Raw genomic sequence first — 53,709 nt, 5'->3', positions numbered from 1 at the left:
CCTCAGGTAGGAAAGAAAAGAGGGCACATTATCGCCAGATTTTGCCCAATGACCAGCGAAAATTAACCCTTGTTAATGAGCGAGCGGCAAAAAGCCCGTAAAGTCAGGCACAAAGCAATTAGAGGTTCATACACGATGATCAACTGGGTAACACTGCCTTTTTCTCAACTCTCCACTTATCAGCTGTACGATATGCTGCGCTTGCGTGTCGATGTATTTGTGGTTGAACAAACCTGCCCCTATCCCGAGCTTGACGGCAAAGACACCCTAGCGGGGGTATATCATTTACTCGGCTATCAGGATGATCAGCTGGTGGCATGCGCACGGTTACTGCCTCCCGGCACCACTTACGCCAACGTCAGTATTGGCCGGGTCGTAACCAGAGAGAGTGCGCGGGGTGGCGGCCTTGGCCATCAACTGCTTGAGCAGGCGATCCGGCAGTGCCAAACTTTTTGGCCCAAGCAGACGATTGATATCGGCGCGCAACAACACCTGACGGCTTTCTACGCCAGCCACGGTTTTGGGGTTATCTCAGAGAGTTACCTTGAAGACGGCATCCCCCACGTTGATATGCGTCGAGAAGGCTAATTGACATCCTCTCCTAGCTAACTCGCTAGGGGATTCCTGTTTCACAGCGTATTGCTTAACGGTCGAGTGACCAATTAAGTCTTACTTACGCTCCACAGGCTAACACGGTCTGCCCGACCACTTTGATATTTAAAGCTGCGTTCTGGTCGCGGTCTAATTGAGTCTTACACTCAGGACATTTCCAAGAACGGATATGTAATGATAAGGAATCAACAACGTGACCACAGCAATGACAGCGCTTAGAACTTGGATACCACTTATCAACTTGAATAAGTGTGCGTCCGTACCAGTCTGCCTTGTAAGCCAACTGGCGTACAAGTTCAGACCAATTAGCGTCTACGATTGCTTTGGCAAGTGTGCGATTCTTGATCATGTTTTTAACGCTCAGACTCTCACAGCTAATCAATTGGTTTTCTTTTATCAATTGCGAGGTCAGTTTGTGGGTAAAGTCACGGCGACAATCAGCGATTTTCGCTTGGATGCGTGCAACTTTCTTTCTGGCTTTATGGAAGTTGGTAGAGCCTTTCTTTTTCTTGGAAAGGATGCGTTGCGCTTTCGCTAATTTCTTAGCGTAACGCTTAGTGTGGTTGGGATTGCCAGATTTAAACCCATCGGAGGTAATAACAAGGTCTTTCAAGCCTAAATCAATGCCGACTGTATTTTTACTAATCGGTAGTGGTTTTGGCTCGAAACGACAAAGACAAGATACAAAGTAGCGACCAGCACTGTCTTTGCTAATGGTGATTGTGGTTGGTTCGCTTGGTAGTTCACGACTCCAACGAATATTAAGTGGTTGTTTGGACTTGGCAATAAATAGCTGTCCGTCACGGTACTTAAAAGCGGATTTGGTGAACTCAGCAGACTGTTTAGAGCGCTTCTTTTTAAAGGTAGGGTACTTAGCTCTCCCCTCAAAGAAGTATTTAAAACCCGTTTGTTGGTGGCGCAAAGATTGTTGAAGTGGAACGCAAGAAACTTCATTAAGCCAATTAAACTCAGGCTCTTTTTTAAGCTCAGTTAATCGGCTAGAAGCAGTATTGTAGTTCACTTTAGTTTGTTCGTTATAGAACGAATCAGTGCGCCATTTTAGGATCGAGTTATAGACAAATCGCACACAGCCAAACGTGCGCTCAAGTAATTTTACTTGCTCGCTTGTTGGGTAAATGCGGTATTTATAAGCTCTTTCTTTCATATTCACAAGAATAGATCATTTTTTGTGAGTGTGAAGAATATTAAATTAACTACGAGGAGCAGCGTTCCTCCCCTCGCTCTTTCGGAAGGGATATCCACGCTGAAATATTTGATGAAGCCACACCAACTAGCGCTGCTTCTGCTCGTTGCCGGCAATCTGGCGGCATCATTATCAGATGTGGCGGTCAAGCTGATTGATGGGACCCTTTCGCCGTTTCAATACATGTTTCTGCGTCAGTTGGTTACATTGGTGCTCCTGACGCCTGCATTTCTTTCTCGACCACACCACCAACGAAGATTGCAGCAAAAAGGAATCACACTGCTGCGGGCTCACCTGATTCTGATTGGTAGTGGCTGCATGATGATCGCCATTACTCATTTGCCGTTAGCCACGGCCAATGCGGTGTTTTACGCCGCACCACTGCTGATGCTGCCTCTTTCAGCATGGCTACTGCAAGAGAAACCGAGTGGGAGTAAGATTATCGCGACCGCGTTAGGTTTTGCTGGTGTGTTGGTGGTGCTCAGGCCGGAAAACTTCCACTGGGCAGGTCTGTTCGCGCTTGGTACGGCAACCACCCTGGCACTGTTTAATATTCTGGTACGCAAGTTACCCGGCTCGCAACCGGTGATCACAACATTATGGTGGACCACCGTGCTTTCTCTTCCCATATCAGCTCTGTTAGCGGGATACCATTGGCAACCGCTACAGGCGGAACAGCTGCTGCTGGTCTTGGTCAGTGCGGCGTGTATTCTGAGTTACAATGGCCTGGCAGTGATGGCCTATCAACGCGCCCCGGCTGGTGAGATCGCGATGGCGGAGTATTCTGGACTGATATTTGTCACTGCGTTTGGGCTGATATGGTTTAACGAAATTCCGGACTGGCTGACTGCGGTGGGAATTTTGATGATTATCTTACCGCTGCTGCCGCTACGCCACTCTCCATGGCTCAAACGTTGCCGCGGTAAATAACGGAGTGCTCAGGCTCTGGCACCCCGGCGAACACATGACGGAAGGCTACTTGTTACGACCAAAGGTGCCATCCGACAAACGGAAGAACATCACCGAATTACCACTTTTTTCCAGCTGGAGCATGTCTAACTGCCCATCCTCGGTCAGCTTAAAGCGGATTAGCTGGCCTTGCCGGATCTGACTGAGCGGTTTATCGCGCCCCTCAATTTTAACTAAGGCATTGAGATCGCCCATCGACAACTGATTATTGCGAAAGACTTGTGCCAGCGTATCACCATTCTTAACCTGATATTCTTGCCATTGATTCGATTTCTGCACTGCCACTTGCGCCGATGATTGCTCACTCAGGCTGGTCGCATCAAGCTGAACCGCAACGCGTTGTGTCTCTTGAGCGGACGGAGATTCTCCCCGTGTTGACTCCGGTGTCCTGGCTGGAATGAGCAGCAGGATCGTGAGCACCGGCACCAAGATCATCAACGCACGCTGATGAAACTTCGGCAACCGTTGCCAGTGCTGAACAGCAGGTTCAAGTTTGCGGCGCCAGTCAATCTTTACCCGTGGCTGCTTCCAATCGAAAGCAGCGAGTTTGGCTTTGATCAACTCAATATAGTCGACTTGCTGCTTTTTCTTTCTGCGACGATTCATCCTACTAAGCCCCTTAAACTTCTTGAGTCGCCAAGCGTACTGCCCCGTTCAGAGCATGACAACACTTGGTAGCTTCAGTATAAAAATACCAGCGCGGAGAGTATATAATTTTCACCGAAGGAAAATCCGTTTTGACTAAAATTGGCAGAAATTTCACTTGGAGTAAGAGATAAGTCACATCATGAGGCCTGTTTGACGCCAATATAGCGCTACCATTTAAACCTGTGCGTGAAACTGCTATCCTGTCTGCTTTCTCACTCCTAACAAGAGCGACTTTCATGTCTGAAATTAAATTTGAAACTGTAGAGCAAAAAGCAAGCTACGGTATTGGTCTGCAAATGGGTCAACAACTTGCAGGTGCTGGTCTGGAAGGCCTTAATGTTGATGCTATCGCAGCGGGTATTGCGACAGCACTGACTGGCGAGATGCCATCGATTGAAATCGACGAAATTAACAAAGCACTGCAAGAACTGCACACTCGCGCAGAAGCTGCGCGTCAAGAAGCGGCTAAAGCTGCAGCTGCAGACGGCGAAGCATTCCTGAAAGACAACGCACTGCGTCCAGAAGTAACCGTACTTGAGTCTGGCCTACAGTACGAAGTGATCACTGAAGGTAACGGTGAAGTACCGACTTCTGACAAACAAGTACGCGTTCACTACCACGGTGAACTGACTGACGGTACCGTATTCGATAGCTCAGTATCTCGCGGCCAACCAGCTGAATTCCCGGTAACTGGCGTGATCAAAGGCTGGGTTGAAGCACTGCAACTAATGCCTGTCGGTTCTAAGTGGAAACTGTACATCCCACACGATCTTGCTTACGGTGAGCGCGGCGCGGGTGCAGCTATCCCTCCGTTCGCAGCACTAGTCTTCGAAGTAGAACTACTAGACATCCTATAATTGAGCCTCGCTCACATATAGTCTCTCAGGCGGCGCATTAGCGCCGCTTTTTTTGTCTACAATAAAGTAGGACAACACGCCTGCCCGCAACCAGCCATCTCATGAACTGATAATACCAATCTGGATAAGTAACGCATTGTAAGGAGCTTCCCTATGGATAAACGCGCGTCGATCTGGTTACTGCTCTCACTGGCCACAACCCAATCCTATGCCTTCCTTGACACCATCGTCGAACAGGATGAACAACAAAGCTTAATGGATATGGTGGGCAATGGATTGTACAGCGAGCCTTCACCAATCACTGAGCTTTTGACCGGTCAATTGCCTATTTCCACCGAACAAGCGACCACAGGCAGTGGCGCACTGCTGGCATTGGCCCAGAGTCAGCTTTCAGCACAACATAGCGAGGAACTGCAATCCTTCATCCCGGGTTTGTCGGAATTAGGCAGTGTGCAGAGCCTGCTGGGTAATGTAGAGAGCCTTCAGAAGGTGCAAGCCGTGTTTGAAAGTGTGGGATTGGATCCGTCGATGATTGGCCAGTTTGCTCCGCTGATAATCGGATACCTCAGTGAGCAGGGGGCGAGTGACGGGCTGTTGACGTCGTTAGGCGGTCTTTGGTCTGGCGCAAAATAGCGCCCGGTGCGCTGGCATACCAGGATGTGGCCAAGCGTTGCTCTTGTCACTAACACTCTAAACAGTGCAGAAACAAAAAAGCCGAGCTAACGCTCGGCTTTTTCGTTCTTACGAACTGATTACTCAGCAGCTTCTTCAGCAGCTGGGCGATCTACAAGCTCAATGTAAGCCATTGGAGCTTTATCACCAGCACGGAAGCCAGCTTTTAGGATACGAGTGTAACCGCCCTGACGAGCAGCAAAACGTGGACCTAGTTCGTTAAATAGTTTTGCAACTACTTCGTTGTCACGAGTACGTGCAAATGCTAGACGACGGTTAGCAACACTGTCAGTCTTAGCTAGTGTAATCAAAGGCTCAACTACGCGACGTAGCTCTTTTGCTTTTGGCAAAGTAGTCTTGATAACTTCATGACGTACTAGAGAGCTAGCCATGTTGCTGAACATCGCTTTACGATGTGAGCTGTTGCGGTTGAGTTGACGACCACTCTTACGATGGCGCATGACCTAATCCTTCTAACTAGTATCGATTAATCTTCAGCGATTGATGCAGGCGGCCAGTTTTCTAGGCGCATGCCCAGAGACAGACCACGTGACGCAAGTACATCTTTAATCTCAGTAAGAGATTTTTTACCCAGGTTAGGCGTTTTAAGTAGCTCAACCTCAGTACGTTGTACTAGATCACCGATGTAGTGAATCGCTTCTGCTTTCAGACAGTTAGCAGAGCGAACTGTTAGTTCAAGATCGTCTACAGGACGCAGTAGGATCGGATCGAATTCTGGCTTCTCTTCCTTCTCCTCAGGTACACGTACATCACGAAGATCTACGAACGCATCCAGTTGTTCAGCTAGGATAGTAGCTGCACGACGGATTGCTTCCTCAGGTTCAAGAGTACCGTTCGTTTCCATATCGATAACAAGCTTATCCAGGTCGGTACGTTGCTCTACACGAGCCGCTTCTACAGCGTAGGCAATTTTGTCTACTGGGCTGTAAGTAGCGTCTACAAGTAGACGACCGATTGGACGCTCATCTTCTTCAGTATGGATACGAGCTGAAGCTGGAACATAACCACGACCACGTTCCACTTTAATACGCATAGCGATTTCAGCGTTGTCATCCGTTAGGTGACAAATAACGTGTTCAGGGTTAGCGATCTCTACATCACCATCATGGGTGATGTCACCTGCAACCACAGGGCCCGAGCCTGATTTATTCAGTGTAATGAATACTTCATCTTTGCCTTCGGCAACGCGAACAGCCAAACCTTTAAGGTTTAGAAGGATTTCAAGAATGTCTTCTTGTACGCCTTCTTTTGTGCTGTACTCATGAAGTACGCCTTCGATTTCTACTTCTGTCACTGCACAACCTGGCATAGAAGATAGTAGAATGCGGCGAAGTGCATTACCTAGAGTATGACCAAAGCCACGCTCTAATGGCTCAAGAGTTACTTTTGCGTGAGTCGTGCTGATTTGTTCGATATCAACAAGACGTGGCTTAAGAAATTCTGTTACAGAACCCTGCATTGTGTCCTCTCTTTAGTTTAAACCTTACTTAGAGTAAAGCTCGACGATCAATTGTTCGTTGATGTCAGCTGATAGGTCAGAACGTTCAGGCATACGCTTGAATGTACCTTCCATTTTGCCAGCATCGACTTCAATCCAAGTTGGTTTTTCGCGTTGTTCAGCAACTTCTAGAGCTGCCTTAATACGAGCTTGCTGTTTAGCTTTCTCGCGGATAGTCACAACGTCGTTAGCCGCTACTTTGAAAGAAGGAACGTTTACAACTTTACCGTTAACTAGGATAGCTTTGTGGCTAACTAGCTGACGTGCTTCTGCGCGAGTTGCGCCAAAGCCCATGCGGTAAACTACGTTATCAAGACGACCTTCAAGAAGCTGAAGCAGGTTTTCACCTGTGTTGCCTTTAAGACGTGCAGCATCTTTGTAGTAGTTACGGAATTGTTTTTCTAGAACGCCGTACATACGACGAACTTTTTGCTTCTCACGAAGCTGAACGCCATACTCAGATAGACGACCGCGACGAGCGCCGTGTACACCTGGTGCGTTATCAATTTTACACTTGGTATCGATCGCTCGAACACCAGACTTAAGGAACAAGTCAGTGCCTTCACGACGGCTAAGCTTCAGCTTAGGACCCAAATATCTTGCCATGATTCTTCTCCAATAGTCCTAGAAACGTTATACGCGACGTTTCTTAGGTGGACGACAACCGTTATGAGGGATTGGTGTAGCATCAACGATGTTTGTGATGCGGAAACCAGCGGCGTTCAGTGCGCGAACAGTAGATTCACGACCTGGACCAGGACCCTTAACCATAACTTCCAAGTTCTTTAGACCGTATTCTTTAGCCATTTCAGCACAACGCTCAGCAGCAACCTGTGCAGCGAACGGAGTAGACTTACGAGAACCGCGGAAACCAGAACCACCTGCAGTAGCCCATGCAAGAGCGTTACCTTGACGGTCAGTAATGGTTACGATTGTGTTATTGAAAGAAGCATGGATGTGCGCAACGCCATCTGCAACTTGCTTGCGTACGCGCTTACGAGCGCGAGTTGGTTGTTTAGCCATTGTACTCTACCTTCCCGATTATTTCTTGATCGGCTTACGCGGACCCTTACGGGTGCGAGCGTTGGTTTTAGTACGCTGTCCACGTAGTGGTAGACTGCGACGATGACGAAGACCACGGTAACAGCCAAGGTCCATAAGACGCTTGATGTTCATAGATACTTCACGACGTAGATCACCTTCTACAGTGTACTTAGCTACACCATCACGCAGTTGATCGATCTGCTCTTCAGTTAGTTCACTGATCTTAACATCTTCAGCAATACCCACTTCAGCTAGGATAGCTTGAGAGCGAGTTTTACCGATGCCGTAGATCGCAGTAAGTGCGATTACAGCGTGTTTTTGATCAGGAATGTTAATGCCTGCTATACGGGCCATTATTCACTCCTAGTGTTTCTATAAAAGAATTAGCCGCAGCAAAGCCCGTTATGGATACGCTGCGGGATACTACTTCTTTTGCACGCAAAAGGTAGGCCGAGGAATATACTCGACCCAACCTTCTATTTCAAGTAAAAATTTCTGCTAATTAGCCTTGGCGCTGCTTGTGCTTTGGCTCACTGCAAATCACGCGAACAACACCGTTGCGCTTGATTACTTTACAGTTACGGCAGATTTTTTTAACGGAAGCACGAACTTTCATTGCTAAACTCCGTAATTGAAACTGAGTCTACCGCCGGATTAACGGCCGTAGCCTTTCAGATTCGCTTTCTTCAACACAGAATCATACTGTTGAGACATCAGATGAGTCTGTACCTGTGCCATAAAGTCCATAATTACAACCACCACGATAAGTAGTGATGTACCGCCGAAGTAGAAACGTACGTTCCACGCGACCATCATGAACTCGGGAATCAGACAGATAAAGGTAATGTACAGTGCACCCGCAAGGGTTAAACGTGTCATCACTTTATCAATATATTTCGCTGTCTGCTCACCTGGGCGGATACCGGGTACGAATGCACCGGACTTCTTCAAGTTATCTGCTGTTTCACGCGGGTTGAATACCAACGCCGTGTAGAAGAAACAGAAGAAGATAATTGCTGCTGCATAAAGCATTACATACAGGGGCTGACCTGGGCTAAGAGCCAAAGACACGTCAGTTAACCAACCGAACGCGCTGCTCTCACCATTCTGACCAAACCACTGAGCCAGTGTTCCTGGGAACAGGATAATACTTGATGCAAAAATCGCTGGAATAACACCGGCCATATTAATTTTAAGTGGCAGATGCGAGCTTTGTGCAGCAAATACTTTACGACCTTGTTGACGCTTCGCGTAGTTAACGATAATACGGCGTTGACCACGTTCCATGAAAACAACGAAGTAAATGACTGCAAAAGCTAATACCGCGATTAGCAACAGAAGAAGTACATGCAATTCACCTTGACGCGCTTGCTCGATTGTTTGACCGATTGCATTAGGCAATCCAGCAACAATACCTGCAAAAATCAGTAACGAAATACCGTTACCAATTCCACGCTCTGTAATTTGTTCACCTAACCACATCAAAAACATGGTGCCGGTTACTAAACTTACGGTAGCAATAAGCGTAAACATGGTTTGGTTGATAACAACCAGATTGTCGACCATGTTTGGTAAGCCTGTTGCAATACCAATAGCCTGGAAAGTTGCAAGTACAAGCGTGCCGTAGCGTGTGTATTGGCTGATCTTACGACGGCCTGCTTCACCCTCTTTTTTGAGTTCAGCTAACGCTGGATGAACTACAGTTAGCAGTTGGACAACAATAGATGCCGAAATATACGGCATGATGCCCAACGCTAATATAGATGCACGCTCAAGAGCACCACCGGAAAACATATTAAACATTTCCACGATGGTACCTTTTTGCTGTTCGAACAAATCGGCAAGTACAGCAGCGTCAATACCAGGAATCGGCACAAAAGAGCCTGCTCGGAATACTAAAAGTGCACCAATTACGAATAACAAGCGCGACTTTAGTTCACTTAAGCCGCTCTGAGCACTACGAAAATCTTGTCCTGGTTTCTTAGCCATCTGTACCTCGTTCCTCGAGATTATTCCTCGATTTTACCGCCTGCAGCTTCGATTGCAGCTTTAGCGCCTTTAGTCACACGTAGACCTTTAACAGTCACTGCTTTGTTAATTTCACCAGAAAGAACAACTTTAACGAATTCGATGTTCTTAGTGATGATGTTAGCAGCTTTAAGGCTGTTTAGATCGACCACGTCACCAGAAACTTTCGCTAGCTCAGCTAGACGAACTTCAGCAGACACTAGGCTCTTACGAGAAGTGAAGCCGAATTTTGGCAGACGTTGTTTCAGAGGCATCTGACCGCCTTCGAAACCTGGACGAACTTTACCGCCAGAACGTGACTTTTGACCTTTGTGGCCACGGCCACCAGTTTTACCAAGGCCAGAACCGATACCACGACCTACGCGCTTCGCAGAAGGCTTAGAACCCGCAGCCGGTGATAGAGTATTCAAACGCATTCTGATTACTCCTCAACTTTAACCATGTAGTAAACCTTGTTGATCATACCGCGAACGCACGGAGTATCTTCAAGTTCTACTGTGTGGTTGATTTTACGAAGGCCCAGACCTTTCAAGCACGCTTTGTGCTTTGGTAGGCGACCAATTGAGCTTTTAGTTTGAGTTACTTTAATAGTTGCCATGGTGTTCTTACTCCGAAATAGATTCAACAGTTAGACCACGTTTAGCAGCAACCATTTCTGGCGACTTCATGCTACCTAGTGCATCGATCGTTGCACGAACGATGTTGATAGGGTTCGTAGAACCGTATGCTTTAGATAGTACGTTGTGTACACCAGCAACTTCTAGTACTGCACGCATCGCACCACCTGCGATAACACCAGTACCTTCTGCAGCAGGCTGCATGTAAACTTTAGAGCCCGAGTGGCGACCTTTCACCGGGTGGTGAAGAGTGCCTTCGTTAAGCGCGATCGTAGTCATGTTACGACGTGCTTTTTCCATTGCTTTTTGGATCGCTGCAGGTACTTCACGAGCTTTGCCGTAACCGAAACCTACACGACCGTTACCGTCACCAACTACTGTTAGCGCAGTGAAGCTCATGATTCGACCACCTTTAACCGTTTTAGAAACGCGGTTAACTGCGATTAGCTTTTCTTGCAAATCATTCGCTTGAACTTGTTGTTCTTTAGCCATCTTCCAACCCTACCTTAGAATTTCAGACCAGCTTCGCGAGCAGATTCTGCTAGCGCCGCTACTCGACCGTGGTATTGGAAACCAGAGCGATCGAATGCAACTACTTCAACGCCTTTTTCAAGAGCGCGTTCAGCAACAGCTTTACCAACTGCTTTAGCTGCTTCGATGTTACCAGTGTTCTTAACTTGCTCACGGATCGCTTTTTCTACAGTAGAAGCTGCTGCGATAACCTCAGAGCCGTTAGCTGCAATAACCTGTGCGTACACGTGACGAGGAGTACGGTGTACTACTAGGCGAGTTGCACCCAGTTCTGCAATCTTACGACGTGCGCGTGTAGCACGACGGATGCGAGATGCTTTCTTATCCATAGTGTTACCTTACTTCTTCTTAGCTTCTTTAGTACGCACATTTTCATCTGCGTAACGAACACCTTTGCCTTTGTATGGCTCAGGCTCACGGTAAGAACGAATGTCAGCCGCAACCTGACCAACAAGTTGTTTGTCACAACCAGTGATCACGATTTCAGTTTGGCTTGGACATTCAGCTTTAATACCCGCTGGCAACTCGTGCTCAACTGGGTGAGAGAAGCCTAGTGTTAGGCCAACAGCGTTGCCTTTGATAGCAGCACGGTAACCAACACCTTTTAGAGTCAGCTTCTTAGTAAAGCCTTCAGTAACACCAACAACCATGTTGTTAACTAGAGCACGAGCAGTACCTGCTTGAGCCCATGCGTTAGCAACACCTTCGCGTGGACCGAAAGTAAGATTGTTTTCTTCCTGAGCAACAACTACTGCGTCGTTAAGAACGCGAGTAAGTTCGCCTTTAGCACCTTTTACAGTGATTTCTTGGCCGTTTAGTTTCACCTCTACGCCAGCTGGAATAGCGACAGGTGCTTTAGCAACACGAGACATATTCTACTCCTATTACGCTACGTAGCAGATGATTTCACCACCAAGACCTGCTTTACGTGCAGCACGGTCTGACATAAGACCCTTGGAAGTTGAAACGATAGCAACACCAAGACCACCCATTACAGAAGGAAGATCATCTTTCTTCTTGTAAACACGTAGACCTGGACGAGAAACACGTTTAAGTTGCTCAATTACTGGTTTAGCTTGGAAGTACTTAAGAGTAACTTCTAGCTCAGGTTTTGCTTCGCCTTCTACAGCGAAGTCAACGATGTAACCTTCAGCTTTAAGTAGTGCAGCAATTGCAACTTTAAGCTTTGAAGAAGGCATTTTAACAGCAACTTTGTTTGCTGCCTGACCGTTACGAATACGGGTCAGCATATCCGAAATCGGATCTTGCATGCTCATAAACTTTACTCCAAATGATTAAGTGGCAATTACCAGCTAGCCTTACGAAGTCCAGGAATCTCGCCTTTCATGCAAGCTTCGCGAACTTTGATACGGCTTAGACCGAACTTACGTAGGTAACCGTGTGGACGACCAGTTTGGTTACAACGGTTGCGCTGACGTGATGCACTTGAATCACGTGGAAGAGATTGCAGTTTAAGAACCGCATTCCAACGATCTTCTTCTGATGCGTTTACATCGCTAATGATAGCTTTAAGCGCAGAACGCTTCTCAGCGAACTTAGCTACCAGCTTCGCACGTTTTGCTTCACGTGCTTTCATTGAATTTTTAGCCATAACAGTAACCCTTCACCTTACTTACGGAATGGGAAGTTAAAGGCAGCCAGCAGAGCACGGCCTTCCTCATCAGTACCAGCAGACGTCGTAACAGTGATGTCTAGACCGCGTACTCGATCAACTTTATCAAAGTCGATTTCCGGGAAGATGATTTGCTCGCGAACGCCCATGCTGTAGTTACCGCGTCCGTCAAAAGACTTAGCGCTAACACCACGGAAGTCACGTACACGTGGAAGAGCGATAGAAATCAAACGCTCAAGAAAATCCCACATACGTTCGCCACGCAAGGTTACTTTACAACCGATAGGGTAGCCTTCACGGATTTTGAAACCTGCAACAGATTTACGCGCTTTAGTGATAAGTGGCTTTTGACCAGAGATCGTTGCCATATCAGATGCTGCGTTTTCTAGCAGTTTCTTATCGTTGATTGCTTCACCAACACCCATGTTTAGGGTGATTTTCTCGATTCTAGGGACTTGCATGACGCTTGTGTAACCGAACTGTTTGGTCAGTTCAGCGACTACAGACGACTTGTAGTAATCATGCAGTTTCGCCATAGTAGAACTCCAAATTACTTAATTGTTTCACCGTTAGACTTGAAGAAGCGTACTTTCTTACCTTCTTCAAAACGGAAACCGATACGGTCCGCTTTACCAGTTGCTGCATTGAAGATTGCAACGTTAGAAGCATCAATAGCTGCTTCTTGTTCAACGATGCCACCTTGTTGACCTAGAGCCGGTACCGGCTTTTGGTGCTTCTTAACAAGGTTGATACCTTCAACGATAACTTTACCAGTTGCGAGAACCTTAGTTACTTTACCTTTCTTGCCTTTGTCTTTACCAGCAAGAACGATTACTTCGTCGTTACGACGGATTTTAGCTGCCATTTCTACGTGCTCCTTACAGAACTTCTGGAGCCAGTGAAACGATCTTCATGAACTTATCGCCACGAAGTTCGCGTGTCACAGGACCAAAGATACGTGTACCGATTGGTTGCTCTGTATTGTCGTTCAACAATACGCAAGCATTTCGGTCGAAGCGAATGACAGAACCGTCAGGACGACGTACGCCTTTACGGGTGCGCACTACCACCGCCTTCAGAACGTCACCTTTTTTAACTTTACCGCGAGGAATTGCTTCCTTAACAGTAACTTTGATAACGTCACCGATATGTGCATAACGGCGGTGAGAGCCACCCAGAACCTTAATACACATTACGCTGCGTGCGCCTGAGTTATCAGCTGCGTCCAGCATACTTTGCATTTGGATCATGTTAGTGCTCCGCTAAATTATAAAAAAACTAGACCCTCTCGGGTCGGGCTGCCTCTTTAAAAGGGACGCGAATTGTACCACCCTTTTTTTCAATTGGGTAGTCAAAAAATAAACGGCCCCAAAAATAATTTTGGAGCCGTTTAATTTCATAGAACTAGCTAGGATTAACCTTTAGCTTTTTCTAGAACTTTTACCAAAGTCCAAGACTTAGTCTTAGACAGTGGACGACACTCACGAATTTCAACTGTATCGCCTAGGCCACACTCGTTGTTTTCATCATGTGCGTGAACTTTAGTCGTGCGCTTCACGTATTTTCCGTAAATTGGGTGTTTTACGAAACGTTCGATAGCAACAACGATAGACTTGTCCATCTTATCGCTAACAACACGACCTTGTTGAGTACGGATTTTGTCGCTCATTATGCGCCTGCCTTCTCAGTCAAAACAGTTTTCACACGTGCGATATCACGGCGTACAGCTTTCAGAGTATGAGTTTGCTGTAGCTGACCAGTCGCAGCCTGCATGCGCAGGTTGAACTGTTCACGTAGCAAATTCAAAAGCTCAGCATTAAGCTCTTCAACGCTCTTTTCGCGTAGATCTTGTGCTTTCATCACATCACCTGCTTAGTTACAAATGTAGTCTTGAATGGCAGTTTACGAGCCGCTAGGCGGAACGCTTCACGCGCCAATTCTTCAGGTACACCGTCCATTTCGTACATAACCTTACCAGGTTGGATTTGGGCTACCCAGTACTCAACGTTACCTTTACCCTTACCTTGACGAACTTCAAGTGGTTTTTCAGTGATTGGCTTGTCTGGGAACACACGGATCCAGATTTTACCTTGACGCTTAACGTGACGCGTCATAGCACGACGTGCTGCTTCGATTTGACGAGCAGTTAGACGACCACGGCCTACAGCTTTCAAGCCGAAAGTACCGAAGCTTACATCAGTACCTTTAGCTAGACCACGGTTACGACCAGTCTGAACCTTACGGAACTTAGTACGTTTAGGTTGTAGCATCTGTCGACTCCTTACTTACGGCCTTTACGCTGCTTCTTAGGCTTATCGCCTTTAGGCTCTACAGCGTTAGCTGCTGGCATACCACCTAGGATCTCACCTTTGAAGATCCAAGTTTTAATGCCGATCACACCGTATTGAGTGTGAGCCGAAGAAGTTGCGTAATCAATGTCAGCACGTAGAGTGTGTAGAGGCACACGGCCTTCACGGTACCACTCAGAACGTGCGATTTCAGCGCCGCCTAGACGACCGCTTACTTCCACTTTGATACCTTTAGCACCTAGACGCATAGCGTTTTGTACCGCACGCTTCATAGCGCGACGGAACATCACACGACGCTCTAGCTGAGACGCGATGCTGTCACCAACAAGTTGCGCATCTAGTTCAGGCTTACGTACTTCAGCGATGTTAATTTGCGCTGGTACACCTGCAATTTTAGCTACAGCTGCGCGTAGCTTCTCTACGTCTTCACCTTTCTTACCGATAACAACGCCTGGACGAGCAGTGTGAATAGTCACACGGATGCTCTTAGCAGGACGCTCGATAACGATGCGTGATAGAGACGCTTTTTTCAGTTCGCTTGTAAGGAACTGACGTACCTTGAAGTCGCCGTCTAGGTTGTCAGCGAAATCTTTGGTGTTAGCAAACCATGTAGCATTCCAAGGCTTAACGATGCCTAGACGAATACCATTTGGATGTACTTTTTGACCCATTGCTTACTCTCCTAGTCTCTTAGCGATCTGCTACAACAACAGTGATGTGGCTTGAACGCTTCAAGATACGATCCGCACGACCTTTAGCACGAGGCATAATACGCTTCATGATTGGGCCTTCATCTACGAAGATTTTAGCGACTGATAGATCGTCGATATCTGCACCTTCGTTGTGCTCCGCGTTCGCGATAGCTGACTCAAGAACTTTCTTAACTAGATCAGCAGCTTTTTTGTTGCTGAAAGTTAGGATTTCTAGAGCTTGGTCAACAGATTTACCACGGATTTGATCCGCAACTAAGCGAGCTTTCTGAGGCGAAATGCGAGCAAAGTTATGTTTAGCAATTGCTTCCATTATCTACTCCTTAGCGCTTCTTAGCTTTCTTATCCGCAGCGTGGCCGCGGTAAGTGCGTGTAGGTGCGAATTCACCCAGTTTGTGACCGATCATTTCATCAGTTACAAATACTGGAACGTGCTGACGACCATTATGGACAGCGATGGTCAAACCGATCATTGATGGAATGATCATTGAGCGACGGGACCAAGTCTTAATAGGCTTTTTGTCTCCGCTTTCCACCGCTTTCTCTACCTTCTTCAGCAAGTGTAGGTCAATAAATGGACCTTTCTTGAGAGAACGTGGCATGGCTTATCCTCTTATATAGATTACTTGTTACGACGACGTACGATGTACTTGTCAGTGCGTTTGTTCTTACGGGTCTTGAAGCCTTTAGTTGGCATACCCCAAGGAGATACTGGGTGACGACCACCAGAAGTACGGCCTTCACCACCACCGTGTGGGTGGTCTACCGGGTTCATTACCACACCGCGAACGGTTGGACGAACACCGCGCCAGCGGCTAGCACCAGCTTTACCTAGTTCACGTAGCATGTGCTCAGAGTTACCAACTTCACCGAGCGTTGCACGGCCTTCAGAAAGTACTTTGCGCATCTCGCCAGAACGTAGACGGATAGTTACGTACGCACCGTCGCGAGCAACGATTTGAGCGTAAGCACCAGCCGAACGAGCTAGCTGACCACCTTTACCAGGCTTAAGTTCAACGTTGTGTACTGTTGAACCTACTGGGATGTTACGCATTGGCAGTGTGTTACCAGCTTTGATTGGTGCATCAACACCAGACTGAATCACATCACCCGCTTGAACACCTTTAGGTGCTAGGATGTAGCGACGCTCACCGTCTTTGTAAAGAACTAGAGCAATGTTTGCGCTACGGTTTGGATCGTATTCTAGACGCTCAACTGTCGCTGGGATGCCGTCTTTAGTACGTTTGAAGTCAACTAGACGGTAGTGGTGCTTGTGACCACCGCCGATGTGACGTACTGTGATACGACCGTTGTTGTTACGACCACCGTTCTTAGAGTTTTTCTCTAGAAGAGGTGCGTAAGGCTTACCTTTGTGTAGGTCAGCGTTAACAACTTTAACAACGTGACGACGACCAGCCGAAGTCGGCTTACATTTAACAATAGCCATTTCTCAACTACTCCTGTTATTCCGCGCCGCCAACAAAGTCAAGATCTTGACCTTCTTTCAAAGTAACGTACGCTTTTTTCACGTCTGAACGACGACCTTGGCGTAGACCTTGACGTTTGGTCTTACCCTTAGTGATAAGAGTATTTACAGACTTAACTTCAACTTCAAAAAGCTTTTCTACAGCTGCTTTGATCTCTTTCTTAGTTGCATCTTTAGCTACTTTGAAAACGATAGTGTTCGCTTTCTCAGCTGCCATAGTTGCTTTTTCAGAGATGTGCGGAGCACGTAGAACTTTTAGGATACGCTCTTCAGTGATCATGCTAGCATCTCCTCAACTTGCTTAACTGCTTCAGCAGTCATTACAACTTTGTCGAACGCGATTAGTGAAACTGGGTCGATACCAGCAACGTCACGTGCGTCAACTTTGTATAGGTTACGAGCAGCTAGGAATAGATTCTCATCTACTTCGCTAGTCACGATTAGAGCGTCAGTTAGCTCAAGCTCTTTAAGCTTAGCAACTAGCTCTTTAGTTTTTGGTGCTTCTACTGAGAAGTTATCAACAACGATTAGACGCTCTTGACGAACTAGCTCAGAAAGAATGCTCTTCATAGCACCGCGGTACATTTTTTTGTTTACTTTTTGGCTGTGATCTTGTGGTTTCGCAGCAAAAGTAACACCACCTGTACGCCAGATTGGGCTACGGATTGTACCAGCGCGCGCACGGCCAGTACCTTTTTGACGCCATGGCTTAGCGCCACCGCCAGAAACTTCTGAACGTGTTTTTTGAGCACGAGTACCTTGACGAGCACCTGCTGCAAACGCAACAACTACTTGGTGTACAAGAGCTTCGTTAAACTCACGTCCGAAAGTAGTTTCGGAAACAGTTAGTGCATCGGCACCTTTAACCATTAGTTCCATTACTTACTCCTGAGACGTTATGCTTTAACAGCTGGTTTAACGATCACGTTGCCGCCAGTTGAGCCTGGTACTGCACCTTTGATAAGAAGCAGGTTGCGCTCAGCGTCAACACGTACGATCTCTAGGTTTTGAGTCGTTACACGCTCAGCACCCATGTGACCTGCCATTTTCTTGCCTTTGAACACGCGACCTGGAGTCTGACATTGACCGATAGAACCAGGAGCACGGTGAGACAATGAGTTACCGTGAGTCATATCTTGAGTGCGGAAGTTCCAACGCTTAACAGCGCCTTGGAAACCTTTACCCTTAGATGTACCAGTAACGTCTACTTTCTTAGTTTCGTTGAACAGTTCAACAGTTAGCTCAGCGCCAACTTCAAACTCTTCACCGTTTTCCAAACGGAATTCCCAAAGACCACGACCAGCTTCAACACCTGCTTTCGCGAAGTGACCTGCTTCTGGCTTAGATACGCGGTTAGCTTTCTTAGCACCAGCTGTAACCTGGATTGCTGCGTAGCCGTCTGACTCAAGAGATTTAACTTGAGTTACACGGTTAGCTTCAACCTCAACAACAGTTACTGGGATAGAAACGCCTTCTTCAGTAAATACGCGGGTCATGCCCACTTTACGACCGATTAGACCAATCATTCTTCTAATCTCCCTTAACCTAGGCTAATTTGAACGTCAACGCCCGCAGCAAGGTCTAGACGCATTAGAGCATCAACAGTTTTGTCTGTTGGCTCAACGATGTCGATTAGACGCTTGTGAGTACGGATTTCGTACTGGTCACGAGCTTTCTTGTTAACGTGTGGAGAGATAAGAACTGTGAAACGCTCTTTACGAGTTGGCAGTGGGATTGGACCACGAACCTGTGCGCCAGTGCGCTTAGCTGTTTCAACGATTTCCGCAGTAGAAGCGTCGATCAGTTTGTAATCGAAAGCTTTCAGGCGGATACGAATACGTTGGTTCTGCATGAGACAGAGCTCCAATAGTTATTTATTACACAAACAATATCGCCACTCAGACTCGTTAAGACGAGAGAATGTGCGATTGATTTATGTGAAACCGTAGCCTCCAAGATTAGGAAGCATTGTCAGTTAATTTTCGATTAACTGTTCTACCGAAGTAGAGGAGCTAATTGTATTAACCGCGAACATAAGCTGAGTATACATTACCTGACAAATCAATAAGATTGGCCAGCTCCTCACTGCTCATTGGTTCACAACTGGCTTAACCAGTGCGCTGCATTATACAGATCACAGTTTTACATGCAAGAGCTGATGGAAAAATAAACGGAATAATTTTTCTTTCCGGCGCCAGCAATGAAAAAAGGACGCCGTAGCGTCCTTTTTTAAACCGTAATCATAATAGCAACTACTATTATTTCTTACCGCTTGATAGTGCACCGAAACGCTTGTTGAAGCGATCAACACGGCCGCCTGTATCAACGATACGTTGCTTACCAGTGTAGAATGGGTGGCACTTATCACATACGTCTAGGTGGATTGATTCCTTAGCTAGAGTAGAGTTGAACTCAAAAGAGTTGCCGCAAGAACAAGTTGCATTTACTGCTTTGTATTCTGGGTGGATACCAGTTTTCATGGGATAACCTCAATAGTAGGCCGTGTCGCTATACGAATCGATGCCGCACACCACACGCAATTAACATTAAAAAGTGCGATACCGCTGCGATTAACACCGAAGCCATATCTCAAGGCGCGATATAGTAATGAATCACCACTTCAGGATCAACACATTTGGCACTTTTTTCGCCACTTTTTTCACCAATCCCATCCCGGCCGGGTAACAATCCGGCCTCTTGGCGACCAGACTCGAATTTCCGGCGCAGTTTTAATAGACTATAAACCGTCCTTCCTTCTTATATAGCTAAAACTTTATGCGTCCAACCATCGCCCGAGTGGCACTGCCCGTCCCGCTCGACAAACAGTTCGACTACCTGATCCCCAATCATCTGTTCCCGATCATTGGCGGACGCGTATCGGTGCCGTTCGGCCGCCAGACCCTGGTCGGTATTGTCACCGCCCTGGTCAACCACTCAGATTTTCCGCGTGAGCAGCTTAAACCGCTTAAAGCGGTGCTCGACCAGCAGCCACTCTGGTCAGATAAGTTGTATACACTGCTCGCCTGGTGCAGCCAGTTTTATCAACACCCGTTGGGCGACACGCTGCACAATGCGCTGCCGGCAGCGCTGCGCAAAGGCAAAGCCGCCGACTTCGCTACCCTGCAAGAGTGGCAGTTAACCGAAACGGGCAAAGACCAACTGATGAAAGGGCTTGGCCGCGCGGTGAAACAGCAACGGGCCATGCAACTGATGAGTCACGGCGCGATCCCGCACCAGGAGCTGCTCGATCAGGACATCTCGTCAACCGTGCTTAAGGCACTGCAGGAAAAAGGCTGGGTGGCAAAAATTGAAAAACGTCCGACTATCGTTGCGTGGGGAGAACAGGTTGAGCGTCACGTCGAAAAGCCCAAACTCAACCATGAACAAGCGGTAGCGATCGCCAGCATCAACAGCCAGCAGGGCTTCGCCTGCTATTTACTTGAGGGGGTCACCGGCTCGGGTAAAACCGAGGTCTACCTCAACCTGATTAAGCCAGTACTGGAAAAAGGCCGGCAAGCACTGGTGCTGGTTCCGGAGATCGGCCTGACCCCGCAAACCATCAACCGCTTCAAACAGCGCTTTGATGTACCGGTGGCCGTGATCCACTCCGGCCTCAACGAGACAGAGCGCCTTAACGCCTGGTTGTCAGCGCGCGACAAAGCCGCCGGGATCGTGATCGGCACCCGCTCCGCGCTGCTGACCCCTTTTGCCGATCTCGGCATCATCATCGTTGACGAAGAACACGATACCTCCTACAAGCAGCAGGACAGCCTGCGTTATCACGCCCGCGATGTCGCTGTAATGCGCGCGCATAAAGAGCAGGTACCGATCGTTCTCGGTTCGGCCACACCGGCACTGGAAACCCTGCACAATGCCCTCAGTGGCAAATATCACCATTTAACCCTGACCCAGCGTGCCGGCGCTGCCGTCCCCACAACCAACAAGGTTCTCGACATCAAAGGCCAGTATCTGGAAAGCGGCCTGTCAGCCTCACTGATTGCTGAAATGCGCAAACACCTCCAGGCAGGTAACCAAGTGATGCTGTTTCTTAACCGGCGCGGCTTCTCCCCGGCCCTGATGTGTCATGAATGCGGCTGGATTGCGGAGTGTAAACGCTGTGATGCGTATTACACCTTCCACCAATACAGTAATGAAATTCGTTGTCACCACTGTGGTTCACAGCAGCCGGTGATCCACCAGTGCCAGGGCTGTGGTTCCACCCACCTGGTCACCGTCGGCGTGGGCACCGAGCAACTTGAACAGCATTTGGCCGAGCTCTTTCCCGAGTTCAAAGCCATCCGAATCGATCGCGACAGTACCCGCCGCAAAGGCAGTTTAGAAGACGCACTTGAATCAATCCGCCGTGGTGAATATCAGATTCTGATCGGCACGCAAATGCTGGCGAAAGGTCACCACTTCCCTAACGTGACACTCGTAGCACTATTAGATGTGGACGGCTCTCTATATAGCAGTGACTTTCGCGCTTCCGAGAGACTGGCGCAACTGTTTATTCAGGTCGCGGGCCGGGCCGGACGTGCCAGCAAACCGGGTGAAGTAATATTGCAGACCCACCACCCGGAACACAGCTTGCTGCAAGCCCTGCTGGAAAAAGACTATCGCCACTTCGCCACCACCGCCCTGGAAGAGCGTAAACTCGCCCAGCTACCACCCTACAGCTTCTTGACCCTGTTTAAAGCGGAAGCCAACCAGAGTGAAGTCGTCGAAGACTTCCTGCGCCAGGTACGTTTCACCCTGGAAGCCCACCCTTTATTTGATGACAACTGCCTGGTGCTGGGCCCTACCCCTTCTCCGCTTGCTAAGCGGGCAGGTAAATACCGCTGGCAGTTGTTGCTGCAAACCCAGCAACGCTCATTGATGCAAAAGTTATTAGCCAGTGCCAAACCCGCTATCGACATGTTGCCAAACGTCAAGAAAGTGCGCTGGAATTTAGACATAGAACCACAAGACCTCAGCTAGCAAACGTTTAACCATGTAATGAATTACCTTTTAATGTGATCGACATCTCACTAAGGATGCAGTTTTTGTTAATCAGCCCGTAACTTTTGATTTAGAAATGAATAGACTATTCAAATTAGCAAAGCCTAAAGTGGAATCACCACACAGGCAGCCATTACAACAAAATTTTACGTCAATTTGGCGCACATAAAGAGAGGGTTTAACTATGGCGACAATGAAGGATGTTGCCCAGCTTGCAGGGGTATCCACCGCCACCGTATCCAGAGCATTAATGAATCCGGAAAAAGTCTCATCTTCCACCCGCAAAAGAGTTGAAAATGCGGTACTGGAAGCGGGCTATTCGCCAAACTCATTAGCACGCAACCTGCGGCGCAATGAATCGAAAACCATTGTCACCATTGTGCCGGATATCTGCGACCCGTATTTTTCTGAAATCATTCGAGGCATAGAAGACGCCGCCACCGAGCACGGTTATTTAGTGTTGCTGGGTGACAGCGGAAAACAGAAAAACCGTGAAAGCTCATTCGTCAACCTGGTCTTTACCAAACAGGCCGACGGCATGTTACTGCTCGGTACTGACCTGCCGTTTGATGTCAGCAAACCTGAACAAAAGAACCTGCCGCCGATGGTCATGGCGTGTGAGTTCGCCCCTGAGCTGGAGCTGCCCACCGTCCACATCGACAACCTGACCTCAGCATTCGATGCGGTCAATTACCTGACGCAACTAGGCCACCGACGGATTGCCCAGGTCTCCGGTCCGGAGAGCGCGGTACTTTGTCAGTTCCGCCAGCAGGGCTATCAACAAGCATTGCGCCGTGCCGGGATCAACAAAGAGCCGAAATACAGCATCGTCACCGACTTCTCATTCGAAGGCGGAGCGCAAGCCATCCGCAAACTGCTCGAACTGCCTGAACCGCCCACGGCCGTTTTCTGTCACTGTGACACCATGGCGATTGGTGCCATCCAGGAAGCGAAGAAGCTTGGCTACCGTGTTCCACAAGATCTGTCGGTGGTTGGCTTCGATGACATTCAGTTCGCCGAGTTCTGCGATCCACCGCTGACAACCATTTCCCAGCCACGTTATGAGATTGGACGCCAGGCAATGCTGATGATGCTGGAGTTACTCAAGGGCCATGACGTACGCTCCGGCTCCCGGTTGCTGGACACTAAACTGATCATCCGCGGCAGTGCCGCTGCCCCAAGGATGGTATAACCTGCTCTCAATGCGACGCCCACCTCTGCGTCGCATTCTTTACCTAACATGGCTCTAGCTAACATGGCGCTGCGTCATATTGCTCTTCATCATATTGCTCTGCTGCCGTTTTCGGCACCCGCTTAGCAAGATTCCATCAATAGGGTGTTTTCTCTCCACAATCTGGATTAACATATTTGCAGAACCGTTAAACACCAGATGTTACCGTGGCAAATAGAGATTATGTAAGACGCGGCCGGGGCACCGCAAAGAAATCCCCGCGCAAACAACCGCCAAAGAAGAAACCATGGCGCAGTATCCTGCTGGCAATTTTGCTGGTTGGAGGCTTTGGCTATGGCCTTTATATTCTCAGTAATGATCCGGAGCCACCACAACCTGTGGCCGAGCAAGCACCCAAAACCACCAGCAAGCCGAAGGCAAAGAAAGCCTTACCTCCTCCACCAGAGGAGAAGTGGGAGTACGTTGAGACTCTGCCCAAACGCGAAGTTGAAGTGGTAGCCAAAGAGATCGAAGTCTCTAAGATCCCTTATATCATGCAGTGTGGCGCTTATAAAAACCTGGCTCAGGCAGAAGACCGCAAACTGTCCATCGCTTTTCAGGGGATCTCCAGCCAAATCCGTAAAAAAGAAGGCAGCTCCTGGTATCGAGTTGTACTGGGGCCTTACAAGTTCAAACGAGACGCGGAAAGAGACCGCCACAAGCTGCAACGGGCCAAGATCGAGCCGTGTGCAATTTGGAAAGAGAACCTCTAAGAGATTCAAAGGCCAACAGTTTCAATTGTTGGCCTTTTTCTTGTCTCACCTGCATCAGGCCGGACAAAGCCAGCCAATCGGCACAAATCCAGCCAATCGCATCCTGAGAAAATACCCCTCCCCTTGAATCCTAAAAAACACTCCCCCATATACTTAATTAACTCCAACGAGAATGAAATCAAGAGGTCGACTCGTGACTACCATTGTATCTGTACGTCGAAATAATAAAGTCGTCATCGCCGGTGATGGCCAAGTTTCTCTGGGCAACACCGTAATGAAAGGCAATGCACGTAAAGTGCGCCGCCTGTACAACAACAAAGTGCTGGCAGGATTTGCCGGTGGTACAGCGGATGCCTTTACCCTGTTTGAACGCTTCGAAAGCAAACTGCAAATGCACCAGGGCCATCTGACCAAAGCCGCAGTTGAACTGGCGAAAGACTGGCGCAGCGACCGCGCACTTCGCAAGCTAGAAGCACTGCTGGCCGTAGCGGATGAAACCGCTTCACTGATCATCACCGGTAACGGTGATGTTGTGCAGCCAGAAAACGATCTGATCGCGATTGGCTCAGGCGGCGCCTATGCCCAGGCGGCAGCAACCGCCCTGCTGGAAAACACCGATTTAGACGCGCGTGAAATCGCCGAAAAGGCCCTCAATATTGCCGGTGATATCTGCGTATTCACCAACCACCACCATACGGTTGAAGAGCTGGACAGCGCCGCTGAACTGCCACAACCAGACGCCGAAGCGTAAGCGTAACGAGTAAGGAACTGATATGTCTGAAATGACTCCTCGCGAAATCGTTCATGAACTGAACCGCCACATCATTGGCCAGGAAAACGCAAAACGTTCGGTTGCGATTGCCCTTCGTAACCGCTGGCGCCGCATGCAGCTTGAAGAAAGCCTGCGTGTTGAAGTAACACCGAAAAACATCCTGATGATTGGTCCGACCGGCGTAGGTAAAACCGAGATTGCCCGTCGCCTGGCCAAACTGGCCAATGCCCCATTTATCAAAGTAGAAGCGACCAAATTTACCGAAGTCGGTTATGTGGGTAAAGAAGTAGAAACCATCATCCGCGATCTGACCGATGTCGCAGTCAAAATGACCCACCAGCAAGCGATGGAAAAAGTGAAGTTCCGCGCCGAAGAGCTGGCGGAAGAACGCATTCTGGATGCCCTGCTGCCGCCAGCGCGTGATGCCTGGGGACAGGCCGAGCAAAGTGAAACCAGCTCCAGCACTCGCCAGAGTTTCCGTAAGAAACTACGTGAAGGCCAGCTGGACGACAAAGAGATCGAGATCGACGTTGCCGCACCACAAATGGGTGTCGAGATCATGGCACCTCCGGGTATGGAAGAGATGACCAACCAGCTTCAGGGCATGTTCCAGAACCTGGCGGGTAACACCAAGAAAAACCGCAAGCTAAAAATCAAAGATGCGTTTAAAGCCCTGACTGAAGAAGAAGCCGCAAAACTGGTCAATCAGGAAGAGCTCAAAGAATCAGCGATTTTCAACGTTGAAAACAACGGTATTGTGTTTATCGATGAGATCGACAAAATCTGTAAACGCGGTGAGAGCTCTGGCCCGGATGTTTCACGGGAAGGTGTGCAGCGCGATTTACTGCCGTTGATTGAAGGCAGCACCGTATCAACCAAACACGGCATGGTCAAAACTGATCACATCCTGTTTGTTGCCTCTGGTGCCTTCCAGGTAGCCAAGCCGTCAGATCTGATCCCGGAACTGCAAGGCCGTCTGCCGATCCGTGTCGAACTCGAAGCCCTGACCAGTGATGATTTCAAACGCATTCTTACTGAACCAAAAGCGTCACTGACCGAGCAGTACATCGCGCTGATGAAAACCGAACAGGTGGACATTGAGTTCACCGAAGACGGCATTAACCAAATCGCAGAAGCGGCCTGGACCGTCAATGAAACCACAGAAAACATCGGTGCGCGCCGACTGCATACCGTAATGGAGCGCCTGATGGACGAGATCTCCTACGATGCCACGGAGAAACCCGGTGAAAAATTCGTCATTGATGCCGCCTACGTTAAAGCGCGTCTGGGCGATACCATCGAAGATGAAGACTTGAGCCGCTTTATCCTGTAACCCCTTACAGGTAAAGGCTATTTGCAAAGGCTGAGCCATAGGCTCGGCCTTTTTTTATACCGCCGCCCCGCCTGCCTTGTCTCAGGTCAATAGCGCATCGACTCCATTATGCGTATACTGAGCACTTAGGTTACTAGCACGAAAAAACCATGAAACATTCATTGCAGATCTGGCTTGAAGCCGCTCGCCCGAAAACATTACCTCTAGCATTGGTCTCTATTCTGACCGGCAGCGTCCTGGCCTATTCCACCGGGCACTTCTCACCGATGATCGCTGTAATGGCTTTGGTGACTGCGACGCTATTACAAATTTTATCCAATTTAGCCAATGATTATGGTGATGCGGTCAAGGGTACCGATAACGACCAACGTATCGGGCCACAGCGTGCAATGCAGTCCGGTGCGATCAGTGCCAGACAAATGAAGCAGGCCCTGGCATTCAATATCGTACTGACCATCATTTCTGGCTTAGTGCTGGTTTTCTATGCGCTGAGCTCGCTGGAAAGTATCCTGACCTTTATCGGCCTGGGGGTGCTTGCCATCATTGCGGCGATCGCCTATACCATGGGCAGCAAGCCTTACGGCTATGTCGGACTGGGGGATCTGTCTGTGTTCCTGTTTTTTGGCCTGCTTGGCGTCTCCGGCACTTACTTCCTGCACACCGGCCAGGTTGATACTGCGCTGTTCCTGCCCGCACTGGGCTGCGGGCTACTGGCGGTAGCCGTCCTGAACATCAATAACATGCGTGATATCGACAACGACAGCGCATGCGGTAAACGCACTGTCGCGGTACGCCTGGGCCAGCGTAAAGCCAAACAGTACCACTTTATCCTGCTCGCCAGTGCATTGGTTGCCTTCGCCGCTTACCTGCTGCTGCAAGACAAACCCGTTTGGATTAGCCTGCCCTTCTTACTCAGTTTTTATTTAGTTTCCCTGCACGGCAAAGCCGTGTGGCATACCCAGCAACCGGTGCAAATCGCCCCAATGATGCCGGCAATTGTGAAATGCTCCCTGGTGACCAACGTTTTATTTGCAACAATTGTGGTAGCTCAAACTCTGGTCAGTTAAAAAACAGTTGTCATTGCATTGACTTAATACCTAGATATACTCAATGACAACCGTTTCTGTTTTGGAAGGTACGCTATGGAATACAATACCTCAGCACTGTGTGACGTTTATCTGGATCAGGTAGATGTTGTAGAGCCAATGTTCAGCAACTTTGGGGGCCGAGCCTCTTTTGCCGGGCAAATCACAACCCTCAAGTGTTTCGAAGACAATACGTTGCTGCGTGAAACGCTCGAGCAGGATGGCGTTGGCCGCGTGCTGCTGATAGATGGAGGCGGTTCCTTACGCAAAGCCTTGGTGGACGCAGAAATCGCGGCTATCGCCGAAGAAAATGAGTGGGAAGGCATTATCGTCTACGGCTGTGTCCGGGAAGTGGATGAACTGGAAGACATGAACCTGGGCATTCAGGCACTGGCCTCAATTCCGGTTGGTGCAACCGGCCAGGGCTTTGGTGAAATCGACGTACCGGTGAATTTCGGTGGGGTAAGCTTTCTGCCGGAAGATTATGTCTACGCCGACAGCACCGGGATCATTCTCTCTCCAGAGCCGTTGAATATCGACCTGGAGCTGGATGAAGCTGAAGAAGATTTAGACGAAGAGCCGGTTTAATTCCCGCGTCATCCTCGCCCAAATACACAAACACCCGCCTTGGCGGGTGTTTTCAGTGCTAGCGGAAAACGAATTATTCCACATCTTCCATCTTACCAAGCAGGGCACGAATACGCTCTTGCCATTGCGTGTGCTCTTGCTGGGCCTGCTCAGCCTTTTGCTCCAGCTCTTCACGTTGTGAACGCAGATCGTTCGCTTCCGCTTCCAGTTTCACTTTATCTTCTTTCAGCTCTTCTACTTCCATCTGCAGTAAAGTGATCGTATCAACAGCAGTTTGAATTTTCGCTTCTAGTTGTTCTAGTACTTCTAAAGACATCTTGGCCTACCTTGCTTGTTCGGTTGGGATGATTTGCCATCATTATGGGATTATTCTACTCAGCGTCGCGATGAGAAACACTTACTATATTCGATATTTCGCATCATTCGGTCAAAAAATCAACGCAATCTCACTAAACACTGACTTTTCCCAACTCACGATGATTTTGCTCCCCCGCCAAATTCGGCTGAATGGCGAAAACCGGCCAAGTATTGATCCAATTCAACAAAGGCAAAGCGAAAGCCAGACAAAAAGGCAAACGTTTACTTTTCGCTGTGATAGAATCGCGTCGCAAATTTTCTTTCCTTGTTACTTGGAGACATCATGAAACGCGATTTAGCAATGGCATTTTCCCGTGTTACTGAAGGGGCCGCTCTGGCCGGTTACAAATGGCTGGGCCGAGGTGATAAAAACGCCGCAGACGGTGCCGCTGTTGAGGTAATGCGCACCCTGCTGAACAAAACCGACATCCAAGGTGAAATCGTCATTGGTGAGGGTGAGATTGATGATGCCCCGATGCTGTACATCGGCGAGCAAGTCGGAGTGGGTGGTGATCAAGTCGATATCGCCGTGGATCCGATTGAAGGCACACGCATGACAGCGATGGGCCAGTCAAACGCATTGGCCGTGCTGGCCGCTGGCGAAAAAGGCAGCTTCCTTAAAGCGCCCGACATGTACATGGAAAAACTGGTGGTTGGCCCGGGAGCCAAAGGCGCGATTGATCTCAACCGCCCACTGAAAGAAAACCTGGAGAGCATTGCTGACGCATTAAACAAGACACTGGATACCCTGGTAGTGATCACGCTGGCTAAGCCTCGCCATGACCAGGTCATTGCCGAGATGCAAGAGATGGGCGTACGCGTATTTGCTGTGCCAGACGGCGACGTGGCCGCTTCGATCCTGACCTGTATGCCAGACAGCGAAGTCGATGCAATGTACTGTATTGGTGGCGCGCCGGAAGGTGTGGTATCCGCTGCCGTGATCCGCGCATTAGACGGTGATATGCACGGCCGCTTGCTGCCACGTCACGAAGTTAAAGGCGATACCGACGAAAACCGTATCTATGGCGCTGCCGAGCTGCAACGTTGTGAGGAAATGGGCGTACAGGCCAATGTGGTGCTGCGTATGGAAGATATGGCTCGCAGTGATAACGTTGTCTTCTCGGCAACCGGCATCACCAAAGGCGATCTGCTTGAGGGCATCAGCCGTCAGGGTAACATCGCAACCACCGAGACCCTGTTGATCCGCGGCCGCTGCCGTACCATCCGCCGGATTAAATCCACTCACTACCTGGAACGCAAAGATCCGGAAGTGCGGGATATTATTCTCTAAACGAGGTATTGTCAGTGACTAGTAAAGGCCGGGGTTAACCCGGCCTTATTATTTTGCCCCTGGCTAAATGCAACTGGACACACAAGCACTTTCCACCAAAATATTTCGGCTCAGGATCATGCTGGCCCCGCCAGGCTGACTGCGCGCCGGGCGTTTCACGGCCCCAACCATGCACTGATCATATTCACCTGAAGCATATGCATCAAATATAAAGCCTTTTCTTTACAAACCCTATCGCGCATAATATGGACTGACAGGTTAATGGTGCAAAGATGAAAACCGTAGATAGGATATTACAAATCGTAAAACGTGACGGCTCGGTCACAGCCAAACAACTCTCTGCTGAGCTGGGTATGACAACCATGGGCGCGCGTCAGCACCTGCAAAGCCTGGAGGAAGATGGCATCTTGTCTTTTCATGATGTGAAAGTCAAAGTGGGCCGCCCGACACGCCACTGGACGTTAACCCGCAAAGGCCATGAGCAGTTCACCGATCGCCATGGAGAACTGACCGTTCAGCTGATCGAAGCCGTCGAACATATCTTTGGCAAATCCGGGCTGGATCAAGTCGCGTCAGAGCGCGAAAAAATCACCCTGCAAAACTATCAGCAGCAACTGGCTGCGTGCGACACCCTGGCAAGCAAGCTGGAGAAGCTGGTTGCGCTGCGCGAACAAGAAGGCTACATGGCCGAACTGGAAGCAGAAGGCCAGGGCTTTATCCTGATTGAAAATCACTGCCCGATTTGCAAGGCCGCCTCGCGCTGCCCCAGCCTGTGCCAGTCAGAACTCAATGTGTTTCGCAGCTTGCTTGGTGAAGATGTTGCAATAGAACGCACAGAGCATATCGTTGGCGGCCAGCGTCGCTGCGTGTATCGTATTCAACCCTAGCCTGCTCCTTTTTCTCACCTGCACGTTACTGACAACTCTCTTAAAAATGAGACACAACCTCTTTTCTGGCTGGCGAGTTCTGCTGGTTGCATTACGCTTTACATAACGCAGCCACAGCTCTCAATGGAATCGGAGGTCGTTACTATGGCAAAAGAATGGGCAAAGGTATGCTACTCGCAAACGCTGCCATCATTCGATGAAATGATGAAAATGGCACAAAGCGATCCGCAAGCATTTGAACAGTTCCGCCATGACATGGCGACTGAGATGATCGAGCATGCATCAGAAGCGATGCAGGACAGGTTGCGGGCACAGCAAAGCCACATTGACCGGATGATCAATCAGTGTAAAAACCCCAATCATGTCAATGTGGTCTTGATGAATGAACTGCAGAAACAGGTGGTGAAGTTCAGAGATGCATTACAGGGTGAGCCAGCGCAAGAAAAGCCCGCAAACGTGGTTCCCTTCAAGCGTTTCAACACTAATAATGACTTCTACTGAAGCCCGCACTGGCATCAGTACTTCAGGGGGCGGTTGTGCTGATCCATTCCAGCCTCCCCTATGCTCCTGCTTAAACAACTTTACAACTGCTTAAACGATAAACTTAACCAATTGTTGTTTTGCAACGGCGTCTGCGAGCTGATAACAGCGCAAGCTGGTGCCTCGCGGTTTATCGTGTGGTGTCCGGCACTGGATCCGGCCCATAGCGATTTGATCCCTCAGTGCCTTTCATCAGGCCGCACTCAACCAAAATCCAAATACCACAAATCAATGACACGGCAGCAATTAACAACTGCATCGGCGACGGTTCCTGCGCCTGTGGGCTGGCCATCGGGGTATACAGCCGGCCAATGATCAAAGGGATATTCAGCGCCAGCCAGTAGACCGATTTATCACGGTCGTGCCAGCGTTTGGTGGTGATGGCTAAATCAGGAATAAGCAAAACCAGCAAAAATACCGGCAGAAGAATGTAAGAAAATGCCGGGAACAACTTACTGATCCCTGCGCCGAATCCCAAAATCAAGATGTAGTAAACGATATTCCACAGCCAGTAGGTCTTGCGCCCCACCCGCCCACGGAAAGACAACAATAGCTTTTTCATCGACATAAACAGACTTACCTTAAACACACCAGCTTATCCACCGGCAATAACGACACACATCCGGGCTAGAGAAAATTAATTAACCACTTTTTGAAAACAATCGATATCCATGTCACGCACATTGACCGTCAGGCTGCGGACATGGCTCGCTTGCTGTTGCAATACATCCATCAACGCACGCGACAGCTGGCGTTTTTGCTCTGGTGTGCGCCCCGCCAGCAAATCAAAGCTGATGTGGATAAAATCAACACTGTTACCTTCCTGGCCAACCAACCAGTCGTGGCAGCGCAACGCCCGCGACTTTACCGAAGCCGGTTCAAACAAGCCACTATTCAGCGCAACCTGGTGCAAGTCCTCTAACAGCCCCTGAACGTTGACTCGCTCATCAACGGAACTGGAATATTCTAAAACAAGATTAGGCATGGTGATTTCCTTTCATTGCCAACAGCATAGAGTTCGGTTTTGTTTCCGCCTGTAGTAATAGCAATCCCGGCGGCATTTTCCGAGAATTGAACTATTATTCTGTCTACGTGATCACCAATCGATTGCGCTGGTGCGATCGACACCGCGGCAAAATATGGTAGCGGGCTCCGCCTGAGCCTTAGTAACAGAATGAATGCAACTCCAACCAGAAGGTGAAACGCGCATAAGACATGATACCAATCATGATCTGTTCATATTATTCTGTTATATTCCTACGTAGATTTTTTACGAAAGTTTTTACATTAATTGATTAGATATGGAGATATTCCTATGCGTCGTCCTGTAGTGATGGGTAACTGGAAACTTAACGGCAGCAAAGCAATGGTAACTGAGCTGCTAACTGGTCTTAACGCTGAACTTGAAGGTGTTGAAGGTGTGGACGTAGCAGTTGCTCCACCAGCTCTATACATCGATCTAGCTGAGCGTGTTATCGCGGAAGGCGGCAACAAGATCATCCTGGGTGCACAAAACACTGACCTGAACAACAGCGGTGCATTCACTGGCGACATGTCTCCAGAGATGCTGAAAGATTTCGGTGCAACTCACATCATCATCGGCCACTCTGAGCGTCGTGATTACCACAACGAATCTGACGAGTTCATCGCGAAGAAATTTGCATTCCTGAAAGAAAACGGCCTGAAACCTGTTTTCTGTATCGGTGAATCTGAAGCACAAAACGAAGCGGGTGAAACTGAAGCAGTATGTGCACGTCAAATCAACGCAGTGATCGACGCATACGGTGTTGAAGCTCTAAACGGCGCAATCATCGCTTACGAACCAATCTGGGCTATCGGTACTGGTAAAGCAGCAACAGCTGAAGATGCACAGCGCATCCACGCTTCTATCCGTGCAATGATCGCGGAGAAAGATGCTGCAGTAGCTGAGCAAGTTATCATCCAGTACGGCGGCTCTGTTAAACCAGAAAACGCAGAAGCTTACTTCTCACAACCAGACATCGACGGTGCTCTAGTTGGCGGCGCTTCTCTGGACGCGAAGAGCTTCGCAGCAATCGCTAAAGCAGCGGCAGCAGCAAAAGCTTAATTACGCTTTTCTGAACGTAAATGATAAAGGGATGCTTCGGCCTGTCTCTTATACACAAATCCTCGAACCGAAAGGTTCGGGGATTTTTTTAACTCTTGGCCTGTGCAAACAAATAATTCGGTACTTAATAACTTTTGGATTAAACATTCAAACCACCTAATGCATTGCACTTAAATAAGTTGATTTTTTTGGCAAAACGCTAATATAGCTTACATTATCGGTTATCCTAAACTAACGGTTATATTGTGTAGGTTAATTATACTTGGAATAGGGTTTATAGCCTGGGGATGACTTACCGAGCCAACGCCCCCCCGGTATTTGCTCACAGAACTACCCAAACGCTCTCCTAACGAGGACATGTCAGCTATCATGCTTTGGAATTTTTAAATCTGCGGAACAGAACAAGGCTTAACTGATTGATTAATCACCTAATGGCATGCTAAATTTCAATAATTTTATACTATTTATTGAAACCATGAATACTGTCCCTTCTCCACCTTTTTCTTTTAAGTTGCTCCTGCCCAAATACTGGTCTGTTTGGCTAGCATTTGGTCTTTTGGCATTTATCGTCAACGTTCTTCCATATCCATTACTGCGCGCACTGGGAAGGGGGATTGGTACTATAGCAATGTTACCAATGAAACGCCGCCGTGAAATAGCACAGCGTAACCTCAAGCTCTGTTTCCCCGAGTATAATGAACGACAGTGTGGTGAACTGGTAAAGACAAATTTTAAGTACACCGGCATGGCACTAATAGAAACAGGGATGGCTTGGTTCTGGCCAGAATGGCGTGTTAAACGACTAGCTACAGTGATTGGTAAAGAGAGATTACTCGAACAAGAAAGAAATGGACGAGGTACACTAGTGGTGTGCAGCCACCACCTTAATTTGGAAATGACAGCACGTATCTTTAGCCAATTTGCCAAAGGGTATGGCGTTTATCGCCCAAACTCGAATCCAGTTTATGAGTTCATTCAACACCGTGGTCGTACGCGTTACGGGCATCACATGATAGATCGTAAAGACGTCAAATCTATGCTTAAGGTACTGAAAAGCGGCCAACGGCTTTGGTATCTACCAGATCATGATTATGGCGCTAATAACTCCGTGTTCGCACCGTTTTTCGCTGTCGACCAAGCAGCGAGTACTGCAGGCTCGAGTGTGTTGATTGATGCGACGAAATGTGCCGTGATATCGGGTGTGACGGTGATGAGTAACAATCATTACACCTTGCATATCGGTGACGACCTTAGTGAGCAATTTGAACGACGTAATCCAGTCAAAGCGGCTAGTATCTTAAATCAAGAACTTGAGAATATGATCAAAAGAGATATTCCTGCATGGATGTGGCTACACAAGCGATTCAAAACGCGCCCTGAAGGGCTTCATTGCGTGTACTCATAAAAGCGGCCTTCCCCGGAAAGCCGCGATGAGCCAATAAATTGTCGTCTTAGTACTATCTTTGACTCTTTGTTGGCAATACTATCATTAGCGTTATGGATAATTACGCCGTGGGCAGCAGATAGCTTTCTACAAATTGATGAAACAGGCGTTCGTTGCCTCCAACAGCGGCCGCCGGAGGGAGGACGTCTTCGTCCTCTCTTTTTCAGCCTTTCTCCAGCCAACGATCATGGCCGATACTTTTGAACACTCTGCTGATCACAAAACACGAAACAAAGCACGATTAAATGTTGTAGCGTTTCATGCACCAGTTGCAGAGATTCTGATCGCTGTCGAAACGACAGACTGCATCGTCATTTCGGACCCAAAGACTGAGCCCAGTACTTGATAGAGCAACTGACAAAGCGGTGTGATTTGATTGTGGAGCCCATTGCGATACCACTGGGAAATCTAATCTTGCCAAACTTTCTATGAAGGTATTGTGGGAAGGATGGTTCAAACTACAAACCATCCTTAGGGACTATGAACTAGCGATGTCTCTTGATTAACAATACTTGAGATCAAGAGACCGACCAGAGCTTCCCTTAAAAACAAGTAATGTTGATTTAGGCAGTTTCGGCCACTTTCACGGTCGGCTTTTTGGCCAGCTCAGCGCTTGACTGCTTTTGATACAGATTCTCATAGCAGTAGTTAGTGGCTTCGATATAGCCTTCAACACTGCCACAGTCAAAACGCTGGCCTTTGAATTTATACGCCAGCACACAGCCAGCTTGCGCCTGCTTCATCAGTGCGTCGGTGATCTGGATTTCACCACCTTTGCCTGGCTCTGTTTTTTCAATCAGTTCAAAAATGTCCGGGGTCAGAATATAACGGCCAATGATGGCAAGGTTACTAGGTGCAGTACCAGACTCCGGTTTTTCTACCATGTTGTCCACCCGGTAGATATCATCTTTGATCATTTCACCGGCAATCACGCCGTACTTGTGGGTTTCTGTTTCTGGTACTTCCTGCACCGCCACTATCGAACAGCGATACTGGTTATACAGTTCGACCATTTGCGCCAACACGCCTTTATCTTCATTGACACACAGGTCATCTGCCAGCACCACTGCAAACGGATTGTCACCCACCAGCTCACGCCCGGTCAGGATCGCATGGCCTAAGCCTTTCATTTCACGCTGGCGGATGTAGGTGTAGCTGGCAGAGTCAATCAAACCGCGAATATCATCCAGCAATGCCTCTTTGCTGGTACCACTGATCTGATGCTCCAGCTCATAGTTCTTATCAAAGTGATCCATCAGCGAGTGTTTACCACGGCCGGTCACAATACACATGCCATCCATGCCGGCTTCAATGGCTTCTTCCACCCCGTATTCAATCAGTGGTTTGTTCACCACCGGCATCATCTCTTTAGGCATGGATTTAGTCGCGGGCAGAAAACGAGTCCCGTAACCTGCCGCAGGAAATAAGCATTTTTTAATCATTATCATCACCAACTGAAAAAGGCTCCTTAACAGGAGCCAAAAAATTAATAAGCGCTAAACGTCAGGATTAATCGCTGCCAAACAGGTCTCGGGTGTAAACCTTATCCGCTACATCAGCCAACTCTTCCACCATACGGTTCGACACAATTACATCCGCCGTCTGCTTAAACTCAGCCAAATCCTGGATCACCCGAGAATTGAAAAACTCTTCGTCTTTCAGAACCGGCTCGTATACCACGACTTCAATCCCTTTGGCTTTAATACGTTTCATGATGCCCTGAATCGAGGAAGCCCGGAAGTTGTCTGAGCCAGCCTTCATGATCAAACGGTAGATACCCACCACTTTCGGCTCACGCTTGAGGATAGATTCTGCAATGAAATCCTTACGTGTACGGTTGGCATCTACAATCGCACCAATGATATTGTTCGGCACGCTCTGATAGTTAGCCAGCAGCTGCTTGGTGTCTTTCGGCAAGCAGTAACCGCCGTAACCAAAGGAGGGGTTATTGTAGTGATTACCAATGCGAGGATCCAAGCCTACCCCTTCGATGATCTGACGCGCATCCAGGCCATGTGCCTCGGCGTACGAATCTAACTCATTGAAGTAAGCGACTCGCATCGCCAGGTAAGTATTGGAGAACAGCTTAACCGCTTCGGCTTCGGTTGAATCGGTAAACAGTACCTGAATGTCTTGCTTCTCGGCCCCTTCCACCAGTAAGCCGGCGAACGTTTCAGCACGCTCGCTGCGTTCACCCACGATAATGCGTGACGGATATAGGTTATCATACAGAGCTTTACCTTCGCGCAGGAACTCAGGTGAAAACAGCACATTCTCACAACCTAGTTCTTGTTTAATACGTGCGGTGTAGCCGACTGGCACCGTTGATTTAATCACCATCACCGCATCCGGGTTGATGGCCATCACCTCTTTGATCACCGCTTCCACCGAAGAAGTATTAAAATAGTTGGTTTGCGGATCATAGTCAGTCGGGGTGGCAATGATGACAAAGTCTGCACCTTGATAAGCCATTTCTTTATCAAGCGTTGCTACAAAGTTCAGCGCTTTGTGCGCTAAAAAGTGCTCGATTTCTGCATCGACAATCGGTGATTGCTTTTTATTCAGCATATCGACTTTTTCTTGAATAATATCGACTGCGACCACCTGATGACTCTGGGCTAATAACATGGCATTAGATAAGCCTACGTAGCCGGTACCTGCAACTGCTATTTTCATTGATTTATTCCAAAAGTTCAAAATATAAAACTGGCCATAGAATAGCAAAACATCAAACTGCGCGATAGAGAGTCAGGCATATGAACCTGCTTTAATACGCCGCGCAGCCTAAAAACTGAGTTTGCTCATAGCCCGATAAAGAGCGACTTATAACTTATAAACCGCTCTTATTATGATTAAAGTTGTGATTCCAGGTAGCGCCAATAGGCGTTGCGCATGCGAATCTTATTCACTTCAAAATAGTCATTGCCGTAGCGCCCGCGGTTAAAGTAACGACGCAACATACTGTTGTCCATGTATAGCTCATCACCCTGGCCATTATTCAAATAGTTAGCATCATTGCCGACCCGGGTGGTGACATTAAAGTCATACGCTTCGTTGCCGCGTAGCTGAACCAGGCCCGGTGACATATCCCGCCATGGCGTCAGTGGCAGCTTAACCGAAACGGTAACAAACTGCTCTTTATCGGTATCATTATATTTGCTAGCCTGATACGTTGCCGAAACTTCAACATCTTCAAACCAGTGCGAGGTGGTCAGTTTGGCGCCGACGTCCCCCTTCCAGAACTCCCCGGCAACCGCTTTAACCTGCCAGTCCCACTCCGGCACGGCAAAGGTGTAACTGGTCAAAAAAGTTTGCCGATCTTGGTTCACATAACCATTTTTATCTTTTTCATCCCGGTGCTGAAAGTAACTCATCTCCAGGCCAAGTGCGTGCGCTCCCGATTGAGAGAACCAGACCGATTCACTGCGCGCGCCTAGATAATCGGATTTGACCAACCCCAAAGAGACCTGGTTCGCGACATCCACATATGGCAGACGGAAAAACTGGTGCAGCATGGCTCTGTCGACTTGATTTTGGTAAACGCTGTCTTCAAAGTAACCGCCCTCTTCAAAGTCATCACTTTCTGCCAGCGGCATAATATGACGCACATCTAACGCCGCGCCGGACCACAGGTAAGTGTACAGGTTGCTCGACATGGCAAACGAGTAATCATATACACCGTATTCGGTCGCCACACCATGGCGCACCATCGGTGACAGCACCAGCTGAGACTCTAACGCCCCGCCGTTGACTCGCTCGGTTTTCCACTCCACTAACGCCAGTTTTTCTGCCAGATCCCGGGTATCAAACTGGATATCATCACATTCGTTAGTGCCACTGACAAAACCCTGGTAGCAAGCGACGGAAGAGCGCACGCTCACGACCGGTTTTTGGTTAGCGAGCATCATCAGCTCAAACTGATCCGAGTCTAACCCCAGTTCGCTTGCCGAGGCGTTACCCAGGTAGCTGGAGATGATCCCCATCGCCACCCCAAGCCCATCGGTCTGGTTGTGGTTGTAACGGCGGTTTTCCAGGGCGATCACCACTCGCTCGTTCATCGTGCCGACCTGAATATTGACAAAGCCTTCCCGGCGTAACTCATTCACCAATGCCGCCAGTGAGGCACTTTCTGCGTGGTTTTGTTGCTGCGCTACCAACTCTGATAATGGCACGTTTGAACGTGCATAGTGTCGTGAACGGGTGTAATCGGTGATCAATGGCACCGACAGGGCAGCGTTCCAGATATTCTGCTCATCGGTATCATGCCCGGAATAAAGCTGATAACTGAGTGAAGCAGTGATGTCGTATGGCAAGGTATCTTCCGGAGTAAAGACCTTAACTGACGAGTTAAACTCAACCGAATCGTACTCACCGGTCACTTGCAGAAAACGAAACGGCTGGTATTCAATACCGCCAAACGGGCCATTCATCACCCCAAGGGCAATATCGGACTGACCATAACCGGCCGACAACCGAACCGGTAACATATCTAAGCTATAATCAGCGACAAAGTAATTGGTATTAAACTGACTAGCGGCGCCCCCAAAGTCCTGAACCCCCAGAGCCAGATTGAGATCCTCAACCTGCCAGAAGTTGGGCAGCTGATATTTAAACGAGAACGAGAGATCACGAACATCCCCACAGTCATAGAAACAGTTCGAGTTATAGTCATAGGTCACAATACGGCCATGCGCTTCCAGTCCCTCCATCACCCCCAGAGAGAATTTAAGAGAATCGAGATCTTGAATGCCATTTTGCCATGGTAGGCCCTGCGCATAAGTGAAGGAGAAATTACCGTAATTTAGCGACTGCGCATTGGGCGTCAGTGTTAAGCCGGTAAAACTCTGGTTGGAAGGGAGGCGCTGTAACGGCGGTGCCTCGTCTGTCGCGCTTGCATAAACAGGCAGTGCGCACACCACTATCCCTAGGGTTATAATTTTATTTGCCATTATTCCGTTGCCACAACTGAAGTTTGAGATACATAAAAAGGCACCGAAGCGCCCCAATCAATCTGCTTATTTTTCATCAACTTTGCATTTGCATCAAGTTTCATTTTAACTTATGCGCCAAAGTACACATCTATTCATCCACGAAGCAGCCGCCAGCGACATGGTGCTCAGTACCCCTTGTACGCCAGATAAAACGTCGCCCCTGTCGATTCTCCATCTTTTCAACACTAATGTGCCAACGTCTGATCACGGCAAGCAAAAATACCGGAAACGCCCCCCGCTTAGTCCTCCACTAAAATCGAGCGCCTTCTTTTCTTCGGTGTATGGCAGTTCCTGACGGAGGCAAGATAGAAATGACCGTGAAAAGAATGGGCCACGAAAAGCCAGTTCAGGGTTTCCCAGATACACAAACGCCCTGGCATGCAGGGCGTTACAAATTAAGACTTCCAGATCACCTAGTTACGATGCGTCTTGCGCAAACACCAACGTACATCTCAGCCCGACATGACTCGCCTGAAGTGCCTTGCTAGTTAGCGGGTGGGGAGAATTTTTCAATCTGATACGATCTCCCTCTTACCTGCATTGACTATAAAACAGTGGGGGCCATTCATCAAGGAAAGGGGCATGGCCAAAGAACAGTATAGGCTGAACTGCTTGGCACACTAAACACCCGACTAGTCATCCCACTAACGCCAGTTGAACTACTAGAGAACAAAGCACCAAGTCACCTTTGTCCTATCATCCATATTGATGAGGGTGACTTCGTTATTTTGACTCACCAAATGGCAAGCGTACCTACCAAAATTCTACGTGAACCAGTCAACGAATTAAGTACATTCAAAAACGAGATCATAGCTGCTATCGACTTTCTGATTACTGGCATGCAGCCCAATTAAGGTGAGGCACGTAATACCGATGCTACCGCATACCACCTTAACCACTAAAGCTAACGCATAGTAAAAATGCCAAGCGTGCCGAATCACTCTTAAATGTTTGCATGTGTGCCAAAATGACACAGAACTTGCTTATTGCACGCCTCGAGACCATAATAAACATGTGACATTTTGACACAACAGGAGATAACATTATGGCTACTACTTTGCCTCGCATCACCGCTAGAGTTGATGTCGATACACAAGATTTACTGACCAAGGCTGCCGCGATCGCTGGTATGTCTAGTATTAACTCATTTGTTCTAAGTGCTGCAATTGAAAAGGCTAAACAAGTCATCGAACGTGAACAGGCTTTAAAACTGAGCCAAGCTGATGCTATGTTGCTCATGGAAGCTTTAGACCGCCCTGCAACACAGAACTCAAAACTAAAAGCTGCCTCTGATCGATACGAGAGCAAAACTCAATGATGAATACGGTACTTCTAGATAAAGCTAAACACGATAGAAACCGATTCAACTGTGGTATTGAAGCTCTCAGTAATTATTTAAAAGTAATGGCGAGTCAGCAAGCAAAGAAAGACAACACCAGAACGTTTGTTTTGGAAGATGATAACGACAACTCACATATCATCGGCTTTTACACGCTAACAATGACACCAATTGACTTAAAGGCATTACCCGATAAGTTACAAAAGAAACACCAATCATCGACCTCTGGTAGTCTCATCGCTCGTCTTGCTGTCGATGACCGATACAAAGGGAAAGGCTTTGGTGAGTGGCTGCTCATCGACGCACTCCGAAAGCTATTAGCTGCTAGTGATAGCGTTGCGTTTCCAGTTGTTATCGTTGATGCCAAAGACGGTGCAAAACATTTCTATGAGCGTTATGGCTTTCAAGCCTTTCAAGACGCTGAAAACAAACTCTTCATCACCATTGCAGATGTTAGAGCAAGCCTAGGCTAGTTAACTGCTAGCCTTTAGCACACTAACACGATCTAAACTGCAAAATTCCGCTGTTTAATACTCACCCGGAATTCCATTAGCCTTACGTGTTTCCTCTAGACGTCACCTACCTTCATTGAACTCTGTCCCGATACCCACGCTCGGTTGGTGTGCAATGCCTACCTTTCAAGATCTTTAGCAGATCCAACAGCACATCGAAACTTACTGCCAAAGCTTTCTGAACGCTGCAGCCATAACTCAGCGCTTATGGTTAATCGCCCAAGAAGAGGGGTCAGGTCAGCACCACTTGTCAAAAGGCAGAACCGGCACTGGTTGAAGAATTTGCCGATCTCATAGCCAACCAGCTCGGCGCCATACTCTCGACTAGTGAAATGCAAAGTCGAGTCGGCGCATTGAAATGGCGTGCATCAACAACGTCACCTTCATGTGTCTATCTGGCGATGAAAGGCCACATTTCACTACCATCGCGGCATTCATCGCTCAGATGAGCGATACCATTGAACCGCTGTTCACACAAGTCCTGATGATATGCGATGAACAAGGCCTCATCGGCCGTAACATGTTTGCTATTGATGGGTGTAAAATCTCATCCAATGCCATTCCGCATAATAATACCTTAAATACATAACTCTACGCATAGTAAAAATGCCACGCGTTGCGAATCACTCTTAAGCAACTTGTTATACCGCTTGGCCGAGGCTAAAATGACCAATATAAAGACCATTTAAGAGACCTATTATATGACCACTAGAATTTTAGCCGATGTTGCTGCAAGTATTACTGAGTTGAAAGCTAACCCTATGAAAGTTGCAACTAGTGCTTACGGCGAACCTGTTGCTGTACTAAACCGAAATGAGCCAGCATTTTATTGCGTACCTGCCGAAGCGTACGAAATGATGATGGACAGACTCGAAGATCTTGAGCTACTAACTATTGCTAAAGAGCGTGATTCTGAAGAGAGCATTTCGGTAAATATTGATGACCTATAAACTCGACTTTAAAAGGAGCGCACTCAAAGAGTGGAAAAAGCTTGGCTCGACGCTGCAACAACAATTTAAGAAAAAGCTAATCGAGCGCTTAGAAAATCCACATGTTCCGGCTTCAAAGCTCTCTGGTTCTGACAACATGTATAAAATTAAGCTGCGCCAATCGGGCTACCGCCTCGTCTACAAAGTTGAAGACGATGTCATCATTGTAACCGTCTTATCAGTCGGAAAACGCGAACGTAGCGACGTTTACCGTAAAGCTATGAAAAGGTTAGATGACTGATTGCGGCAACGCTGCGTTAAGTTGAGCAACGCAGACCACTGCACTTAAAGTATTGTGCTGTAAACACTAAAGCTGAAACAAACCAAAAATGCCAAGCATTGAGGAGCCGTCTGGAACGCTTACTTGTTCGTTGCCCATCTCAAAGCCCAGTGCTAACATTTGTACACACGCCAACAAAGGGATACATCATGGACACTAGAATTCAATTTCGTGTTGATGAGGAAACAAAACGCCTAGCTCAACAAATGGCTGAAAGCCAAGGTCGCACACTGAGTGATGCTTGCCGTGAACTTACTGAGCAACTCGCTGAACAACAAAGAAAAACATTATCTCACGATGCATGGCTAACTGAACAAGTAAACCTAGCATTTGAGAAGCTCGACTCAGGAAAAGCGGATTTCGTTGAACACCAAACTGCTAAATCTCGAATGGAAGAACGCAAAGCCAGGATCCGCAATCGAGGTAAGCAATGATTTTATGGGAAGAAGAGTCACTTAATGATCGCGAAAAGATCTTTGAGTTTCTCTATGACTTCAACCCTGATGCAGCAGAGAAAACTGACAACCTCATTGAAGCAAAAGTAGAAAACTTACTAGAGCAGCCTCTGATAGGTGTGCAACGAGATGGTATTCGTGGGCGATTGCTCATTATTCCCGAGATATCGATGATCGCCCCATATTGGGTTGATGGCGATATCATTCGAATTATGCGCGTACTCCACCAGAAACAAAAATTCCCTATGGATTGATTGCTTCCTCTGGAGAACGCCCTGCTAAGGGGTGAGCAACGCAATACCTAAGCTTCCACATACCACCTTAAACACTAAACACAACGCATAGTGAAAATGCCACGCGTTGCGAATCACTCTTAACCAGTTTGTTATAACACAGTTTTACACGTCATCTTCCGATAAAATTTGACGACAATTACGAACTGTTAGTACACGAATTTCGTGGCTTAAGCTGTAGATAAGACGATAGTGACCGAAGATGATTTCGCGATAGTTCGTATGGGGCATTTCAGGGACAAACCGCCCCATTTCAGGCCTACTTCCAGGTAGTTCAGTTTTATCAAAAACTTCGTTTACCCACTTCTCTGCCGCAGGTGGATTATCCAAAGAAATAAACTCCGCTGCATCGCCTAGCTTCTGAAGCGCTAATGGAGACCAGACTACTTTCATTTCTTAATGCGCGCCAGTACTTGAGCACGCGCATCATCATTGGAAACACCAAGACCAGAAGCTAATTGAGCTTCTGCTGTGCGCATTTCTTCCAGTAATTCGATTTTCTCTTGCATTGCTTCATACTCCGCAACATCGAGAACAACAGCAACACCTTTACCACGTTGCGTAATAACCAATGGACGACGAGTCTCATTGATTTGTTTGATGTAAGAAGCGACACCAGCACGAAACTCAGACAAAGGCTGAATATCTTGATCGAAATGAATACGACTCATATTGAACTCCGATTAGTACAAAATAACGTACAAATAATAGTTCAACTAACCGTTTTGAACAAGAAGTTGATTCTGTGTTATCAACGCCTTGTTAAGGTGATGTGAGGCACGCAATACCTAAGCTTCCGCATACCACCTTAATCACTAAATTCAACGCATAGTAAAAATGCCGCGCGTTGCGAATCACTCTTAAAACAGTTTGTTAGCCGCTCATTCTCAAATGATTATTGCTTACTTAGCAGGAACTTGCGCAAATCTCTCTCAGCACACATAACAAACAGAATAAATACTTTGTCACCGTCTTGTTTATAGAAAACACGACATGGATTAACTACAACTTCACGATAACTTAAATGTTCTAGTTCGGGCGAAATGCGACCCGATTCAGGGAAAGCTTCTAGGCGTTCAACCTTAGAGAAGATCGTTTGAACCAATGGCTTTGCACCTACAACATTTTCAAGCGCGATGTATTCAGCGATATCATTGAGGTCAGATAGCGCTGGCTCAGTCCAGATTATTTCAGCCATTTCGACATTTTGTCCTTGGCTTCATCGTGACTCACAACTTTACCGTCAGCTAATGCGCGTTCGCCTCGTGCAATCCCTTCCAGAATCACCAAACGATTTTGCATAAACTCGTAATCATCAACATCAACCAGGTATGCCGATGGTTTACCATGTTCGGTAATTAACACTGGCTCTTTAGTATCGTGAAGTTCGGCAAGGATCTTAGTTGCTTGGCGTTTGAGTGATGTCACTAGTTCTACTTTCATGAGAGCTACTCCAAAGAAATACTAAAGTGACACTATTCTATCACTTTGAGTATAGCAAGCTCCATGACGGCTAGACGCGGCGTTAAGTTGAGCAACGCCACCACTGTGCCTAACCTATTGTGCTGTAAACACTAAAGCCGATCCAAACCGAAATTGCCAAGCGTTGGGAATCTGTCTTAAACGCTTTGTATACCGCTGTCTGCCGCTCCAGGCGAACTGATCCCCAAAGGCAGTTCTATTCAACCATTTAAATCACTTTCTCTATCAATTTATTATTTTTGAGATCAATCTTCCAAATTCTCACAATAAGTGAGAGGTTAGTTCAAAACGTATTTCAACCACCTATGAAATGTGATTATGATGAAAAAATACACAGGAGCACCATATATCGATCAGACCATAGCCACACACCCAACATGTAGACATTTCGTGTTTCACTGACAGAGAAAGCGGAGCGAAATAATGAGACCAAAACTAAAGAAAATAGGATTACCCACCCTTAGCCTTCAACGGCATCCATTACTCCATTCATTAACGCAAGACGATCGCTTTCAGTTAACGCAAACGCCATCGCTCGATTTTATCTCGGTGCACCACCTACAGCGCCTCCTCGACTGTCACCCGATCCCCGTCACACGGCCCACCACCACTGAGCATTACCAATGTCTCGTGCCGATCCCCTTTATTGAACGATTGCGAACTCATCCACAACGCGCCGATTTGGTGGTGACCCTACTCATTTATGACGACGACGAGATCCAAAACGCACTCACCAGCTTTCTCTTATTTGAGCCAGCACTGGCACTCTCCACTCAAACCTTTCAGACCCAGAATATCCATCTCCGCCTTCGTCAATTCAAAGCACAGGCCATCCCCTCGCCAACCAAAAGAGCACTCGCCGCGCTCGCGGATTGTTCTCCATCGGCATTTCGATGAACAAAGGAGAAAGCCGTGATGATGACCTTTCAACATTTAGCTCGCGAAAACCGCCAAAAGAACGCTGGCGGATGTTATCCGGATGCGCTGGCTCATGCGACAACACTGGCCATTATGCTGCGCAGACTGGCTCGGGAAGATCCCAAGGACCGCCCAGCCATGACGGTGGTCGCATTGTTTCTTTGGCTGACTCAAACCTGGCCCGACATCCATCAACCCAGTAATATCCCCGATTTTGTAAAAATCTCCGGATCAGCACCGTGTCGGGAACATGTCTTTCGTACCTACAAAGATGGCGCGCTCTCATGGGCGGAATACGCACATAGTTATCATGACGGAAAGAAGACGCATTACTTATGGCAACCACTCCCGACCTACCTCAATGCTTTTTTCCAGCCATTCATCAGAGCGCAAAGTTATAAGACCCCCTTCCTACGACCGAAAACTAAAGTCCGCCTGTTTCAGATCATGAACAAAAAATGGCGAACGCCGGAGTCACTGAATGATTATCCGCGAGTAAGAAAAGACACCTTTCATCAATATCTGATTGATTGCGCCCAGGTTGACAATACCCTTACCCCTATCCCTCGCGCTCAGATTGTGTCTCCTAACCGAAAGCATCATAAACACGCCGACACTTATCAGCGCAGCGACAGTGATCGGGTTCGGTACAAGCTGTTTGATGCCTATAACCGCTACTTGTCGCGACTCGTACGAGCGGCCCGTAATGCCAAGTTATCGCCACACTTTGACGTCTTTATCGGCCAGCACGCCATCAACCTGATCGCAGAGCATCCCAAGATGGCTCCGTACCTCACTCAATCTGGGCGGATCGCTCAGACCGTTTTAGATACGTCCAATGGGACTCAGCAAAGTATCCGCAGTCCCGCCATCCCATTAGGCAGTCAACGCTACCTGGAGGAAAATGCCGTCATTCGTTTCTTTGCTCGCCTGTTTGCGCATGTCAGCGCCCTAAAACCCGATCAGCCCGCCAATAAAAACCGGTGGGCAGCCTATTACAATAGCGCGACCTATCGCCTGGCGTTACTTTTCATTGTACTGACGGGGACGCGCCCTACGCATGGGATCAGCATTTTGGCGCAATACTATTGGGGGGACGACATGGTGTTTGTCAAAGACAAAGGACGACTGCGACAAGTCATCCTTTGTGACTATCTCCAGCGTGAAATCCAGCACTACCGAGCGCTTCAATCGGCAGTACTCTCTATGTGGGGAACCCACCCAACCTTAGACGAAATGTGGTTCTGCCTCGACGACCATGGCCAGCCTTACCGATTATCCAACTGTGCCTTACACCAGTTTATGCATCAGCACTGGCCTGGCATTGTGCCCTACCAGCTACGTCACTTCTTTGCCCAAAGTGCTGTCAATAATGTCTCCTCGACTCGATTGCTCGACCAGGACATCGACCGTCTGATGGGGCACGAAAATCTCGGCGAACATTTGGGCAGCGATATGATCTTTCCAGAGACCTTTGATGCGATGAAAGCCTATCTCAACCAGTACGCTGAAAGGCTGGGACTGCAGGAGTTTACGTATGTCTAAATTCATTCAAGCCCTTGCAGAGTCCATACACTATCACTTTGCACAATCCGGACAAGCATGCTCTGCACTGGAAGAGTTGGTCTGGGTGCTTAATCGCTGGCACATTGTTGACCATAAAACTCGTTCACTCAGTAAAACCGATATTGAGCCGATTAAAAAGCAGATAAAAATCGTCCCTACCGGCAAACAAAAACACTACCAGCAAGCCCTTAACGATATCTTGTTTTATCTTCAGGATGCCTGCCATTGGACACTGCCTAAAGAACATCAGCCTGGCATTCAAGACACAGAGTATGCGTGGTTTGAATCCATTGCCGGCGAGTCACAACTCGCCAAGCAGGTATTTAGCCGCTATCAGCAACAAAAAGCGCAGTACTTGATCACTCGAGGCGAACTTTCTCCAGCGTTCATCGCCCTGATGATTGGTTTTGAGGTTGCCCCCTTGTCATTGCATCACATTTCTCAATTATTAAGCGATCCCACCTCGATGATCTCGGAAAACGCTGTGCCCCGTCTTCGGGTGCGCCACCGAAAATCGGGCAAAGAGGAGTGTCGTTATACTCATTATCATCTCCCACTGATGAGCTATCGGTTACTCAGTGATTATTATGCGCAATCCCCCGATCCGCTGAGCGAACACCACCTTCATCAGCAACTGACGCAATGGTTACATAGCCATGCGCTGCCACCCGCGGATCGGCTCAAATGGTCACGACGGTTTCAGATCAGCTGGTATGTCCGTCATCGCTTACCCCCACTTTTCATCAAAGATCTCGCTGTCCCTGAACGGCATGTCAGTCTAATCCGCGAGCAGCAAACCTCGCCGCTCAAGCCATCCGATATTTATGCGATTGACTGGGACATCAACTGGTTTGAACACTTGACGCCATCCAACGGCAAACCACATTGGCCTCATCTCGATTTGATCAAAGCGTCTTCCTCGTCAAAACCACTCCCCGGCGCGCCCACCCAGAACGAGAAGAACCTGTTACCACGTTTGTTGTATGACTATACACATCAGTTGATCACAGAGGGCGGGGTGAAAAAACCGGAGCTGGCCACCAACACCATCAAAAAATACACCCGCCTGACCAGTGTGCTGGAAGCCTATCCGTTATCCTATTCGGACGCCATTAACGAAGAAGCGATCAACGTCTGGGCTCAGACGGGCTATGACTCGCTCACGACGGAGTCTCACCAACAGAACTTTGTGTATTTTCTGCGCTATCTCAGTATTCAGGAGCAAACGGACAGCCTTGATCTGACGCTGTTCGCGCCACCGACCATGCCGGCTTCGGTGAGTCCGGCTCGTTTGACGCTGGCGCAGTTCGATACCCTCATCCACACGTTGATCGTCACCAATACCACGCACCCTTTTCGCAGTTTATTTGCTGTCATGGCCACGCTTCTGGGCTTTTTCGGCATGCTTCGTCGGGGTGAAGTCCTGCGCCTACGTTGCCAAGATATTCAATTTGTGCCCAAAACAGGGCTACTGACATTGGCCATCACGAATACCACAGAAGGGCGAACCAAAAACGGTCAGTCTCGCACGGTGTATACCACCATTCCCAAGCAGTATCGCACACTGTTCCAGGAACTCTTAACCATCAAAAAAGACGATCCCCCGGAAAGCCCGCTATTAGGATTTAAAGGAGAAAAATACCATTCCCGACAGCTCTATTACTTCGTCCCGATCACTCGAGCCCTAAAAATGCGCTTCGGTACGCAGATGAAGTTTCATCATCTTCGTCATTCCGGCGTGCATATGTTGATGCTCCAGGTGCTGCATTTTGTCAGCCGCACACCGGCGCAAGCCCGAGGGGACACACGTCTGGAAAAGGAAGTCATGTCGGATAGCGTTATTGCCACCCGATTCAACTACTGGCTGGAAGGACGAGAACTCAGTGAAGTGAACGATGGCATTTTCTTTGATGAAGTCTGCAAGCAGATTGGTCACACCCATTATTCAACGACCCGATGGTCTTACTTACACGACATTGACTGGCTCCTTCCGATCATCAGTCAGGCGCACCAACCGTACATTGCCAGAGACTATACGCACTCAGAGCTCCGGTATCTGATGGGACTGTCCCCGCAATCCAATGATTTATCCAGACGCCTGATACAGCTAAGCCCCGAGTACGCTCAGAAAACCCTGGGTGAAAAACGCAGTCAGACCATTACACTCACGGACGCCGACTTGCGCGCCGCCATTTTGGGCAAACCGCCAGTACCCAAAGAGGTCCCACCGCCCGATCATTATAGAGATTGGCAGCGCTCTATTCACACCAGCACCGACACGTTACTCGGTTTTCTCTTTAAAACCATGATGGTCAATCAATCGCTCGATCTCGCCGCGCTCAGTCAAATCTGGAGCCAGGGCTGTCAACATGATATTCAACCCATCGATAAAAAGCAGCGCACCGCCTTTCGTCAGCTCCCTCCGATTGAATTATCGGGCGATGGGTGCTCGCTTCAAATGACGATGGCCTGCAACCTGAAAAATGCGCGCGCTTTTGCGGCCGCTTTTCGGCACAAAGAATGGCGATGGTTAACTTGTCACTTCGAGCTCGCGGTGAATCGAAAACTCAACCGAGCTCGGCAAATGGCCCTGCTTGAGCAGCATTATGTCCAAGGCAAAGAAACCGTTCACGTCACTCAGCACCCATTAGGCCAGACATCGCTCACTATCGTTCTGACGCCTAAGTTGCCACTTTCCAAGCCGGTTCTCACGTTCACACAACAATTTATCGAATCAATGTCACTGCAGAAGGTCACATCATGAACATCATCATTCCAGCCAGTAAACGCCCGCTTCTTCAAACCTTGTCAGAGCGTATCGATACGCACTATGCCGATTGTGTGGTGACCGTACTCACTAATAAAACGGCGAACACTATCACCTTTATCTGCGGGCAATCTCCCTTTTGTTCCGAGTATCCGTTGATCCTGGATAAGCGCTCGACGGGTCTAAAAGACAAACAGTTCTCCATTGATGGCAGCTTCGCGAAACAGCTCATCCATTATTTTATCGAAGACCAAGACATCGAACTGGAATTCGACATCAACGCCTCTGGAACCATGTTCGTGGAATTAGTCGATACGACCGCGCTTGCCAAAGATCAATATCAAACGGCAGCGCTGCGCCGGTGTCAGTGCGGGGATGCATCCGATGATCATTTGAACTATTTGGCGGATAATCAGCACCGCCCCACCACCACCGCATCGAAAGCCACCATCGAGCGCATCGTATACGAAGCGCAAGAAAACGTTCCCTTTGAGTTCCTAGAGCTGAATAAGGAAAAACAGCACCTCCGAATTCAGCGTCAAGGCGAAGTCGAAGATAAATCGCTGCCTCGGGACTTAACCCTGCCCGTCTCACTGGTTTTAACGCCCGAGACCACGAAGCAAATGACCGAGCTTTGTCGCATCACCAGTGGTAATGAGATTGAAATCGCTCAACAAGGCGAGACGGTCACCTTCAAAGCGCCAGAATGTACCTTGACCTGCTCGATAGCGGGGGTCGAAGCGTTCTACCAGAAAAAGCCCGATCCGATACGCACGTTAATGTATGTCGCTCTGAACCTGTTCGCGTTTAAAAAAGAACTCGAACATTGCTTTAAAAATTACGGGCGGATCAAAAAAGCCAATGATGCCCTGCTTTATTTAGGCGAGAACCAAGCGGCGATTGCGGTGCTGACCGACCCTTATGAGTTTGTGCATCCCATTCATGTGTTTGAAGTCGGTCAAAGCGAACCTCATGCCGGCTCACTGTTTCGTTTCTCACCGCGTGATTTAGAGAACATCAAGATCAAAAACTCGTTAGACGCCAAAAAGACCCGAATCGACATTTTTGAAACTTCACACGGCGAGCTAAAGTTGGGTGTGTACTATTCCCTGGAAGAGAAACTGCCGTATGACACCATTGCCATCGAAAAAGACGAACGTCACCTGAAAAAAGTGTTGGCAATGATTGACAGTATTGAGACAAAACAGGGAAACACCTCAACCACTCCGCCAGAGCCACAAGGCGATTTATTTACTTTTGACGATGATGACGAGTATTGAGGAGAAAACAAAAAAAACACTGGACAAAGAAACAGTATGCACTATATTGAAAGGTGAGATTTTAACCAATAGTAACCATTTGAGTATTATTGGTTAATCAGATAAGCAGTTGGGATAGGAAGGCGGCAACCTCCCTACCCCGTACCGGCTGCGAGGACGTTAAACCCGACCCAGCCGATGGCACAATTCTAGCGAATTCCATCGGTCAGGGACAGATCTATTTATGGATCCCACACTGATGGAGGCCATTATGGCTCACATTCGCATCCGCCCCAACGGGCGCATTCAGTTCGATCTGCATTTGTACGGTCGCCGTTTTCGTGAAGGCACCAAACAGATGGCAACGCCGAAAAACCTCAGACTGGCGCAAGCCACCCTCAAGCAAATGAACGCCGAAATTGCGCTCGGCACGTTTCAGTACCGCGATTATTTTCCACACAGCAAAAAAGTCGCGCAGTTCGAAGCGCTGCAGCGGCAAAAACACCCCGACCGCCTGTACCCGTTTTTCGACAGTTACGCCAACGAATGGTTTGACCGGCAAAAAGCCAAATGGAAAAGCAGCTATCAGGGCACGGTGCGCAACACGTTAGATCGCTACCTGATCCCGGGGTTTGGTAATACGCTGATCAATGAAATTACCCTGGCCAATGTGGACTTCTTTCGGGAAACGCTCATCAACTCGCCCGGTAAAAACGGTCAGAAAGCCCTGTCCAACCGCCGGATCAACGGGATATTGTGGCCGCTGGTGGCTATTTTGAGTCTTGCAGCCGATGAACATCAATTTACCTATCCGCTGCGCCGCTATAAAGCGCTGAAAGAGGAGCGCGCCGACTCCCACCCCATGACCATACAAGAAGTTCAGCGTTTTCTGGACACCGTGCCTTCTCAGTGGCGGGACTACTTTGTGGTGCGTTTCTGGACCGGGATGCGCAGCTGTGAAGTGCATGGTCTGCATTGGGAGCACATTGATTTTGACCATCGCCTCATCCGGATCCGGCAAAACCTGGTCAATGGCGAACTTGGCGATGTCAAGACACCCAAGTCACGTCGAGAGCTCAAAATGTGCGACACGCTGTTTGAAGTATTCTCCCGTCTCAAAGCCAAACAAGTACAAGACTCATCCTTTGTGTTTACGCATCAGGGCAAGCCCCTTGATACCCATTTCGTGAGTAAAACCCTCTGGTACCCAACGCTCAAAAAAGCCGGGCTCGCTCGCCGGCGTCCCTATGAAACCCGCCATACCGCAGCGGTACTTCACATCGCCGCACACGAAAACCCGCTGTATATTTCGCATATGTTAGGCCACAGTGACACCCGGCTTTTGTTCAACGTGTACGCGCCATATATCGCCAACGCATCAAGACAAGATGGTCACGCCTTCCGTCAATTAATGCGTAAAGGAGGGGTTGCGTGAAACAGTATGACACTTTGGTGATGCAGCCGAGAGACATCTTAGATACCCCAGCTCTCATTGAGCGATTCGCTCTGGGGTATCTTTCAAAAGAGGTGCAGGACTTTATGGGGATGGCAATGCCGTTTCCGGGACTGGCTTGCCAGAAGAACCAGCAGCGATTGTTTGATTTTGCCGCATTCAAATGGCAATGCTGGCAGAAGAACCCGTCGATTCAAGCTGCCTTGGCGCAGTATCGCATCTGCTGTGTTTACGGAGACAGCCGCTTCCTGCCGGATGTGAGCTTACATGACACTTATCCAGCGCTGAGCTTGGTAAAATACTACGACTGCCTGCTAAGCGAGGTGGGTTTTGTTAATCGTGCGCGTGTCTGGGAGAACCATCTCAAGCTCTGCGAGCAAGTTTTGGTCGCGCTGATGATAAGAAGAGGTGATTATCCGCCTCCGGATATTGACACCGTGAACGGCATAGTGATAACCCAGGTTAAAAATGAGCGAAGCCTCTGATAAAAAAACTTGCCTCTGCATTTGAGTCAGTTTGACCTATATTTATAGTATTAATCACACCTAAAGGCGGAATATGCTATGAAAATGCCAGAAGCGAGTTTTTTTGAATGGCAACGGCAGTTTGGAACCGAATCTGATTGCTTAGAACATCTCAAAAAGATGAGATGGCCCAACGGATTTGTTTGTCCTCGATGTGGTTGTGATCATGGATATGAAGTAACCACTCGTAATACCTATGAGTGCAGCCAATGTCATAAGCAAACCTCAGTAATCGCTGATACGTTATTTCATGGTAGTCGTATTCCGTTAGCTAAGTGGTTCTGGGCTATCTACTTTCTAGGGACAGATAAAGGCAGTATTTCAGCGCTAAGACTAAGTAAACTCATTGAAGTTAACTGGCGAACAGCTCGTTTGATTTTGAGTAAATTGAGAACAGCAATGGGCCATAGAGACAGCCTATATAGGCTTTCAGGCGTGATAGAAATTGATGACGCTTTGGTTGGTGGCAGAAGAAAAGGTAAGCGAGGCCGTGGTGCTGAAGGAAAAACGCCCGTTATCGTAGCAGTTGAAAGCCAAGGTAAACGAGCGGGTTTTATAGCCATGCAGGCGGTAGGCAGTGTTTGCCATGATACCCAGGGCAAGATTACGAAGCCCCTTGCCCCGCAAGGACTTGAGAAAGGTACGCATTACTGCGATTCGCTTTCTTTTGCTTTCTCTTGATCCCTGCTTTAAAACTTTTCTCCGCCGTAAGCAAAT

The 53,709-nt window shown here is 48.2% G+C and carries 69 protein-coding genes and 3 pseudogenes; 31 read left to right on the top strand and 41 right to left on the bottom strand.

Annotated features, from left to right (window positions below; genetic code table 11):
- The first annotated feature begins 135 nt into the window (after positions 1-135).
- Positions 136-588: a GNAT family N-acetyltransferase gene (locus P2G85_RS05630; RefSeq protein ID WP_275863121.1), complete on the top strand. Its 453-nt coding sequence runs from the start codon at positions 136-138 to the stop codon at positions 586-588.
- 85 nt (positions 589-673) lie between these two features.
- Here the strand turns inward: P2G85_RS05630 and P2G85_RS05625 are convergent, their stop codons facing one another.
- Complete coding sequence (locus P2G85_RS05625; RefSeq protein ID WP_275863279.1) at positions 674-1,777, bottom strand: RNA-guided endonuclease TnpB family protein; 1,104 nt, start codon at positions 1,775-1,777, stop codon at positions 674-676.
- A gap of 111 nt (positions 1,778-1,888) precedes the next feature.
- Here P2G85_RS05625 and P2G85_RS05620 point away from each other — a divergent pair, with 111 nt between their 5' ends.
- Positions 1,889-2,746 (top strand): DMT family transporter, encoded by an 858-nt coding sequence (locus P2G85_RS05620; RefSeq protein WP_275863120.1) that lies wholly within the window; start codon positions 1,889-1,891, stop codon positions 2,744-2,746.
- A 45-nt stretch (positions 2,747-2,791) separates the two neighbouring features.
- On the opposite strand, the gene P2G85_RS05615 is transcribed toward P2G85_RS05620, so the two are convergent.
- Positions 2,792-3,391, bottom strand: coding sequence for a LysM-like peptidoglycan-binding domain-containing protein (locus P2G85_RS05615; protein ID WP_275863119.1), 600 nt, complete (start codon positions 3,389-3,391; stop codon positions 2,792-2,794).
- Between the two features lie 278 nt (positions 3,392-3,669).
- Between P2G85_RS05615 and P2G85_RS05610 the strand changes: the two genes are divergently transcribed.
- Together P2G85_RS05610 and P2G85_RS05605 are read left to right on the top strand one after the other, a co-directional pair.
- Positions 3,670-4,290: an FKBP-type peptidyl-prolyl cis-trans isomerase gene (locus P2G85_RS05610; protein WP_275863118.1), complete on the top strand. Its 621-nt coding sequence runs from the start codon at positions 3,670-3,672 to the stop codon at positions 4,288-4,290.
- 153 nt (positions 4,291-4,443) lie between these two features.
- Positions 4,444-4,923 (top strand): DUF2780 domain-containing protein, encoded by a 480-nt coding sequence (locus P2G85_RS05605; RefSeq protein ID WP_275863117.1) that lies wholly within the window; start codon positions 4,444-4,446, stop codon positions 4,921-4,923.
- A gap of 119 nt (positions 4,924-5,042) precedes the next feature.
- Here the strand turns inward: P2G85_RS05605 and rplQ are convergent, their stop codons facing one another.
- The 29 genes from rplQ to rpmE all read right to left on the bottom strand — a co-directional run bounded on the left by rplQ (position 5,043) and on the right by rpmE (position 19,319).
- Positions 5,043-5,423 carry a 50S ribosomal protein L17 gene (gene rplQ, locus P2G85_RS05600; RefSeq protein WP_005383141.1) on the bottom strand — a complete coding sequence of 127 codons (381 nt, stop codon included), beginning with the start codon at positions 5,421-5,423 and terminating at the stop codon, positions 5,043-5,045.
- 26 nt (positions 5,424-5,449) lie between these two features.
- The gene (gene rpoA, locus P2G85_RS05595) at positions 5,450-6,442 is read right to left on the bottom strand and encodes a DNA-directed RNA polymerase subunit alpha (protein WP_102471322.1); all 993 of its coding nucleotides are present in this window, start codon (positions 6,440-6,442) and stop codon (positions 5,450-5,452) included.
- Positions 6,443-6,466: 24 nt separating this feature from the next.
- Positions 6,467-7,087: a 30S ribosomal protein S4 gene (rpsD, locus tag P2G85_RS05590; RefSeq protein ID WP_275863116.1), complete on the bottom strand. Its 621-nt coding sequence runs from the start codon at positions 7,085-7,087 to the stop codon at positions 6,467-6,469.
- A 27-nt stretch (positions 7,088-7,114) separates the two neighbouring features.
- Positions 7,115-7,504, bottom strand: coding sequence for a 30S ribosomal protein S11 (rpsK, locus tag P2G85_RS05585; RefSeq protein WP_001118870.1), 390 nt, complete (start codon positions 7,502-7,504; stop codon positions 7,115-7,117).
- A gap of 18 nt (positions 7,505-7,522) precedes the next feature.
- Positions 7,523-7,879, bottom strand: coding sequence for a 30S ribosomal protein S13 (gene rpsM / locus P2G85_RS05580; protein ID WP_005450559.1), 357 nt, complete (start codon positions 7,877-7,879; stop codon positions 7,523-7,525).
- A gap of 148 nt (positions 7,880-8,027) precedes the next feature.
- Complete coding sequence (gene rpmJ, locus P2G85_RS05575) at positions 8,028-8,141, bottom strand: 50S ribosomal protein L36 (RefSeq protein ID WP_000868186.1); 114 nt, start codon at positions 8,139-8,141, stop codon at positions 8,028-8,030.
- 38 nt (positions 8,142-8,179) lie between these two features.
- Positions 8,180-9,514, bottom strand: a complete 1,335-nt coding sequence (secY, locus tag P2G85_RS05570; protein WP_275863115.1) for a preprotein translocase subunit SecY — start codon at positions 9,512-9,514, stop codon at positions 8,180-8,182.
- A gap of 20 nt (positions 9,515-9,534) precedes the next feature.
- Positions 9,535-9,969, bottom strand: a complete 435-nt coding sequence (gene rplO, locus P2G85_RS05565; protein ID WP_275863114.1) for a 50S ribosomal protein L15 — start codon at positions 9,967-9,969, stop codon at positions 9,535-9,537.
- A 5-nt stretch (positions 9,970-9,974) separates the two neighbouring features.
- Positions 9,975-10,151 carry a 50S ribosomal protein L30 gene (rpmD, locus tag P2G85_RS05560; protein ID WP_004410429.1) on the bottom strand — a complete coding sequence of 59 codons (177 nt, stop codon included), beginning with the start codon at positions 10,149-10,151 and terminating at the stop codon, positions 9,975-9,977.
- A 7-nt stretch (positions 10,152-10,158) separates the two neighbouring features.
- Positions 10,159-10,662, bottom strand: a complete 504-nt coding sequence (gene rpsE, locus P2G85_RS05555) for a 30S ribosomal protein S5 (protein WP_004745894.1) — start codon at positions 10,660-10,662, stop codon at positions 10,159-10,161.
- 14 nt (positions 10,663-10,676) lie between these two features.
- Positions 10,677-11,030 carry a 50S ribosomal protein L18 gene (gene rplR / locus P2G85_RS05550; RefSeq protein WP_275863113.1) on the bottom strand — a complete coding sequence of 118 codons (354 nt, stop codon included), beginning with the start codon at positions 11,028-11,030 and terminating at the stop codon, positions 10,677-10,679.
- Between the two features lie 9 nt (positions 11,031-11,039).
- A complete protein-coding gene (gene rplF, locus P2G85_RS05545) occupies positions 11,040-11,573 on the bottom strand; it encodes a 50S ribosomal protein L6 (protein ID WP_275863112.1) in 534 nt (177 codons plus the stop codon).
- Between the two features lie 12 nt (positions 11,574-11,585).
- Positions 11,586-11,978: a 30S ribosomal protein S8 gene (gene rpsH / locus P2G85_RS05540; RefSeq protein ID WP_275863111.1), complete on the bottom strand. Its 393-nt coding sequence runs from the start codon at positions 11,976-11,978 to the stop codon at positions 11,586-11,588.
- Between the two features lie 29 nt (positions 11,979-12,007).
- Positions 12,008-12,313, bottom strand: coding sequence for a 30S ribosomal protein S14 (gene rpsN, locus P2G85_RS05535; RefSeq protein ID WP_004745888.1), 306 nt, complete (start codon positions 12,311-12,313; stop codon positions 12,008-12,010).
- A gap of 17 nt (positions 12,314-12,330) precedes the next feature.
- Positions 12,331-12,870: a 50S ribosomal protein L5 gene (gene rplE, locus P2G85_RS05530; protein WP_275863110.1), complete on the bottom strand. Its 540-nt coding sequence runs from the start codon at positions 12,868-12,870 to the stop codon at positions 12,331-12,333.
- Between the two features lie 14 nt (positions 12,871-12,884).
- Positions 12,885-13,199 (bottom strand): 50S ribosomal protein L24, encoded by a 315-nt coding sequence (gene rplX, locus P2G85_RS05525; RefSeq protein ID WP_275863109.1) that lies wholly within the window; start codon positions 13,197-13,199, stop codon positions 12,885-12,887.
- Positions 13,200-13,212: 13 nt separating this feature from the next.
- Positions 13,213-13,584 (bottom strand): 50S ribosomal protein L14, encoded by a 372-nt coding sequence (rplN, locus tag P2G85_RS05520; RefSeq protein ID WP_004410450.1) that lies wholly within the window; start codon positions 13,582-13,584, stop codon positions 13,213-13,215.
- A 164-nt stretch (positions 13,585-13,748) separates the two neighbouring features.
- Positions 13,749-14,003 (bottom strand): 30S ribosomal protein S17, encoded by a 255-nt coding sequence (rpsQ, locus tag P2G85_RS05515; protein ID WP_275863108.1) that lies wholly within the window; start codon positions 14,001-14,003, stop codon positions 13,749-13,751.
- Entirely contained in the window at positions 14,003-14,194 is a 192-nt protein-coding gene (gene rpmC / locus P2G85_RS05510; protein ID WP_004410456.1) for a 50S ribosomal protein L29, read from the bottom strand. Before rpmC ends, rpsQ begins: the two co-directional genes overlap by 1 nt.
- Positions 14,194-14,604, bottom strand: coding sequence for a 50S ribosomal protein L16 (gene rplP, locus P2G85_RS05505; protein WP_006075723.1), 411 nt, complete (start codon positions 14,602-14,604; stop codon positions 14,194-14,196). The genes rpmC and rplP overlap by 1 nt, the downstream gene beginning before the upstream one ends.
- 11 nt (positions 14,605-14,615) lie before the next feature.
- The gene (rpsC, locus tag P2G85_RS05500; RefSeq protein ID WP_005383161.1) at positions 14,616-15,314 is read right to left on the bottom strand and encodes a 30S ribosomal protein S3; all 699 of its coding nucleotides are present in this window, start codon (positions 15,312-15,314) and stop codon (positions 14,616-14,618) included.
- Positions 15,315-15,333: 19 nt separating this feature from the next.
- Positions 15,334-15,666, bottom strand: a complete 333-nt coding sequence (gene rplV, locus P2G85_RS05495) for a 50S ribosomal protein L22 (protein ID WP_275863107.1) — start codon at positions 15,664-15,666, stop codon at positions 15,334-15,336.
- A gap of 10 nt (positions 15,667-15,676) precedes the next feature.
- Complete coding sequence (gene rpsS / locus P2G85_RS05490; RefSeq protein ID WP_010318762.1) at positions 15,677-15,955, bottom strand: 30S ribosomal protein S19; 279 nt, start codon at positions 15,953-15,955, stop codon at positions 15,677-15,679.
- A 20-nt stretch (positions 15,956-15,975) separates the two neighbouring features.
- Positions 15,976-16,800 (bottom strand): 50S ribosomal protein L2, encoded by an 825-nt coding sequence (gene rplB / locus P2G85_RS05485; protein ID WP_275863106.1) that lies wholly within the window; start codon positions 16,798-16,800, stop codon positions 15,976-15,978.
- Positions 16,801-16,816: 16 nt separating this feature from the next.
- Complete coding sequence (gene rplW, locus P2G85_RS05480; RefSeq protein WP_004398471.1) at positions 16,817-17,119, bottom strand: 50S ribosomal protein L23; 303 nt, start codon at positions 17,117-17,119, stop codon at positions 16,817-16,819.
- The gene (gene rplD, locus P2G85_RS05475) at positions 17,116-17,718 is read right to left on the bottom strand and encodes a 50S ribosomal protein L4 (protein WP_005435074.1); all 603 of its coding nucleotides are present in this window, start codon (positions 17,716-17,718) and stop codon (positions 17,116-17,118) included. The genes rplW and rplD overlap by 4 nt, the downstream gene beginning before the upstream one ends.
- Positions 17,719-17,735: 17 nt before the next feature.
- Positions 17,736-18,365, bottom strand: a complete 630-nt coding sequence (gene rplC / locus P2G85_RS05470; RefSeq protein WP_275863105.1) for a 50S ribosomal protein L3 — start codon at positions 18,363-18,365, stop codon at positions 17,736-17,738.
- A gap of 14 nt (positions 18,366-18,379) precedes the next feature.
- The gene (rpsJ, locus tag P2G85_RS05465; RefSeq protein WP_004410492.1) at positions 18,380-18,691 is read right to left on the bottom strand and encodes a 30S ribosomal protein S10; all 312 of its coding nucleotides are present in this window, start codon (positions 18,689-18,691) and stop codon (positions 18,380-18,382) included.
- Positions 18,692-19,097: 406 nt separating this feature from the next.
- Entirely contained in the window at positions 19,098-19,319 is a 222-nt protein-coding gene (gene rpmE, locus P2G85_RS05460) for a 50S ribosomal protein L31 (protein ID WP_275863104.1), read from the bottom strand.
- A gap of 295 nt (positions 19,320-19,614) precedes the next feature.
- Between rpmE and priA the strand changes: the two genes are divergently transcribed.
- The 7 genes from priA (at position 19,615) to rraA (ending at position 27,559) form a co-directional block, all read left to right on the top strand.
- Positions 19,615-21,816, top strand: coding sequence for a primosomal protein N' (priA, locus tag P2G85_RS05455; RefSeq protein WP_275863103.1), 2,202 nt, complete (start codon positions 19,615-19,617; stop codon positions 21,814-21,816).
- Positions 21,817-22,021: 205 nt separating this feature from the next.
- Complete coding sequence (cytR, locus tag P2G85_RS05450) at positions 22,022-23,029, top strand: DNA-binding transcriptional regulator CytR (RefSeq protein WP_275863102.1); 1,008 nt, start codon at positions 22,022-22,024, stop codon at positions 23,027-23,029.
- Positions 23,030-23,235: 206 nt separating this feature from the next.
- Entirely contained in the window at positions 23,236-23,781 is a 546-nt protein-coding gene (gene ftsN / locus P2G85_RS05445) for a cell division protein FtsN (protein ID WP_275863101.1), read from the top strand.
- Positions 23,782-23,974: 193 nt separating this feature from the next.
- Complete coding sequence (hslV, locus tag P2G85_RS05440) at positions 23,975-24,532, top strand: ATP-dependent protease subunit HslV (RefSeq protein WP_275863100.1); 558 nt, start codon at positions 23,975-23,977, stop codon at positions 24,530-24,532.
- A 22-nt stretch (positions 24,533-24,554) separates the two neighbouring features.
- Entirely contained in the window at positions 24,555-25,886 is a 1,332-nt protein-coding gene (hslU, locus tag P2G85_RS05435) for an HslU--HslV peptidase ATPase subunit (protein WP_275863099.1), read from the top strand.
- Positions 25,887-26,035: 149 nt separating this feature from the next.
- Positions 26,036-26,953, top strand: a complete 918-nt coding sequence (locus tag P2G85_RS05430; protein ID WP_275863098.1) for a 1,4-dihydroxy-2-naphthoate polyprenyltransferase — start codon at positions 26,036-26,038, stop codon at positions 26,951-26,953.
- Positions 26,954-27,028: 75 nt separating this feature from the next.
- Positions 27,029-27,559, top strand: coding sequence for a ribonuclease E activity regulator RraA (gene rraA / locus P2G85_RS05425; protein ID WP_275863097.1), 531 nt, complete (start codon positions 27,029-27,031; stop codon positions 27,557-27,559).
- Between the two features lie 73 nt (positions 27,560-27,632).
- Here rraA and zapB read toward each other — a convergent pair whose 3' ends face one another.
- Positions 27,633-27,875: a cell division protein ZapB gene (gene zapB, locus P2G85_RS05420; RefSeq protein WP_275863096.1), complete on the bottom strand. Its 243-nt coding sequence runs from the start codon at positions 27,873-27,875 to the stop codon at positions 27,633-27,635.
- Between the two features lie 324 nt (positions 27,876-28,199).
- On the opposite strand from zapB, the gene glpX reads away from it, so the two are divergent.
- From glpX to P2G85_RS05405, 3 genes are all read left to right on the top strand, one after another.
- Positions 28,200-29,207, top strand: coding sequence for a class II fructose-bisphosphatase (gene glpX / locus P2G85_RS05415; protein WP_275863095.1), 1,008 nt, complete (start codon positions 28,200-28,202; stop codon positions 29,205-29,207).
- A gap of 272 nt (positions 29,208-29,479) precedes the next feature.
- Positions 29,480-30,094, top strand: a complete 615-nt coding sequence (locus P2G85_RS05410; RefSeq protein ID WP_275863094.1) for a metalloregulator ArsR/SmtB family transcription factor — start codon at positions 29,480-29,482, stop codon at positions 30,092-30,094.
- A gap of 144 nt (positions 30,095-30,238) precedes the next feature.
- Positions 30,239-30,595, top strand: a complete 357-nt coding sequence (locus P2G85_RS05405) for a DUF3135 domain-containing protein (protein WP_275863093.1) — start codon at positions 30,239-30,241, stop codon at positions 30,593-30,595.
- A gap of 169 nt (positions 30,596-30,764) precedes the next feature.
- On the opposite strand, the gene P2G85_RS05400 is transcribed toward P2G85_RS05405, so the two are convergent.
- Together P2G85_RS05400 and P2G85_RS05395 are read right to left on the bottom strand one after the other, a co-directional pair.
- Entirely contained in the window at positions 30,765-31,202 is a 438-nt protein-coding gene (locus P2G85_RS05400; RefSeq protein WP_275863278.1) for a DUF805 domain-containing protein, read from the bottom strand.
- A gap of 69 nt (positions 31,203-31,271) precedes the next feature.
- The gene (locus P2G85_RS05395) at positions 31,272-31,619 is read right to left on the bottom strand and encodes a 5-carboxymethyl-2-hydroxymuconate isomerase (RefSeq protein ID WP_275863092.1); all 348 of its coding nucleotides are present in this window, start codon (positions 31,617-31,619) and stop codon (positions 31,272-31,274) included.
- Positions 31,620-31,949: 330 nt separating this feature from the next.
- Here P2G85_RS05395 and tpiA point away from each other — a divergent pair, with 330 nt between their 5' ends.
- On the top strand, positions 31,950-32,720 hold the full coding sequence (gene tpiA / locus P2G85_RS05390; RefSeq protein ID WP_275863091.1) for a triose-phosphate isomerase: 771 nt from the start codon (positions 31,950-31,952) through the stop codon (positions 32,718-32,720).
- Positions 32,721-33,195: 475 nt separating this feature from the next.
- Entirely contained in the window at positions 33,196-34,125 is a 930-nt protein-coding gene (lpxL, locus tag P2G85_RS05385) for an LpxL/LpxP family Kdo(2)-lipid IV(A) lauroyl/palmitoleoyl acyltransferase (protein ID WP_275863277.1), read from the top strand.
- Between the two features lie 602 nt (positions 34,126-34,727).
- On the opposite strand, the gene galU is transcribed toward lpxL, so the two are convergent.
- The 3 genes from galU to P2G85_RS05370 form a co-directional block, all read right to left on the bottom strand.
- Positions 34,728-35,606 (bottom strand): UTP--glucose-1-phosphate uridylyltransferase GalU, encoded by an 879-nt coding sequence (galU, locus tag P2G85_RS05380; protein ID WP_275863090.1) that lies wholly within the window; start codon positions 35,604-35,606, stop codon positions 34,728-34,730.
- Positions 35,607-35,673: 67 nt separating this feature from the next.
- Positions 35,674-36,840, bottom strand: coding sequence for a nucleotide sugar dehydrogenase (locus P2G85_RS05375; protein ID WP_275863089.1), 1,167 nt, complete (start codon positions 36,838-36,840; stop codon positions 35,674-35,676).
- Positions 36,841-37,016: 176 nt separating this feature from the next.
- Positions 37,017-39,113: a YjbH domain-containing protein gene (locus P2G85_RS05370; protein ID WP_275863088.1), complete on the bottom strand. Its 2,097-nt coding sequence runs from the start codon at positions 39,111-39,113 to the stop codon at positions 37,017-37,019.
- 644 nt (positions 39,114-39,757) lie between these two features.
- Here P2G85_RS05370 and P2G85_RS05365 point away from each other — a divergent pair.
- The 8 genes and pseudogenes from P2G85_RS05365 to P2G85_RS05325 form a co-directional block, all read left to right on the top strand.
- Positions 39,758-40,009, top strand: a pseudogene (locus P2G85_RS05365) (CcdB family protein); the annotation flags it as partial.
- Positions 40,010-40,200: 191 nt separating this feature from the next.
- Positions 40,201-40,473, top strand: coding sequence for a DUF1778 domain-containing protein (locus tag P2G85_RS05355; protein ID WP_275863087.1), 273 nt, complete (start codon positions 40,201-40,203; stop codon positions 40,471-40,473).
- Positions 40,470-40,967, top strand: coding sequence for a GNAT family N-acetyltransferase (locus tag P2G85_RS05350; protein ID WP_275863086.1), 498 nt, complete (start codon positions 40,470-40,472; stop codon positions 40,965-40,967). The genes P2G85_RS05355 and P2G85_RS05350 overlap by 4 nt, the downstream gene beginning before the upstream one ends.
- A 388-nt stretch (positions 40,968-41,355) precedes the next feature.
- Positions 41,356-41,595 (top strand): annotated as a pseudogene (locus P2G85_RS05345) (hypothetical protein); the annotation flags it as partial.
- A gap of 112 nt (positions 41,596-41,707) precedes the next feature.
- Complete coding sequence (locus P2G85_RS05340; RefSeq protein WP_275863085.1) at positions 41,708-41,956, top strand: type II toxin-antitoxin system Phd/YefM family antitoxin; 249 nt, start codon at positions 41,708-41,710, stop codon at positions 41,954-41,956.
- On the top strand, positions 41,946-42,236 hold the full coding sequence (locus P2G85_RS05335; RefSeq protein WP_275863084.1) for a type II toxin-antitoxin system RelE/ParE family toxin: 291 nt from the start codon (positions 41,946-41,948) through the stop codon (positions 42,234-42,236). The genes P2G85_RS05340 and P2G85_RS05335 overlap by 11 nt, the downstream gene beginning before the upstream one ends.
- A gap of 188 nt (positions 42,237-42,424) precedes the next feature.
- On the top strand, positions 42,425-42,709 hold the full coding sequence (locus P2G85_RS05330; protein ID WP_258489763.1) for a DUF1778 domain-containing protein: 285 nt from the start codon (positions 42,425-42,427) through the stop codon (positions 42,707-42,709).
- A complete protein-coding gene (locus P2G85_RS05325) occupies positions 42,706-42,984 on the top strand; it encodes a type II toxin-antitoxin system RelE/ParE family toxin (RefSeq protein WP_275863083.1) in 279 nt (92 codons plus the stop codon). Before P2G85_RS05330 ends, P2G85_RS05325 begins: the two co-directional genes overlap by 4 nt.
- A 144-nt stretch (positions 42,985-43,128) precedes the next feature.
- Here the strand turns inward: P2G85_RS05325 and P2G85_RS05315 are convergent, their stop codons facing one another.
- From P2G85_RS05315 to P2G85_RS05295, 4 genes are all read right to left on the bottom strand, one after another.
- A complete protein-coding gene (locus P2G85_RS05315) occupies positions 43,129-43,416 on the bottom strand; it encodes a type II toxin-antitoxin system RelE/ParE family toxin (RefSeq protein WP_275863082.1) in 288 nt (95 codons plus the stop codon).
- Entirely contained in the window at positions 43,413-43,694 is a 282-nt protein-coding gene (locus tag P2G85_RS05310) for a type II toxin-antitoxin system Phd/YefM family antitoxin (RefSeq protein ID WP_005397593.1), read from the bottom strand. The genes P2G85_RS05315 and P2G85_RS05310 overlap by 4 nt, the downstream gene beginning before the upstream one ends.
- A gap of 224 nt (positions 43,695-43,918) precedes the next feature.
- On the bottom strand, positions 43,919-44,221 hold the full coding sequence (locus P2G85_RS05300) for a type II toxin-antitoxin system RelE/ParE family toxin (protein ID WP_275863081.1): 303 nt from the start codon (positions 44,219-44,221) through the stop codon (positions 43,919-43,921).
- A complete protein-coding gene (locus P2G85_RS05295) occupies positions 44,209-44,466 on the bottom strand; it encodes a type II toxin-antitoxin system Phd/YefM family antitoxin (RefSeq protein ID WP_256956405.1) in 258 nt (85 codons plus the stop codon). The genes P2G85_RS05300 and P2G85_RS05295 overlap by 13 nt, the downstream gene beginning before the upstream one ends.
- Before the next feature lie 462 nt (positions 44,467-44,928).
- Here P2G85_RS05295 and P2G85_RS05290 point away from each other — a divergent pair, with 462 nt between their 5' ends.
- The 7 genes and pseudogenes from P2G85_RS05290 to P2G85_RS05260 all read left to right on the top strand — a co-directional run.
- Positions 44,929-45,402, top strand: a complete 474-nt coding sequence (locus P2G85_RS05290; RefSeq protein ID WP_275863080.1) for a hypothetical protein — start codon at positions 44,929-44,931, stop codon at positions 45,400-45,402.
- An 18-nt stretch (positions 45,403-45,420) separates the two neighbouring features.
- The gene (locus P2G85_RS05285; RefSeq protein ID WP_275863079.1) at positions 45,421-46,968 is read left to right on the top strand and encodes a hypothetical protein; all 1,548 of its coding nucleotides are present in this window, start codon (positions 45,421-45,423) and stop codon (positions 46,966-46,968) included.
- Complete coding sequence (locus P2G85_RS05280; protein WP_275863078.1) at positions 46,961-49,753, top strand: tyrosine-type recombinase/integrase; 2,793 nt, start codon at positions 46,961-46,963, stop codon at positions 49,751-49,753. Before P2G85_RS05285 ends, P2G85_RS05280 begins: the two co-directional genes overlap by 8 nt.
- A complete protein-coding gene (locus P2G85_RS05275; protein ID WP_275863077.1) occupies positions 49,750-51,036 on the top strand; it encodes a hypothetical protein in 1,287 nt (428 codons plus the stop codon). Before P2G85_RS05280 ends, P2G85_RS05275 begins: the two co-directional genes overlap by 4 nt.
- Before the next feature lie 250 nt (positions 51,037-51,286).
- A complete protein-coding gene (locus P2G85_RS05270) occupies positions 51,287-52,450 on the top strand; it encodes a DUF3596 domain-containing protein (protein WP_275863076.1) in 1,164 nt (387 codons plus the stop codon).
- Complete coding sequence (locus P2G85_RS05265; RefSeq protein WP_275863075.1) at positions 52,447-52,953, top strand: hypothetical protein; 507 nt, start codon at positions 52,447-52,449, stop codon at positions 52,951-52,953. Before P2G85_RS05270 ends, P2G85_RS05265 begins: the two co-directional genes overlap by 4 nt.
- 78 nt (positions 52,954-53,031) lie before the next feature.
- Positions 53,032-53,586 (top strand): annotated as a pseudogene (locus tag P2G85_RS05260) (IS1595 family transposase); the annotation flags it as partial.
- Positions 53,587-53,709: the final 123 nt, after the last annotated feature.

This window comes from Vibrio sp. CAU 1672, from assembly GCF_029223195.1.
In the GTDB taxonomy this organism is placed as follows: Bacteria; Pseudomonadota; Gammaproteobacteria; order Enterobacterales; family Vibrionaceae; genus Vibrio.
This window is presented reverse-complemented; position numbering and strand designations above follow the sequence as displayed.

Excerpts from the sequence above, each read along its gene's own strand:
- rpmJ (WP_000868186.1), bottom strand. The coding sequence starts at position 8,141 with ATGAAAGTTCGTGCTTCCGTTAAAAAAATCTGCCGTAACTGTAAAGTA.
- P2G85_RS05610 (WP_275863118.1), top strand. The coding sequence starts at position 3,670 with ATGTCTGAAATTAAATTTGAAACTGTAGAGCAAAAAGCAAGCTACGGT.
- P2G85_RS05615 (WP_275863119.1), bottom strand. The coding sequence starts at position 3,391 with ATGAATCGTCGCAGAAAGAAAAAGCAGCAAGTCGACTATATTGAGTTG.
- priA (WP_275863103.1), top strand. The coding sequence starts at position 19,615 with ATGCGTCCAACCATCGCCCGAGTGGCACTGCCCGTCCCGCTCGACAAA.
- rpmD (WP_004410429.1), bottom strand. The coding sequence starts at position 10,151 with ATGGCAACTATTAAAGTAACTCAAACTAAAAGCTCAATTGGTCGCCTA.
- rpsS (WP_010318762.1), bottom strand. The coding sequence starts at position 15,955 with ATGCCACGTTCTCTCAAGAAAGGTCCATTTATTGACCTACACTTGCTG.
- P2G85_RS05330 (WP_258489763.1), top strand. The coding sequence starts at position 42,425 with ATGGACACTAGAATTCAATTTCGTGTTGATGAGGAAACAAAACGCCTA.
- P2G85_RS05410 (WP_275863094.1), top strand. The coding sequence starts at position 29,480 with ATGAAAACCGTAGATAGGATATTACAAATCGTAAAACGTGACGGCTCG.
- rplR (WP_275863113.1), bottom strand. The coding sequence starts at position 11,030 with ATGGATAAGAAAGCATCTCGCATCCGTCGTGCTACACGCGCACGTCGT.
- rpmC (WP_004410456.1), bottom strand. The coding sequence starts at position 14,194 with ATGAAAGCACAAGATCTACGCGAAAAGAGCGTTGAAGAGCTTAATGCT.
- rplF (WP_275863112.1), bottom strand. The coding sequence starts at position 11,573 with ATGTCTCGTGTTGCTAAAGCACCTGTCGCTATTCCAGCTGGCGTAGAG.
- glpX (WP_275863095.1), top strand. The coding sequence starts at position 28,200 with ATGAAACGCGATTTAGCAATGGCATTTTCCCGTGTTACTGAAGGGGCC.
- P2G85_RS05340 (WP_275863085.1), top strand. The coding sequence starts at position 41,708 with ATGACCACTAGAATTTTAGCCGATGTTGCTGCAAGTATTACTGAGTTG.
- P2G85_RS05335 (WP_275863084.1), top strand. The coding sequence starts at position 41,946 with ATGACCTATAAACTCGACTTTAAAAGGAGCGCACTCAAAGAGTGGAAA.
- galU (WP_275863090.1), bottom strand. The coding sequence starts at position 35,606 with ATGATTAAAAAATGCTTATTTCCTGCGGCAGGTTACGGGACTCGTTTT.
- P2G85_RS05355 (WP_275863087.1), top strand. The coding sequence starts at position 40,201 with ATGGCTACTACTTTGCCTCGCATCACCGCTAGAGTTGATGTCGATACA.
- lpxL (WP_275863277.1), top strand. The coding sequence starts at position 33,196 with ATGAATACTGTCCCTTCTCCACCTTTTTCTTTTAAGTTGCTCCTGCCC.
- zapB (WP_275863096.1), bottom strand. The coding sequence starts at position 27,875 with ATGTCTTTAGAAGTACTAGAACAACTAGAAGCGAAAATTCAAACTGCT.
- rplV (WP_275863107.1), bottom strand. The coding sequence starts at position 15,666 with ATGGAAGCAATTGCTAAACATAACTTTGCTCGCATTTCGCCTCAGAAA.
- cytR (WP_275863102.1), top strand. The coding sequence starts at position 22,022 with ATGGCGACAATGAAGGATGTTGCCCAGCTTGCAGGGGTATCCACCGCC.
- P2G85_RS05430 (WP_275863098.1), top strand. The coding sequence starts at position 26,036 with ATGAAACATTCATTGCAGATCTGGCTTGAAGCCGCTCGCCCGAAAACA.
- P2G85_RS05625 (WP_275863279.1), bottom strand. The coding sequence starts at position 1,777 with ATGAAAGAAAGAGCTTATAAATACCGCATTTACCCAACAAGCGAGCAA.
- rpsM (WP_005450559.1), bottom strand. The coding sequence starts at position 7,879 with ATGGCCCGTATAGCAGGCATTAACATTCCTGATCAAAAACACGCTGTA.
- rplD (WP_005435074.1), bottom strand. The coding sequence starts at position 17,718 with ATGGAACTAATGGTTAAAGGTGCCGATGCACTAACTGTTTCCGAAACT.
- P2G85_RS05300 (WP_275863081.1), bottom strand. The coding sequence starts at position 44,221 with ATGGCTGAAATAATCTGGACTGAGCCAGCGCTATCTGACCTCAATGAT.
- rpsJ (WP_004410492.1), bottom strand. The coding sequence starts at position 18,691 with ATGCAGAACCAACGTATTCGTATCCGCCTGAAAGCTTTCGATTACAAA.
- P2G85_RS05295 (WP_256956405.1), bottom strand. The coding sequence starts at position 44,466 with ATGAAAGTAGAACTAGTGACATCACTCAAACGCCAAGCAACTAAGATC.
- rplX (WP_275863109.1), bottom strand. The coding sequence starts at position 13,199 with ATGGCAGCTAAAATCCGTCGTAACGACGAAGTAATCGTTCTTGCTGGT.
- rplN (WP_004410450.1), bottom strand. The coding sequence starts at position 13,584 with ATGATCCAAATGCAAAGTATGCTGGACGCAGCTGATAACTCAGGCGCA.
- P2G85_RS05325 (WP_275863083.1), top strand. The coding sequence starts at position 42,706 with ATGATTTTATGGGAAGAAGAGTCACTTAATGATCGCGAAAAGATCTTT.
- rpsD (WP_275863116.1), bottom strand. The coding sequence starts at position 7,087 with ATGGCAAGATATTTGGGTCCTAAGCTGAAGCTTAGCCGTCGTGAAGGC.
- rplE (WP_275863110.1), bottom strand. The coding sequence starts at position 12,870 with ATGGCGAAACTGCATGATTACTACAAGTCGTCTGTAGTCGCTGAACTG.
- P2G85_RS05310 (WP_005397593.1), bottom strand. The coding sequence starts at position 43,694 with ATGAGTCGTATTCATTTCGATCAAGATATTCAGCCTTTGTCTGAGTTT.
- P2G85_RS05620 (WP_275863120.1), top strand. The coding sequence starts at position 1,889 with ATGAAGCCACACCAACTAGCGCTGCTTCTGCTCGTTGCCGGCAATCTG.
- P2G85_RS05280 (WP_275863078.1), top strand. The coding sequence starts at position 46,961 with ATGTCTAAATTCATTCAAGCCCTTGCAGAGTCCATACACTATCACTTT.
- rpsN (WP_004745888.1), bottom strand. The coding sequence starts at position 12,313 with ATGGCTAAAAATTCAATGAAAGCACGTGAAGCAAAACGTGCGAAGCTG.
- P2G85_RS05630 (WP_275863121.1), top strand. The coding sequence starts at position 136 with ATGATCAACTGGGTAACACTGCCTTTTTCTCAACTCTCCACTTATCAG.
- P2G85_RS05405 (WP_275863093.1), top strand. The coding sequence starts at position 30,239 with ATGGCAAAAGAATGGGCAAAGGTATGCTACTCGCAAACGCTGCCATCA.
- rpsQ (WP_275863108.1), bottom strand. The coding sequence starts at position 14,003 with ATGAGCGACAAAATCCGTACTCAACAAGGTCGTGTTGTTAGCGATAAG.
- P2G85_RS05395 (WP_275863092.1), bottom strand. The coding sequence starts at position 31,619 with ATGCCTAATCTTGTTTTAGAATATTCCAGTTCCGTTGATGAGCGAGTC.
- rpsK (WP_001118870.1), bottom strand. The coding sequence starts at position 7,504 with ATGGCTAAACAACCAACTCGCGCTCGTAAGCGCGTACGCAAGCAAGTT.
- rraA (WP_275863097.1), top strand. The coding sequence starts at position 27,029 with ATGGAATACAATACCTCAGCACTGTGTGACGTTTATCTGGATCAGGTA.
- P2G85_RS05285 (WP_275863079.1), top strand. The coding sequence starts at position 45,421 with ATGATGACCTTTCAACATTTAGCTCGCGAAAACCGCCAAAAGAACGCT.
- P2G85_RS05400 (WP_275863278.1), bottom strand. The coding sequence starts at position 31,202 with ATGTCGATGAAAAAGCTATTGTTGTCTTTCCGTGGGCGGGTGGGGCGC.
- tpiA (WP_275863091.1), top strand. The coding sequence starts at position 31,950 with ATGCGTCGTCCTGTAGTGATGGGTAACTGGAAACTTAACGGCAGCAAA.
- rplP (WP_006075723.1), bottom strand. The coding sequence starts at position 14,604 with ATGCTACAACCTAAACGTACTAAGTTCCGTAAGGTTCAGACTGGTCGT.
- P2G85_RS05605 (WP_275863117.1), top strand. The coding sequence starts at position 4,444 with ATGGATAAACGCGCGTCGATCTGGTTACTGCTCTCACTGGCCACAACC.
- rpsC (WP_005383161.1), bottom strand. The coding sequence starts at position 15,314 with ATGGGTCAAAAAGTACATCCAAATGGTATTCGTCTAGGCATCGTTAAG.
- rplB (WP_275863106.1), bottom strand. The coding sequence starts at position 16,800 with ATGGCTATTGTTAAATGTAAGCCGACTTCGGCTGGTCGTCGTCACGTT.
- rpsH (WP_275863111.1), bottom strand. The coding sequence starts at position 11,978 with ATGAGCATGCAAGATCCGATTTCGGATATGCTGACCCGTATTCGTAAC.
- rplC (WP_275863105.1), bottom strand. The coding sequence starts at position 18,365 with ATGATTGGTCTAATCGGTCGTAAAGTGGGCATGACCCGCGTATTTACT.
- P2G85_RS05350 (WP_275863086.1), top strand. The coding sequence starts at position 40,470 with ATGATGAATACGGTACTTCTAGATAAAGCTAAACACGATAGAAACCGA.
- rpoA (WP_102471322.1), bottom strand. The coding sequence starts at position 6,442 with ATGCAGGGTTCTGTAACAGAATTTCTTAAGCCACGTCTTGTTGATATC.
- P2G85_RS05370 (WP_275863088.1), bottom strand. The coding sequence starts at position 39,113 with ATGGCAAATAAAATTATAACCCTAGGGATAGTGGTGTGCGCACTGCCT.
- rplO (WP_275863114.1), bottom strand. The coding sequence starts at position 9,969 with ATGCGTTTGAATACTCTATCACCGGCTGCGGGTTCTAAGCCTTCTGCG.
- P2G85_RS05290 (WP_275863080.1), top strand. The coding sequence starts at position 44,929 with ATGAGACCAAAACTAAAGAAAATAGGATTACCCACCCTTAGCCTTCAA.
- P2G85_RS05270 (WP_275863076.1), top strand. The coding sequence starts at position 51,287 with ATGGCTCACATTCGCATCCGCCCCAACGGGCGCATTCAGTTCGATCTG.
- rpmE (WP_275863104.1), bottom strand. The coding sequence starts at position 19,319 with ATGAAAACTGGTATCCACCCAGAATACAAAGCAGTAAATGCAACTTGT.
- secY (WP_275863115.1), bottom strand. The coding sequence starts at position 9,514 with ATGGCTAAGAAACCAGGACAAGATTTTCGTAGTGCTCAGAGCGGCTTA.
- P2G85_RS05375 (WP_275863089.1), bottom strand. The coding sequence starts at position 36,840 with ATGAAAATAGCAGTTGCAGGTACCGGCTACGTAGGCTTATCTAATGCC.
- hslU (WP_275863099.1), top strand. The coding sequence starts at position 24,555 with ATGTCTGAAATGACTCCTCGCGAAATCGTTCATGAACTGAACCGCCAC.
- rplQ (WP_005383141.1), bottom strand. The coding sequence starts at position 5,423 with ATGCGCCATCGTAAGAGTGGTCGTCAACTCAACCGCAACAGCTCACAT.
- P2G85_RS05275 (WP_275863077.1), top strand. The coding sequence starts at position 49,750 with ATGAACATCATCATTCCAGCCAGTAAACGCCCGCTTCTTCAAACCTTG.
- P2G85_RS05315 (WP_275863082.1), bottom strand. The coding sequence starts at position 43,416 with ATGAAAGTAGTCTGGTCTCCATTAGCGCTTCAGAAGCTAGGCGATGCA.
- rpsE (WP_004745894.1), bottom strand. The coding sequence starts at position 10,662 with ATGGCTAAAGAACAACAAGTTCAAGCGAATGATTTGCAAGAAAAGCTA.
- rplW (WP_004398471.1), bottom strand. The coding sequence starts at position 17,119 with ATGATCACTGAAGAGCGTATCCTAAAAGTTCTACGTGCTCCGCACATC.